Source organism: Streptomyces hazeniae (assembly GCF_031845485.1).
Lineage (GTDB): Bacteria > Actinomycetota > Actinomycetes > Streptomycetales > Streptomycetaceae > Streptomyces > Streptomyces hazeniae.
In genome coordinates, this window is sequence record NZ_JAVREQ010000001.1 from 619,979 (window position 1) to 677,649 (window position 57,671).

The 57,671-nt window shown below is 75.1% G+C and carries 11 protein-coding genes (2 of these 11 running past the window's edge); 5 read left to right on the plus strand and 6 right to left on the minus strand.

What is annotated here, in order from left to right; all coding sequences use genetic code 11:
* From RM572_RS02710 to RM572_RS02735, 6 genes are all read right to left on the minus strand, one after another.
* A protein-coding gene (locus RM572_RS02710; RefSeq protein WP_311671617.1) for a type I polyketide synthase crosses the window boundary here: on the minus strand, window positions 1-395 show its beginning. 23,785 nt of this gene lie to the left of the window's left edge; only the first 395 of its 24,180 coding nucleotides appear in the window; it begins with the start codon at window positions 393-395; its stop codon lies off the left edge, out of view.
* A gap of 67 nt (window positions 396-462) precedes the next feature.
* Window positions 463-14,415 (minus strand): type I polyketide synthase, encoded by a 13,953-nt coding sequence (locus RM572_RS02715; protein ID WP_311671618.1) that lies wholly within the window; start codon window positions 14,413-14,415, stop codon window positions 463-465.
* Window position 14,416: 1 nt separating this feature from the next.
* A complete protein-coding gene (locus tag RM572_RS02720) occupies window positions 14,417-24,430 on the minus strand; it encodes a type I polyketide synthase (protein ID WP_311671619.1) in 10,014 nt (3,337 codons plus the stop codon).
* Between the two features lie 60 nt (window positions 24,431-24,490).
* Window positions 24,491-39,409 (minus strand): type I polyketide synthase, encoded by a 14,919-nt coding sequence (locus RM572_RS02725; RefSeq protein ID WP_311671620.1) that lies wholly within the window; start codon window positions 39,407-39,409, stop codon window positions 24,491-24,493.
* Complete coding sequence (locus RM572_RS02730) at window positions 39,409-51,531, minus strand: SDR family NAD(P)-dependent oxidoreductase (RefSeq protein ID WP_311671621.1); 12,123 nt, start codon at window positions 51,529-51,531, stop codon at window positions 39,409-39,411. The genes RM572_RS02725 and RM572_RS02730 overlap by 1 nt, the downstream gene beginning before the upstream one ends.
* Before the next feature lie 114 nt (window positions 51,532-51,645).
* On the minus strand, window positions 51,646-53,022 hold the full coding sequence (locus RM572_RS02735) for an NDP-hexose 2,3-dehydratase family protein (protein ID WP_027764837.1): 1,377 nt from the start codon (window positions 53,020-53,022) through the stop codon (window positions 51,646-51,648).
* Window positions 53,023-53,255: 233 nt separating this feature from the next.
* Between RM572_RS02735 and RM572_RS02740 the strand changes: the two genes are divergently transcribed.
* The 5 genes in view from RM572_RS02740 to RM572_RS02760 are tightly spaced (at most 46 nt apart) and all read left to right on the plus strand, a layout consistent with a single transcriptional unit that may run on beyond the window.
* Window positions 53,256-54,011 (plus strand): thioesterase II family protein, encoded by a 756-nt coding sequence (locus tag RM572_RS02740; protein ID WP_311671622.1) that lies wholly within the window; start codon window positions 53,256-53,258, stop codon window positions 54,009-54,011.
* 17 nt (window positions 54,012-54,028) lie between these two features.
* Complete coding sequence (locus RM572_RS02745) at window positions 54,029-55,267, plus strand: macrolide family glycosyltransferase (protein ID WP_311671823.1); 1,239 nt, start codon at window positions 54,029-54,031, stop codon at window positions 55,265-55,267.
* 46 nt (window positions 55,268-55,313) lie between these two features.
* Complete coding sequence (locus tag RM572_RS02750) at window positions 55,314-56,327, plus strand: ATP-binding cassette domain-containing protein (RefSeq protein WP_311671623.1); 1,014 nt, start codon at window positions 55,314-55,316, stop codon at window positions 56,325-56,327.
* On the plus strand, window positions 56,324-57,127 hold the full coding sequence (locus RM572_RS02755) for an ABC transporter permease (RefSeq protein ID WP_311671624.1): 804 nt from the start codon (window positions 56,324-56,326) through the stop codon (window positions 57,125-57,127). The genes RM572_RS02750 and RM572_RS02755 overlap by 4 nt, the downstream gene beginning before the upstream one ends.
* Window positions 57,128-57,138: 11 nt before the next feature.
* Window positions 57,139-57,671 carry the 5' portion of an aminotransferase class I/II-fold pyridoxal phosphate-dependent enzyme gene (locus tag RM572_RS02760; RefSeq protein ID WP_311671625.1) on the plus strand. 682 nt of this gene lie beyond the right edge of the window, so only the first 533 of its 1,215 coding nucleotides appear in the window; it begins with the start codon at window positions 57,139-57,141; its stop codon lies off the right edge, out of view.

Sequence of the window (57,671 nt, forward strand, 5' to 3'; positions counted from 1 at the left end):
CCGCCGCGCTCGAGGGCCTCCCAGGCCACCTCGAGCAGCATGCGCTGCTGCGGGTCCATCGCCAGGGCCTCGCGCGGCGCGATGCCGAACAGCCCGGCGTCGAACTCGGTGGCGTCGTCGACGAAGCCGCCGACCGTGTCGGCGTCGACACCGGGCACGACGCCGTCGACGTCCCAGCCACGGTCCAGGGGCACGCCGCCCATGGCGTCGACGCCGTCGGCGACGAGGCGCCACAGGTCCTCCGCGGAACGGACGCCGCCCGGGTAGCGGCAGCTCATCGAGACGATCGCGATGGGCTCCCGGGCGGCTTCCTCCACCTCACGCAGGCGTTGACGGGTCTTGTGGAGGTCGGCCGTCGTCCACTTGAGGTAATCGCGAAGCTTGTCCTCGTTCACTTACGGACCGTCTCCTGTCGGCGTCGCCGCGGAAGTCGGTGCGAGGACGCTCCTGGCTGGAGAGGACCTACTTACCGAACTCCCGGTGGATGAAATCGAACAGCTCGTCGTCGGAGGCTGTTTCCAGCTGCCGGGTCACGGGCACGTCGGTGTCGACGGACTGCCTGTCGCCCACCCGGGAGATTAGGCTCCGCAACCTCTCCTGAAGGGCGTCGAGGTCGTGGTCTGGGGAAAGAGCTGAAATTTCCGCCTCGATCTTGTCCAGACCCTGCATCACGACCTGCTCCGGGGACTCCTCTTCCTGCCCCTCACCTGCGAATTCTCCGCACAGGAGGGTCGTCAGATCGAGGGGTGTCGGGTGGTCGAAGACCAGCGTCGCGGGCAGCTGGATCCCGGTGGCTGCGGTGAGCCGGTTGCGCAGTTCGACGGAGGTCAGCGAGTCGAATCCGAGGTCCTTGAAGGCCCGGCCGGCGTCGACCGCCCGCCCACCGTCGTGGCCGAGAACGGCGGCGACGGCGTCCCGTACGAGGTCGAAGAGGGCGGCGTCGCGTTCGGCCGCCGGCATGGCCCGGAGGCGTTCGGCCTGCCCGGTGCCCGCGTCCGCGGTCTCGCCGCCGGCGGGGCCGTCCGGGCCGTCCTCCCGCAGGGCCCGCCGCACGGCGGGCAGCTCGTCGAGCAGCGGCCGGGCGCGCGCGGCGGTGAAGCTGGGTGCGAAGCGCTCCCAGTCCACGTCCGCGACGGCCAGCGCCGTCTCGTCGTGTTCCAGCGCCTTCGTCAGGGCGGCCAGCGCGCGCTCCGGCGGCATGGTCAGCACGCCGCGGCGGCGCAGGTGTTCCTCGGCGCCCGGGTCGGCGGCCATGCCGCCGCCGCCCCAGGCGCCCCAGGCGACGGAGGTGGCGGTGAGGCCGCGCTGCCGGCGGTGCTGGGCCAGGGTGTCGAGGGAGGCGTTGGCCGCGGCGTACGCGCCCTGGCCGCCGCTGCCCCACACACCGGCGTTCGAGGAGAACAGCACGAAGGCGTCCAGCTGGGCGTCGCCGAGCAGCGCGTCCAGGTGGGCGGCGCCGAGTGCCTTGGCCGCGGCCACCTGCTGGAACTCGCCGAGGGTCATCTCCGGCATCGCGGTGGCCTGCACCACGCCGGCCGCGTGCACGACCGTCCGCAGCGTCTCGCCGTCCTCGCGCAGCCCCGCGAGCAGGGCGGCCACGGCGTCGCGGTCCGCGACGTCGCAGGCGGCGACGGTGACCCGGACGCCGAGCGCGGTCAGGTCGTCGCGCAGTGCCCCGGCGCCCGGGGCGTCTGCGCCCCGCCTGCTGGTGAGCACCAGGTGCTCGGCTCCGGCGGCGGCCAGCCAGCGGGCGACGTGTGCGCCGATGCCGCCGGTTCCGCCGGTGACCAGGGCGGTGCCGCCGGTCTTCCAGTCGCGCCGCGCCGGCAGGTCGCCGAGGGGAGCGTGCACGAGCCGCCGGGCGTGGACGCCGCCCCTGCGTACGGCGACCTGGTCCTCGCCGCCGGTGTCCGCGAGGACGTGGCGCAGCCGGCCGGCGGCCTGCTCGTCGAGGTCGGCGGGCAGGTCGACGAGGCCGCCCCAGCGGTCGACGTCCTCCAGCCCGAGCACCCGGCCCAGGCCCCACAGCTGGCCCTGGGCGGTGCCGTCGAGGCGGTCGGCCTCGGTGGCGGTCACCGCGTTCCGGGTGGCGTGCCACAGCGGCGTCTTCAGCCCGAGTTCGGCGGCGGCCTGGGCGAGCAGCAGTGTGGCCGCCAGGCCGCCGGGGACCGCCGGGTGTGCGGGGTGGGGTTCCTCGTGCAGGCCGAGCAGCGACAGGACCCCGCGGGCCGGGCCGTCCTGCGGCGTGTGCTGCCGCAGCAGCTCCGCGAGCGCGTCGCGGGTGGCGCTGGCCGCGTCGACGTCGACGGTCCGCACGTCGACGCCGGGCACGTCCAGGGCCCGTGCGACGGCGTCGCGCCAGGCCGGGTCGCACGACGCCGGGGCGAGCAGCAGCCAGGTGCCGGCGAGCTGCTGCGGCCGGCGGCCGGTGAGCGGGCGCCAGGCGATGCGGTAGCGCCAGGCGTCGAGCGAGGCCGCGTCCCGGCGGGTGCGGCGCCAGCGGGCCAGCGCGGGCAGCACGTCGGTGAGGGCGTCCGGCGCGAGGCCGAGCGCGTCGGCGAGACCTTCGGCGTTCTCGCCCTCGACGTCCTTCCAGAACGCGCCGTCGACCGGGTCGGCGCCGCCGGCCGGTTCGGCGGCGGCGGTGGCGGCGCCGGGCCAGAAGGTGCGGCGCTGGAAGGCGTACGTGGGCAGGTCCACGGGGGTCGGGCGGACGTCGCCGAGGACGGCCGTCCAGTCGACGTCCACACCGGTGACGTACGCCTCGGCGAGCGAGGTGGTGAAGCGGCGCGGCCCGCCCTCGTCGCGGCGCAGCGAGCCGCCGACGAAGACCCGCCCGGCGGTGACGGCCAGGTCGTCGAGGGTTTCCTGGACGGGCACGGTGAGGACGGGGTGCGGGCTCATCTCCAGGTACGTGCGGTGGCCCTGGTCGGCCAGGTCGCGGACGGCGGGGTGGAGCAGGACGGGCTGCCGCAGGTTGCGGAACCAGTAGTCCGCGTCGACGTCGCCCTCCTCGATCCACCCGCCGGTGACGGTGGACAGCATCGGGGTCTCGGGCCGCCGGGCCACGGTCGGGGCCAGCGCGGTGGCCAGCTCCTCGCGGATGCGGTCGACGTGGGCCGAGTGGGACGCGTAGTCCACCGGGATGCGGCGGATGCGGATCTCCCGCTCGGCGCAGTCGCCCTGCAGCCGGTCGAGGGCGTCGGCCTCGCCGGAGACGACGACGGAGCCCGGGCCGTTGACGGCGGCGACGAAGAGGCGTCCCTCGTAACCGGCGAGGAGTGCGCGGGCCGGTTCCTCGGCGAGCATCAGCGAGGCCATGCCGCCCTGCCCGGCGAGCGCGGTGAGGGCCTGGCTGCGGAGGCAGACGACGCGGGCGGCGTCGCGCAGGGACAGCGCCCCGGCGACGCAGGCGGCGGCGATCTCGCCCTGGGAGTGGCCGACCACGGCGTGCGGGTGCACGCCGGAGGAGCGCCACAGTGCGGCGAGGGACACCATCACGGCGAACAGCGCGGGCTGTACGACGTCCACGCGGTCGAACGTCGGCGCGCCGGGCTCGCCGCGCAGCACCTCGCTCAGCGACCAGTCGGTGAACTCGCCGAGCGCAGCCTCGCAGTCGGCGAGCTTCGCGGCGAAAACCGGTGAGGCGTCGGCGAGTTCGGTGGCCATGCCGACCCACTGGGCGCCCTGGCCGGGGAAGACGAACACGGTCCTGCCGGGCGCGCCGGCGGTTCCGGTGACGACCTGCGGGGCTTCCCGGCCGGCCGCGAGGGCGGCGAGTCCGGCGGCCAGTTCGTCGTGGCCGGCGCCGACGACGGCGGCCCGCCGGTCCAGGGCCGCCCGGCCGGCGGCCAGCGACCGCGCGACGTCGGCGACGTCCCAGTGCCCGGCGCGGGCGGTGGCGGCGGACAGCAGGCGGTCGGCCTGGGCGGCGAGGGCCTCGGGGGTCGCGCCGGACACCGTCCACGGCACGACGGCCGGCGCGACCCCCGCCGTCGCGCTCCCCTCCGGCGCGACGGGCTCCTCGGCGGGCGCCGCGACCGGTTCGGGCGCGGGTGCCTCCTCGAGGACGACGTGGGCGTTGGTGCCGCTGACGCCGAACGCGGACACGGCGGCGCGCCGCGGCCGGCCGTACGCGGGCCAGGTCTGCTGCTCGGTGAGCAGGCGGACGGCGCCGTCGCCCCAGTCCACGTGGCTGCTGGGCGCGGACACGTGCAGGGTCCGGGGCAGGGTGCCGTGCTGGAGCGCCAGCACCATCTTGATGACGCCCGCCAGACCCGCGGCGGCCTGGGTGTGGCCCAGGTTGGACTTCACCGAGCCCAGCCACAGCGGGCGGTCCGGTGCGCGGTCGCGGCCGTAGGTGGCCAGGAGGGCCTGGGCCTCGATGGGGTCGCCCAGCGTGGTGCCGGTGCCGTGCGCCTCCACCGCGTCGACGTCGCCGGTGCCGAGTCCGGCGGCGGCCAGGGCCTTGCGGATGACGCGCTGCTGGGCGGCGCCGTTCGGGGCGGTCAGCCCGTTGGAGGCGCCGTCCTGGTTGACGGCGCTGCCGCGCAGGACGGCCAGCACCGGGTGGCCCTTGCGGCGGGCGTCGGACAGGCGTTCCACGAGCACGACGCCGGCGCCCTCGCCCCAGCCGGTGCCGTCGGCGTCGTCGGAGAACGCCTTGCACCGGCCGTCGGGGGACAGCGCGCGCTGACGGCTGAACTCCAGGAAGGCGCCCGGGGTGCTCATCACGCTGGCGCCGCCCACGAGGGCGGCGTCGCACTCGCCGGACCGCAGGGCCTGCGCCGCCAGGTGCAGGGCCACCAGGGACGCCGAGCACGCGGTGTCGACGGTGACCGCCGGGCCCTCCAGGCCGAAGGCGTACGCCACGCGCCCGGAGAACACGCTGGCGGAGCTGCCCGTGGCCAGGTAGCCGGCGACGTTCTCGTCGGACTCGTGCAACGCGGCCGGGTAGTCCTGGCCGTTGGTGCCGGCGAACACGCCGACCTGGCTGCCGCGCACCGAGCGGGGGTCGATGCCCGCGCGCTCGAACGCCTCCCAGGAGCACTCCATCAGCAGCCGCTGCTGCGGGTCCATCGCCAGGGCTTCGCGCGGGTTGATGCCGAACAGTTCGGCGTCGAACTCGGCGACGCCCTGCAGGAATCCGCCCTCGCGGGTGTAGGAGGTGCCGGGGTGGTCCGGGTCCGGGTGGTAGAGGGAGGCGGTGTCCCAGCCGCGGTCCTCCGGGAACGCCCTGATGGCGTCCGCGCCGTCGGCCAGCAGCCGCCACAGGTCCTCGGGGGTCTCCAGCCCGCCGGCGAAGCGGCAGCTCATGCTGACGACGGCGAGCGGTTCGTCGTCCGCCGGCCGCGGCGCGGTGGTCGGCGCGGTCTCCACGGCCGGGTCCGTGCCGCACATCTCGTCCAGCAGGTGGCCGGCGAGCGCTTCCGGGGTCGGGTGGTCGAAGGCCAGCGTGGCCGGGAGCGCGAGTCCGGTGAGGGCGATCAGGCGGCCGCGGAGGTCGAGGGCGAGCAGCGAGTCGAAGCCGAGGTCGGAGAGCGGGGCGTCGGGCTGCACGGGCTCGATCGACGGGTGGCCGAGGGCGGCCGCGGCTTCCGTGCGGACGGCCTCCAGTACGGCGGAGTGCCGTGCGGCCGGTGCCAGGGCCCGCACTTCGCGCCGCAGCGCGGCGGTCTCCTCGGGCGCGGTCGCCCCCTCCCCGTCGGCGGGGACGGCGGGGTCGAGGAGTGCGGTCAGCAGCGGGACACGGCCGGCCGCGTCCCGTCCGGCGGCCACGCGGTTCCAGTCGGCGTCCGCGACGGCGGTGTGCGCGTCCTGACCGGTGAGCGCCCGGCCGAGCGCGGCCAGGGCGGGTTCCGGGGCCATGGGCGCGAGTCCGCTGTGGCGCATCGCCTCGCCGGAGACGTCGGCGGCCATGCCGTCGCCGGCCCACGGGCCCCAGGCCACGGACAGTGCCGGGAGGCCGTCGGCGGCTCGGCGTTCGGCGAGCGCGTCCAGGTAGGCGTTGGCGGCGGCGTATCCGGCCTGACCGACCGACCCCAGCAGGCCGGCCAGCGAGGAGAACAGCACGAACGCGGAGAGGTCGCGTCCGGTGAACAGCTCGTCCAGGTGGCGGGCGGCCGTGGCCTTGGCCGACCACATGGCGGCGAGCTGGTCCGCGGTCATGGTGTGCAGCAGGGCGTCGTCGACGACGCCGGCGGCATGGACGACGGCGTCGACGGTGACGCCGTCGCCGTCGAGCCGGTCCAGCAGCGCGGTGAGCGCGGCACGGTCGGCGGCGTCGCAGGCGGCGAGCATCACCCGGGCGCCGGCGGCCTCGAGTTCCTCGCGGAGGGCGTCGGCGCCGGGGGCGTCGGGGCCGCGCCGGCTGAGCAGCACGAGGTGCTCGGCCCCGTGTTCGGCGGCCCAGCGGGCGACGTGGGCGCCCAGCGCGCCGGTGCCGCCGGTCAGCAGGACGGTGCCGGACAGCGCCGGCGTCGTGTCGGCGTCGGCCTGCGCGGGTGCGTCGCCGCGCACGAGGCGGCGGGCGTACACCCCGTCGGCGCGTACGGCGATCTGGTCCTCGCCGCCGGAGGCGAGGACGGCGAGCAGCCGGTCGAGGTCCTGCGGGGTGGGGTCGGCCGGCAGGTCGGCGAGCCCGCCCCAGCGGTCGGGGTGTTCGAGCCCGGCGACCCGTCCGAGGCCCCAGACGGCGGCCAGTTCGGGACGCGGCGGTGCGTCGGTGCGGGTCGTCGCGACGGCGCCGCGGGTGACGCACCACAGCGGGGCGGTGATCCCGGCGTCGCCCAGGGCGCGGACGACGTCGGCCGCGGCCTCGACGGGTGCGGTGTCCGGTCCGCCGGTCCGCGCGGGGCCGGACAGGAAGAGGACGCCGTCGACGCCGGTGTGTGCCGCGAGGAGCGCCGTGAGCGCCTCCCGGTCCGCGGCGGGGTCGAGGGTGACGGGCACGGGCTGTGCGCCGTGGGCGGTGAGCGCGTCGGCCAGTGCGCGGGCCGCCGGGTCGTCTCCCTGGGACAGCACGAGACGGCGTCCGGCGGGCCCGGTGCCGGAGGCAGCGGTGACCGGCTGCCAGTCGACCCGGTAGCGCCAGCCGTCGGCGGCGTCCGGGCCCTGCGAGGCCCAGCCCCTGAGCCAGTACGGCTGGTGCTCGAAGGGGTAGGTGGGCAGGTCGGTGACGCGTGCGCCCGTGGGGGCGAAGAACGCGGACCAGTCCGCGTCGCCGCCGTGCGCCCACAGACGGGCCAGGGCGGTGATCGCGGTGTGCGGCTCGGGCTTGTCACGGCGCAGCAGCGGCACCGCCAGGACGCCGTCCGCGCAGGTCTCCTCGACGGCGCCCACCAGGGCGGCGTCGGGTCCGAGTTCGAGGAACCGGGTGACGCCTTCGTCCGCCAGCCGTGCGGCGGCGTCGGCGAACCGGACGGTCCCGCGCAGCTGGTCCACCCAGTAGCCGGCGGTGAACTCCTCGACCGGCTCGCCGGTGAGCGTGGAGACGACGGGGACACGCGGACGCCGGTGGTCGATCTCCGCCGCGGCGCGGGCGAAGTCCTCCAGCATCGGGTCCATCAGGGGGCTGTGGAAGGCGTGGCTGACCTCCAGCCACCGCGACTGCCGCCCCTCCTCCAGCACGGCCGCGACCTGTTCCACGGCCTCCCGGGTCCCGGACACGACGACCTGGCCGGGCGCGTTGACCACGGCCAGCGACGCGCCGTCCACCAGGTGCGGTTCGACCTCCTCAGGCGTGGCGCGCACCGCCCACATGGCACCGCCCTCGGGCAGCGCCTGCATCAGCGACGCACGGGCGGCGACCAGCGCGCAGGCGTCCTCCAGCGACAGCGCTCCGGCCGCGTGCGCGGCGGCGAACTCGCCGACGGAGTGACCCGCCAGGTAGTCCGGTTCCAGGCCCCAGGACTGGGCCAGGCGGAACAGCGCCACCTCGACCGCGAACAGCGCGGGCTGCGCCCAGCCCGTCTGCCGCAGCAGGCCGTCCGGATCGTCGAACATCACCTCGCGCAGCGGACGGTCCAGCAGGCCGTCGAAGTGCGCGCACACCTCGTCCAGGGCGGAGGCGAACACCGGGAAGGTCCCGGCCAGTTCACGGCCCATGCCGGCACGCTGACCTCCCTGGCCGGAGAACACGAAGCCGGTCAGCCCGGCACGCGTCCGGTCGGAGACGACGGCCGGTGACGCTTCGCCGGCCGCCAGGGCCCCGAGCCCGCTGCGGATTCCGGCCGCATCGGCGCCCAGCACCACGGCGCGCCGGTCCAGGCCGGCCCGGGTGGTGGCGAGGGAGAGCGCGACGTCGAGGGCCGGCCGGTCCGGGACGGCGGCGAGCAGCCGTTCGCCCTGGCGTGCCAGCGCGGTGGGGGTCTTGGCGGACACCGGCAGCGGTATCAGCGGCAGCTCCACCGGCCCGCCGGCGGGCGCCGCCGGGGCGGCGTCGCCGGTCTCGGCGGGGGCCTCCTCCACGATGACGTGCGCGTTGGTGCCGCTGATGCCGAACGAGGACACGCCGGCACGCCGCGGACGGCCGGTCGGTGCCCACTCACGGGGCTCGGTCAGCAGTTGCACGGCTCCGGCGGACCAGTCCACCTGTGACGACGGGGTGTCCGCGTACAGGGTCTTCGGCATGATGCCGTGGCGGAGCGCCAGCACGGCCTTGATGACTCCGGCCACGCCCGCGGCGGCCTGGGTGTGCGCGAGGTTGGACTTGACCGAGCCGAGCCAGGCGGGACGGCCGTCCTCCCGGTCCTGCCCGTACGTCGCGAGCAGGGCGTGCGCCTCGATCGGGTCGCCCAGCGAGGTGCCCGTGCCGTGCGCCTCCACGAGGTCCACCTGGGCGGCGGTCACGCCCGCGTTGGCCAGCGCCTGCCGGATGACCCGCTGCTGCGCGGGGCCGCTCGGGGAGGCCAGTCCGTTGGAGGCGCCGTCCTGGTTGATCGCGGAGCCCTTGACGACGGCCAGCACCCGGTGGCCGTTCCTGCGGGCGTCGGAGAGCCGTTCCAGGACGAGGATGCCGACGCCCTCGCCCCAGCCGGTGCCGTCGGCGTCGTCGGAGAACGCCTTGCACCGGCCGTCGCCGGCCAGCCCGCCCTGGCGACCGAACTCGGTGAAGCTGCCCGGAGTCGCCATCACCGCGACACCGCCGACCAGCGCCATGGAGGACTCGCCGGAGTTGAGCGAACGGGACGCCCAGTGCAGTGCGACCAGCGACGAAGAGCACGCCGTGTCCAGCGTGACGGCGGGCCCTTCCAGGCCGAGGGTGTAGGCGACGCGGCCGGAGACGACGCTGGTGGCGTTGCCGATCAGCAGGTGGCCCTGCACGTCCTCGGGGATGTCCGGCCCGCCGCCGTACCCCATGTTGTTGCAGCCCACGAAGACACCGGTCGGCGTGGAGCGCAGCGACGCGGGGTCGATTCCGGCGTGCTCCAGGGCCTCCCAGGAGGCTTCCAGCAGCAGACGCTGCTGCGGGTCCGTCGCCAGCGCCTCGCGGGGGCTCATGCCGAAGAACGCGGCGTCGAAGCCGGACGCGTCGTCCACGAATCCGCCCTCGCGCACGCCGCCGACGGCCGTCGGCCAGCCGCGGTCGGCGGGCAAGGGCGACAGGGCGTCGCCGCCCCGTTCGAGCAGGCGCCACAGGTCGTCGGGCGACCGCACGTCGCCGGGGAACCGGCAGCTCATACCGACGATGGCGAGGGACTCGTCGACGGCGGAGACCTGTCCGGCGACGACGTCCTCCGCCGCGTCCCCGCCGAACAGCTCGTCGCGGAGGTGGGCGGCGAGCCGGCGCGGCTGGGCGTGGTCGAACACCAGCGTGGCGGGCAGCCGCAGACCGGTCACGGAGCTGAGCCGGTTGCGCAGTTCGACGGCGGTCAGCGAGTCGAAGCCGAGTTCGCGGAACGCGCGGCCGTCCTCGATGCCGTCCGCGTCGGCGTGGCCCAGCACGGCGGCGGCGTGCGTGCGCACCAGGCCCACCAGTTCGCGGAGCTGTTCGGCCGGCGACCGGCCGCCGAGGCGGCTGCGCAGCACACCGCCGTCCTCGTCGGCCGCCCCGGCGGGACCGTTCTCGGGCTCCTGGGCCAGTTGGACCGCGGGCAGTTCGTTCAGCAGCGGTCGGGGGCGGGCGGCGGTGAATCCCTTGGCGAAGCGTGCCCAGTCCATGTCGGCGACGACCGCGCAGGTCTCGTCCCGCTCGACGGCGCCGCGCAGCGCGGCGAGGGCGAGTTCCGGTTCCATCGACAGGATGCCGCGGGCCTGGAGGTGCTGGGCCATGCCGGCGTCGGCCGCCATGCCCGTTTCACCCCAGGCGCCCCAGGCCACGGAGGTGGCCGTGCGCCCGCGGAGGCGCCGGTCCTCGGCGAAGGCGTCGAGGAAGGCGTTCGCAGCGGCGTAAGCGGCCTGCCCGCCGCTGCCCCAGACGCCCGCGTTGGAGGAGAAGAGCACGAACGCGTCGAGGTCGCGGTCGCCGAGCAGGTCGTCGAGGTGGAGCGCTCCGAGCACCTTGGCCCGCAGGACGTCGCTCAGGTCGCTCAGGCCGGTGTCGGCGAGCTGCTGGAACTGGCCCACGCCCGCGGCGTGCAGGACGGCGGTCAGCGGGTGTGCGTCGGGCACGGCGTCGAGGGCGCCCGCGAGCGCGTCGCGGTCGGCGACGTCGCACGCGACGAGCGTGACACCGACGCCCAGTTCGGCCAGCTCCGCCTGGAGTTCGGCCGCGCCGGGGGCGTCCGCACCGCGTCGGCCGGTGAGGACGAGGTGGTCGACGCCCTGGTGGGCGAGCCAGCGGGCGGCGGCGGAACCGATGCCGCCGGTTCCGCCGGTGACGAGGACCGTGCCGTGCGGCTGCCACGTGCGGGAGGTGTCGCGGGCGGCGGGCCGGGCGTGCACCAGCCGGCGCACGAAGGCCCCGGAGTCGCGCAGCGCGATCTGGTCCTCTCCCCCGTCGGCCAGCAGCGCCGCGAGCCGTTCCGCGCCGCGTGCGTCGAGCCGCGCGGGCAGGTCGACCAGGCCGCCCCAGCGTTCCGGGTGTTCGAGGCCGACGACGCGGCCGAATCCCCAGACGGCCGCCTGGACGCGGCTGCGCTGCGGGTCGGACGGGCCGATGCCGACGGCGCCGGAGGTGGCGATCCACAGGGGTGCGTCCACGTCGGCGTCGCCGAGTGCCTGGACGAGCGCCAGCAGGCCGGCGAGCCCCGTCGCGGTGGCGGGCGAGACGGGGTGGGGCCGTTCGTCCAGGGCGCTGAGACAGAGCACGCCTGCGACCTCGGGAACGTCCCGCAGGCGCGAGGCGAGCACCTCGCGGTCGGCGGCCTCCTCGTCGGTGAGCGTGAGGGTGTGCACGTCTGCGCCGTGTGCGGCGAGCGCGTCCGTCACGGCGACGGCGTGCGCGGAGTCCGCCACGGCATCGGGCAGTGCGACGAGCCAGGTGCCGGAGAGGGCCGGAGCGGCGTCGATGCGGCCTCGCGGCCGCCACTTCACCTCGTAGCGCCAGCCGTCGGTGGTGTTCTGCTCCTGCTGCTGCCGGTGCCAGCCCGCCAGGGCCGGCATCAGCGGATCGAGAACGGAGGTGTCGGTGTCCAGCGTCGTCGCCAGCGCTGCGGCGTCGCCGCGCTCGACCGCCGCCCAGAACTCGGCGTCCACCACACTGCCGGCACCGTCGGAACCGGAGGCGTCCTCCGGCGTGGCGAACGTCGGCCAGTACGACTGGCGCTGGAAGGCGTAGGTGGGCAGGTCCACGGTCGGCGGCGGGGTGTCGCCGAAGGCGACCGTCCAGTCCACATGCGCTCCGCGCACCCAGATCGCGGCGAGCCCGGCGAGGAACCGGTCCAGGCCGCCGTCCTCACGGCGCAACGAGCCTGTCACCACAGCGGATTCACCGCCCATCGCGTCCACCGTCGCCTCCACCGCCGAGGTCATCACCGGGTGCGAGGACATCTCCGCGAACACACCGAAACCCTCAGACGCCAACTTCGCGACGCCCTCCGAGAACCGCACCCGCTGCCGCAGATTCGTGAACCAGTAGTCGGCATCCATGGCGAGCGGATCCACGAACTCCGCCGACACCGTCGACATCAGAGGCACACTGCCCGCCTGCGGCGTCACGCCTACGAGAGCGGCGGCAAGGGCGTCCTTCAGCTCCTCCATCGCCGCCGAATGGGAGGCATAGTCCACCGCCACACGCCGGAAGCGGACCTCTTCACGCTCACACACCACGCCCAGCTCATCCAGCGCCGTGGCCTCACCCGAAACCACCACCTGCGCAGGCCCGTTGACAGCGGCCACCGAGACACGGCCCTCGAACGGAGCGATCAGCTCCTCCGCACGCTCGGCCGGGACGGCCACCGACGCCATGCCACCGGAGCCCGCGATCTCCGCGATCGCCCTGCTCCGCAGACACACGATGCGCGCCGCGTCCTCCAACGAGAGAATCCCCGCCACACACGTGGCAGCGATCTCCCCCTGCGAATGCCCGATCACCGCGGCAGGCTCCACCCCGTACGACCGCCACAACGCCGCAAGAGACACCATCACCGCGAACGACGCAGGCTGCACCACATCCACCCGCTCCAACGACGGCGACCCCTCCTCACCACGCAGAACAGCCGTCAGCGACCAGTCCACATGCGCGGACATCGCCGCCTCACACGCGGCCACCGACCCAGCGAAGACAGGGGAAGACTCCAGCAGATCAGCACCCATACCGACCCACTGCGCACCCTGACCCGGGAACACGAACGCCGCCCGCCCCACCGGCCCCGACACACCCGAGACCACGTTGTCCGCAGGCTCACCCTCCGCCAACGCCGCAAGCCCCGCCGCGAAGTCACCCGTCACCACCGCACGGTGCTCCAGCACCGCACGCGTCGACAGCAACGACCAACCCACCGCGGCACGGTCGAGGTCACCACCCGCCAACGGCGCCAACGCCGCCGCCTGACCCCGCAGACCCGCCGCACTCCGCGCCGACACCAGCCACGGCAGCGCCTCAGGGGTGTCACCGGGCTCGTCCGCAGGCGTCTCCGCCGGAGGCTCTTCCAGGATCACGTGCGCGTTGGTGCCGCTCATGCCGAAGGACGAGACCCCGGCGCGGCGCGGACGGTCGTCCTCACGCGTCCAGGCACGCTCCTCCGCCAGCAGTTCCACCGCTCCCGCCGACCAGTCGACGTGGGTCGACGGGGTGCCGACGTGCAGCGACTTGGGCATGACGCCGTGCCGCATCGCGAGGATGCTCTTGATGATGCCGGCGGCGCCTGCCGCGCCCTGGGTGTGGGCGAGGTTCGACTTGACCGAGCCGACCCACAGCGGCCGCCCCTCCGGGCGTTCCTTGCCGTAGGCGGCGAGCAGGGCCTCCGCCTCGATCGGGTCGCCGAGCGTGGTGCCCGTGCCGTGCGCCTCCACGAGGTCCACGTCGGCCGGGGTGAGGCCCGCGTTGCCGAGCGCCTCCCGGATCACCCGCTGCTGCGAGACGCCGTTGGGCGCCGTCAGACCGTTGGACGCGCCGTCCTGGTTGACCGCCGTGCCCCGGACGACCGCGAGCACGCGGTGCCCGTTGCGCCGCGCGTCGGAGAGCCGTTCGACGAGCAGCATGCCGACGCCCTCGCCCCAGGCCGTGCCGTCGGCGTCGTCGGAGAACGGCTTGCAGCGGCCGTCGGGGGCGAGGCCCTTCTGCGCGCTGAACTCGCTGAAGGTGGCGGGACTGGCCATGAGGGTGGCGCCGCCGGCCAGGGCGAGGGAGCACTCCCCCGAACGCAGCGACTTGACCGCGAGGTGGAGCGCGACCAGCGTGGAGGAGCAGCCGGTGTCCAGGGTGACGGCCGGGCCCTCCAGGCCGAGGGTGTAGGAGATGCGTCCGGAGGCGATGCTGCCGGCGCTGCCGGTCGCCAGGAAGCCGTCGGTCTCCATGCCGGACCGGCTCACCATGGGCCCGTAGTCCTGGCCGGTGGCGGCCGCGAACACGCCGGTGGCGGTGCCGCGGAGGGACGCGGGTGAGATGCGGGCGTGTTCGAGTGTCTCCCAGGCGACCTCCAGCAGCAGGCGCTGCTGCGGGTCCATGGCGACGGCCTCGCGCGGGCTGATGCCGAAGAAGCCCGCGTCGAACAGGTCGGCGTCGTGCAGGAACCCGCCGCGGCTGACGTAGGTGGTGCCGCTCCGCTCGGCGTCGGGGTCGACGAGGGAGTCGAGTTCCCAGCCCGGGCGGTCGGGGAACGAGGTGACGGCGTCGCCGCCGTCGGCCAGCAGGTCCCACAGCTTCTCGGGGCTGTCGGCGCCGCCGGGCAGCCGGCAGCCCATGCCGACGATCGCGATGGGGTCGCGGCCGTGCTGTTCCAGCTGCTGGTTGCGCTTCTTCAGTTGTTCGTTGTCCCGCAACGCTTTGCGCAGGGCATCGACGACCTTGGCGGCGGAGGAGGAATCCGTCATCTCAGTGTTCCTGTGAGTCGTTGTCGGTGCCGAGGGCCAGCTCGACGAGGTCGGCGACGTCCATGTCGTCGAAGTCCCGGTCGGGTTCGGCGGAGCCGTCCCGGGACGCGGCCGGATCGGACTGCTCGGGAGCGGCGGCCAGTTCGAGCAGGGCGTCCAGCAGCCCGCTCTCCCGCAGGCGGCTGAGCGGGATGGACCGTACGGCGGCCCAGGTGGCCGCTTCCTCCGGGCTTTGGGCCGGCGCGCCGTCGTCGGCGGGGTAGAGGCGCGTCAGCAGGTAGCGGGTGAGTTCGGGGAAGGTCGGGTGGTCGAAGACGAGCGTCGTGGGGAGCTTCAGGCCGGTGACCGCGGACAGGCGGTTGCGCAGGGCGACGACCGTCAGCGAGTCGAAGCCCAGCTCGCGCAGCGGCCGGTCGGCGCGCATCTCCGCGGCGGACTCGTGCCCCAGCGCGACGGCGGCCTCGCGGCGCAGCCGGTCGACGAGGCGCCGCTCGCGTTCGCCGGCGCTCAGGGCCTCCAGTTCGCGGACGAGTTCCGGCTCGCCGCCGTCCTCCGTCTCGGTGTCGTCGGTGGTGGTGAGCGCGTCCCGGGCTTCGGCGACGCCGTCGAGCAGCGGCCGCCTGCGGGCGGCGGCGTAGGCGGGGGCGAACGCCTTCCAGTCGATGTCGGCGACGACGAGTGCGCCCTCGCCGCGGCCGACGGCGTCGGCGCACGCCTGCACGGCGTGGTCGGGGTTCATCTGCCGGATGCCGAGCCGCTGGAAGTACCGGCCGGTGTCGGCGTCGACCATGCCCCCGCCGCCGCCCCACGCGCCCCAGGCCAGGGAGGTGGTGGGCAGTCCGCAGGCGCGACGCGCGGCGGCGAAGGCGTCCAGGTAGGCGTTGGCGGCGCCGTACGGGACCCGGCCGGCGTTGCCCCAGACTCCGGCGCCGGAGGAGAACAGCACGAAGGCGTCCGGCTGTTCGTCCAGGGCGTCGACGACCTCGGCGAGGTGGCGGGCGCCCTCGACCTTGGGGCCGAGCACGGCGGCCGTCTCGGCGACCGTGAGGTCGGAGACGGTGCCCTGCCGTCCACTGGTGCCGGCCGCGTGCAGCACGGCGCGCACGGGCGGGCCGTCGACCGTGATCTTCGCGAACAGGGCGTGGACGGCGTCCCGGTCGGTCAGGTCGCAGGCGGCGACGACGGCTTCGACGCCGAGGTCGAAGAGTTCGTCGCGCAGCTCCGGCATGCCGTCGGCGGCCTCGCCGCGGCGGCTGACCAGGACGACGCGTGCGGCGCCCGAGCGGGCGGCCCACCGGGCGAGGTGACCGCCGAGGGCTCCGGTGCCGCCGGTGATGAACACGGTGTCGCGCGGCTGCCACGGCGGGAGTTCCGTCTCGGCGGGGGCGCGGACCAGGCGCCGTGCGGTGATGCCGTCCGGGCGGAGGGCGAGCTGTTCCTCGCCGGTCGCGCCGGTGAGGACCGCGCGCAGCTGCTCGGCGCCGTCGGGGCCGAGGGTGCCGGGAAGGTCGACAAGGCCGCCCCAGGTGCGGGGCAGGTCGAGTCCGAGGACCACGCCGGCGCCCCAGGCGAGGGCCTGGGCGGGGTGGCGGGGCGGGTCCTGCGGCCCGGTGCCGACGGCCTGGGTGGTCGCCGCCCACAGCGGTGCGTCCACCCCGAGGTCCTCCAGGGCGGCGGCGGTGGCGAGGAGCCGGGCGAGGCCCACGGGCACCACGCCGTCGCCGGGGGTGGGGGTCTCGTCGAACGCGGTCAGGCTCAGCACACCGGCCGGCTGCACGCCGTCCAGCGCGTCCCGCAGGCGCGCCGCCACGTCGGTCTCCCCGGCGCCGAGCACCAGCTCGACGACGTCCGCGCCGCCGTCGGAGAGGGCGCGGGTCGCCTCGGTGGCGAGTGCGTCGTGTCCGCCGTCGCCCTCGGCGCGCAGCACCAGCCAGGTGCCGGTCGGCGGTTCCGTCGCGGAAGGGGTGACGGGCGTCCACGCGGTGCGGTAGGTCCAGCCCTCCAGGGTGGAGCGGAGGCGTCGGCCGCTGTGCCAGCGGGAGAGGGCGGGCAGCACGGATTCCAGCTGCTGCGGCGCCAGGTCGAGCCGCTTGCCGACGGACTCGGCGTCCTCGGCGGCCACGGCGCGCCAGAACGCGGTCTCCTGGGGGTCCGCCTCCTCGTGGGTGAGGGGATGGTCCTCCAGCCGGGGCCAGAAGCGGCGCCGTTCGAAGCCGTACGGGGGCAGGTCGACGCGGCGCGCCCCGGTGCCGTCCAGGACGCGGTTCCAGTCGACGGGGGTGCCGGCGACGTGTGCCTCGCCGACGGAGGTGAGGAAGCGGTCGAGTCCGCCGTCGTCGCGCCGCAGCGAGCCCACCGCGACGACGTCCTCGCGGTCGGCGAGCGTCTCGGTGACGGCGCCGGTGAGCACGGGGTGGCAGCTCGCCTCGATCATGGGGCCGAAGCCCTGCTCGGCGAGGGCGCGCACGGCGTCGGCGAAGCGGACCGGGCTGCGCAGGTTGCGGAACCAGTAACCGGCGTCGAGCGGAAGGTCCTCGGTGTCGGCCCAGTCGGCGGTGACCGTGGAGAAGAACGGCACCTCGGGTTCGAGGGGCGTGATCGGGGCCAGTGCCTCGGCGAGACGGTCTTCGATCTCGTCGACGTACGGCGAGTGCGAGGCGTAGTTGACCGGTACCCGCTTGGTGCGGACGCCCTGGGCGTCGCAGTGGGCGGCGAGTGCGTCCAGGGCGTCGCCGTCGCCGGAGACGACGACGGCGCGCGGGCTGTTGACGACGCCGACGTGCAGCCGGCCGGAGTACGGCCGCAGCATCTCCTCGACGTCGTCGGGGGCGGCCTCCACGGAGAGCAGGCCGCCGCCGGCGAGGGTGGTGATGGCCTGTGCGCGCAGGCTGACGACGCGGGCGGCGTCGCGGAGCGACAGGGCGCCGGAGAAGCAGGCGGCGGCGATCTCGCCCTGCGAGTGGCCGACGACGGCGGCGGGTTCGACGCCGTAGGCGCGCCACAGCTCGGCCAGGGAGACGTTGACGGCGAACGTGGCGGGCTGCACCACGTCGTCGCGGTCCAGGCCGGGGGCGCCGTCCGCCTGGCGCAGCACGTCGGTGAGCGACCAGTCGACGAACTCCGAAAGGGCCGTTTCGCAGCGGGCGACGTGCTCGGCGAAGACCGGTGCGGCGTCGAGGAGGTCGGCGGCCATGCCGGCCCACTGCGAGCCCTGGCCGGGGAAGACGAACACCGGTCGGCTCAGCGGACGGGCGACGCCCTCCACGACGTGCCCGGACGGCTCGCCGGCGGCGAGTGCCGCGAGTCCGCCGAGGAGTCCGTCCCGGCCGGCGCCGACGACGACGGCGCGGTGGTCGAGCGCGGAGCGACCCGCGGCGAGGGTCAGGGCGACGTCCGCGGGCTCCAGTTCGCGGGCGGCGGTCAGCAGGCGGGCGGCCTGGGTGCGCAGCGCGGCGGCGGTGGGCGCGGACAGCGTCCACGCGGCGGGCCCGGTCTCCCGCGGTTCGGCGGGGGCGGGTTCGGCGTCCTCGGGGGCGGGCTGTTCCAGGATGACGTGGGCGTTGGTGCCGCTGATGCCGAAGGACGACACTGCGGCACGGCGCGGACGGCCGTCGGTGGCGGGCCACGCCTGGTGGTCGGCGAGCAGCCGTACGGCGCCCGCGTCCCAGTCGACCTTGGACGAGGGCGTGTCCAGGTGCAGGATCTTCGGCAACGTGCCGTGCCGCATGGCCATGACGCTCTTGATGACCCCGGCGACGCCGGCCGCGGCCTGGGTGTGGCCGAGGTTGGACTTCAGGGCGCCCACCAGCAGCGGGGCGTCGGCGGACCGGCCCTGGCCGTAGGTGGCCAGCAGGGCCTGGGCCTCGATCGGGTCGCCGAGCGGGGTGCCGGTGCCGTGCGACTCGACGGTGTCGACGTCGCCGGGGCCGAGGCCCGCGGTCTGCAGGGCCTGGCGGATGACGCGCTGCTGGGACGGGCCGTTGGGGGCGGTGAGCCCGTTGGAGGCGCCGTCGGAGTTGACCGCGGAGCCGCGGATCACGCCCAGGATGCGGCGCCCGTTGCGGCGGGCGTCGGAGAGGCGTTCCAGCAGGATCAGGCCGAGGCCCTCGCCCCAGCCGGTGCCGTCCCCGGCCTCCGCGAACGGCTTGCAGCGGCCGTCGGGCGCCAGGCCGCGCTGGCGGCTGAACTGCTGGAAGACGGTGGGGGTGGACATCACGGTGACGCCGCCGGCCAGCGCCAGGTCGCACTCTCCGGCGCGCAGCGCGTTGGCCGCCCAGTGGATCGCCACCAGGGAGGAGGAGCAGGCGGTGTCGACGGTGACGGCCGGGCCCTCCAGCCCGAAGGTGTAGGCGACGCGACCGGAGGCGACGCTGCCGGCGGTGCCGCTGCCGAGGTGGCCTTCGAGGTCGTGCTGCCGCCCGTGCAGGAGGATCGGGTAGTCGGTGTACATCAGGCCGACGTAGGTGCCGGTGCGGCTGCCCTTCAGGGAGCGGGGCGGTATGCCGGCGCGTTCGAAGAGCTCCCAGGTCGACTCCAGCAGGAGCCGCTGCTGCGGGTCCATGGCGAGGGCCTCACGCGGGGAGATGCCGAAGACCGAAGGGTCGAACTTGTCGGCGTCGGTGAGGAATCCGCCCTCGCGCACGTAGCTGGTGCCGTGCTGTTCCGGATCGGAGTCGAAGAGCCGGCCGAGGTCCCAGCCGCGGTCCTCGGGCATGGGCACCACGGCGTCGTCGCCGCGGAGCACGAGGTCCCACAGGTCCTCGGGCGACTCGACGCCGCCGGGGAGGCGGCACGCCATGGAGACGATGGCCAGGGGCTCGTCGTCGGCCGGGCGCGCCGACTTCGGTGCCGGGGCCTGTGCGGCGGCGTCGGCGTGCTGGTCCGCCGAGGCGGCCTCCAGGTAGGCGGCGAGCGCGGCGGGCGTCGGCTGGTCGAAGATGACCGAGGCGGGCAGACGTACTCCGGTCTCCTCGCTGAGCCGGTTGCGCAGCTCGACCGCCATCAGCGAGTCGAAGCCCAGTTCGGAGAAGGCCTTCTCGGGGTCGACGGTCCCGCCGGAGGAGTGCCGGAGCACGGCCGCCACCCGGTCGCGGACCACGTCGATCATGGCCTTCGTGCGGCGGGCGCCGCGCGAACGGGTCGCCGGCCGGGTGACGAGTCCGCGCAGCAGCGCGGGCAGGGTGGCCCCCTGCCGGCGCAGGACGGTGAAGTCGAGCGCCACGGGCACCAGGCCGGCTTCGTCGCGGTGCAGGGACGCGTCGAACAGCGCCAGGCCCTCCGGCCCGGTCAGGCTCAGCACGCCGATGCTGCCGGCGCGGGCCAGGTCCACTTCGGTGAGCCCGCCCACCATGCCGTCCTCGCCCTCCCAGAGCCCCCACGCCAGGGAGAGGCCGGGAAGGCCGGAGGCCCGGCGGCGTTCGGCGAACGCGTCCAGGTAGGCGTTCGCCGCCGCGTAGTTGCCCTGTCCGGGGCCGCCGAAGGTACCGGCGGCGGAGGTGAAGAGGACGAACGCGGCCAGGTCGGCGTCGCGGGTCAGCTCCTCCAGGTGGAGCGCGCCGGCCACCTTCGGGGCGATCACGGCGTCGATGCGTTCCGGGGTCAGCGACTGGACGATGCCGTCGTCGAAGGTGCCGGCCAGGTGGATGACGGCGGTCAGGGGGTGCTCGGCGGGGACGGCGTCCAGGAGGCGTTCCACCGAGGCGCGGTCCGCGATGTCGCAGGCCTCGACGGTGATGTCGGCGTCGAGTCCGCGCAGTTCGGCGGCGCCGGCGGCGTGCGGCCCGGACCGGCTGGTGACCAGCAGGTGCCGTACGCCGTGGGTGGCCACCAGGTGGTGGCACAGGGCGCGGCCCAGCCGGCCCGTGCCGCCGGTGACGAGCACCGTGCCGTCCGGGTCGAACGGGGTGCCGGCCTGCTCGGGTTCCGCCGGCACGCGTACGAGCCGGGGCACGTACCAGCGTCCGTCGCGCAGCGCGAGCCGGGGCTCGTCGCGGCCGAGGATCTGCGCGGGAGGCGGGGTGGCGCCGGGGCCCGTGTCGTCGGCGTCGACCAGCACGAAGCGGTCGGGGTTCTCCGACTGGGCGGAACGCACCAGCCCCTGCACGGCGGCGGCGACCGGGTCGGGAGCGGTGTCCCCGGGCAGGGCCACGGCGCCGCGCGTGCGGAGCACGCAGCGCACGTCCTCGCCCGCGGGGCGCGCCAGTTGGTCCTTCACCAGCGCGAGGGTGCGGTGCAGGGCCTCGCGTACGGCCTGGTGCGGGTCGTCCGGCAGGTCGTCGGAAGCGCCGGGCAGGTCCACCACGACGGGCGTCTCGCCGGGCGTCGCCCCGTCCCGGGGCGCCGGGACGGTCAGTTCCTGCCAGTCGATGCGGAACAGGGCGTCCCGCGGCCGGGTGCGCGGCCGCTCCCGCAGTCCGTCCTCCGTGACGGGCCGGACCAGCAGCGACTCGACGTTCAGGACCGGGGTGCCGGTGCCGTCCGTGGCGGTGAGCGCGAGCACCTGGTCCGAGGTGCGGCGGAGCGTGACGCGGAGCGCGGCGGCGCCGGCGGCGCGCACGGACACGCCGGACCAGGTGAACGGCACGGCACCGTCCGTGGCCCCGTCGAGGGCGGCGGCGTGCAGGGCTGCGTCGAGCAGCGCCGGGTGCAGGCGGAAGCGCTCCGCGTCGACGTGGCTCTCCTCGGGCAGCCGCACCTCGGCGTGGATCTCGTCGCCGCAGCGCCAGGCGTCCGTCAGCAGACGGAACAGCGGGCCGTAGGCGAGGCCCGCGTCGGCGAGTTCGTCGTACAGGCCGGCGGTGTCCAGGGGTTCGGACCCGGCGGGCGGCCAGACGGCGTGCGCGTCGGCCAGCTCGGCGTCCAGGTCGGGATCGGCGTCCGGGCCGAGGGTGCCCTCGAAGTGGCGGGTCCACTCCTGGCCGGAGGCGTCGTGCGGGCGGGCGTAGCCGGTGATCTGCCGGCGCCCGGCCTCGTCGGCGGCGCCGACGACGGTCTGGAGCGCGACCCGGTCCGTCTCCCCCAGCACCAGGGGGTGCACGAGCATCAGCTCGTCCACGCCGGGGCAGCCGGTGAGGTGACCGGCGTGCAGGGCGATGTCGAGGAACGCCGTGCCGGGTACCAGGATGCGGCCGGACACCCGGTGGTCGGCGAGCCAGGGGTGGGTGCGCACGGACAGCTCGCCGTGGAAGGCGGTCCCCCCGGCGTCGGCGCGGTCGCGTCCGGCGTCCAGCAGCGGGTGGTTGTCGGCCTCGTCGGGGCGGGTGACGACGGAGTCGAGCCACAGCCTCCGGTGCTGGAAGGCGTAGGTCGGCAGGTCGACGCGTGCGGCGCCGGTGCCGTCGTAGAAGCGCCGCCAGTCGACGGGCACGCCGGCCGTCCACAGCCGGGCGAGGGCGTGGACCAGGTCGGTGGCCTCCGGGGTGTCCTTGCGCAGCAGCGGCTGGACGAGGACGTCCGCGGGCACGTCGTCGGCGACGGCGGCGGACAGCGGTCCCGCCGGGCCGAGTTCGACGAACCGGCGGGTGCCGAGCCGGCGCAGGGCGGCGGTGCCGTCGGCGAACCGCACGGGTTCGCGCACGTGGCGCACCCAGTGGTCCGCGGTGAACTCCTCCACCGTCTCGCCGGTCAGGTTGGACACCACCGGGATGCGGGGGGCGTGGTGCTCCACGGACTCCGCGACGGTGCGGAACTCGCGCAGCATCGGGTCCATGCGCGCCGAGTGGAACGCGTGGCCGACGGTGAGGCGGCGGGTGCGGCGGTCGCCGAACCGGTCGGCGGCGCGCAGCACCGCGTCCTCGTCGCCGGACAGCACCACGGAACCGGAGGCGTTGACGGCGGCGAGGCAGACGCCGTCGCCGAGCAGCGGCGCGACCTCGTCCTCGGTGGCGCGGACGGCGACCATGGCGCCGCCCGCGGGCAGCGCCTGCATCAGCCGGCCGCGTGCGGCGACCAGTCGGCAGGCGTCGGCGAGCGACAGGGCGCCGGAGACGTGGGCGGCGACGAGTTCGCCGATGGAGTGGCCGATCAGGTGGTCGGGCTGCACGCCCCACGACTCCAGCAGGCGGAACAGCGCCACTTCGAGCGCGAACAGCGCCGGCTGGGTGTACTCGGTGCGGTCGAGCAGGTCCCCGTCCTCGAACATGACGGTGCGCAGCGCGGGCCGCGCGCCGCCGTCGAAGTGGGCGCACACCTCGTCCAGCGCGGTGGCGAAGACGGGGAAGGAGGTGTACAGGTCGCGGCCCATGCCCGCGCGCTGCGAGCCCTGGCCGGAGAAGAGGAAGGCGACCGGTCCGCCGAGAGTGCGTCCGCGGACGGTGCTCGGCCCGGTCGGCTCGTCGGACGCGTCCGTCTCGTCGCTCGCGTCGGATGCCAGGGCGGCGAGGCCGGCGTGCAGTGCCTCGGGGGTGGAGCCGAGTGCCACCGCGCGGTGTTCGAGGGCGGCGCGGGTGGTGGCGAGCGAGTGGCCGACGTCGGCGGCGGCGAGGCCGGAGACGCCGGCCGCAAGCCGTTCCGCCTGCGCGGCGAGGCCGTCCTCCGTCTTCGCCGACACCGGCCACGGCACGAGGGGCAGCGTGCGCGCGTGCAGCCGTTCGCCGTCGGCCGGCTTCTGCTCGTCCTGCGGGCTCTCCTCGGCCGGGGCGGGCGCCTCTTCGACGATGACGTGCGCGTTGGTGCCGCTGACGCCGAACGCGGACACGCCGGCCCGGCGTGGCCGGTCCTGTGCGGGCCACGGCTGCGCCTCGGTGAGCAGGCCGATGCGGTCGGACCAGTCCACGTGCCGCGACGGGGCGTCCACGTGCAGGGTCTGGGGCAGCCTGCCGTGCCGCAGGGCCAGCACCATCTTGATGACGCCGGTGACACCGGCGGCGGCCTGCGTGTGGCCGAGGTTGGACTTCACCGAACCGAGCCACAGGGGCCGGCCGTCCGGGCGCTGGGCCCCGTACGTGGCGAGCAGGGCCTGGGCCTCGATGGGGTCGCCGAGGGTGGTGCCGGTGCCGTGCGCCTCGACGGCGTCCACGTCGCCGGCGGTGAGCCGGGCGTCGGCCAGCGCCTGCCGGATGACGCGCTGCTGGGACGGGCCGTTGGGGGCGGTGAGTCCGCTGCTGGCGCCGTCCTGGTTGATGGCGGTGCCGCGGATCACGGCGAGCACCGGGCGGCCGTTGCGGCGGGCGTCGGAGAGGCGTTCCAGGGCCAGCAGGCCGACGCCCTCGCCCCAGCCGGTGCCGTCGGCGCCGTCCGCGAAGGACTTGCAGCGGCCGTCCGGGGACAGGCCGCGATGCCGGGCGAACTGCACGAACGTGACGGGCGTGGACATCACGGTGACGCCGCCGGCGAGCGCCAGGGAGCAGTCCCCGGCACGCAGCGCCTGGCACGCCAGGTGCAGCGACACCAGGGAGGAGGAGCACGCCGTGTCGAGGGTGACGGCGGGCCCTTCGAGGCCGAAGGTGTAGGCGACCCGCCCCGAGGCGATGGACGGCGAACTGCCGTTGCCCAGATAGCCCTCCATGCCGCGCGGCGGGTGCTGGATGCGGGTGGCGTAGTCGTTGTACATCACGCCGACGTAGACGCCGGTGCGGCTGCCGCGGAGCGAGACGGGGTCGATGCCGCTGCGCTCCACGGCCTCCCAGGAGGCTTCGAGGAGGAGCCGCTGCTGCGGGTCGGTGGCCAGCGCCTCGCGCGGGCTCATGCCGAACAGCTCGGGGTCGAACTCGGCGGCGCCGTGGAGGAATCCGCCCTCGGTGGCGTACGTGGTGCCGGGACGGTCGGGGTCCGGGTCGTAGAGCGCCTCCACGTCCCAGCCGCGGTCGGTGGGGAAGGCGGAGACGGCGTCCGTACCGCTGTCCAGCAGTCGCCACAGCTGGTCCGGCGACTCGACCCCGCCGGGCAGCCGGCAGCTCATGCCGACCACGGCGATCGGCTCCGAACTGCGCGCCTCGAGTTCGCCCAGTCGCTGACGGGTGCGGTGCAGGTCCGCGCTCGCCCGCTTGAGGTACTCGCGGAGCCGTTCCTCACTCATGTGTCGCCCCTCCGGCCGGGTTGGCCCTCTTCCACGGCGTGCGCTGGCGCACCGCCGATCTCACGCTTCCAGTTCGTCGTCGAGGAACCGGAAGATCTCCTCGTCACTCGCCGCCGCGAAGCGGTCGGCCGGCTCGGCCGCGGCCGGACCGGCTGCGGCGGCCTCGTCGCCCGTCACCTCGGCCAGCAGTGTGCGCAGCGTGTCCGCGACCCTTCCGCGCAGCGTGTCGTCCGCCGTGTCCGGCAGGTTGACGCGCAGCTTGTCGAGTTCGGTGAGGATCGGGGCGACCGCGCGCTCGGCGTCCGACGGGAAGATCTCGCTCAGGTGTCCGGCGAGGCCGTTGGGCGTCGGGTAGTCGAACAGCACCGTCGCGGGCAGCGGCAGGCCGGTCTCCTTGCCGAGCCGGTTCCGCAGCTCGACGGCGCTGAGCGAGTCGAAGCCCATCTCCAGGAAGCCGCGTTCGACGTCGACGAGGTCCGGCGTGTCGTAGCCGAGGACGAGAGCGGCCTCGTTCCGGACCAGTTCCCGCAGCGAACGCTCGCGTTCGGGGCGGGACATCCGGCCGAGCCGCTCGGCGGTCGCCACGATGCCGGACACCGGGGGCGCGACGGCAGCGGCGGCCTGGCGGGCGCCGGGACGCCGGTGCCGCACGAGGTCCCGCAGCAGCGGCGGCACCTCCGCCGCGTCGGTGGAGGAGGCGACGGAGAGCCGCACGGGCACCAGCACGGCGTCGTCGTACGTCCGGGCGAGGTCCAGCAGTGCCAGACCGTCCTCGGACGTCAGCGGGACGACGCCGCCCCGGGCGATGCGGGCGTGGTCGGAGGCGCCGAGCCTGCCGGTCATGGTGCTGACCTCGGCCCACGGCCCCCAGCACAGGGACTGGCCGGCCAGACCCTGTGCACGGCGGTCCGCGGCGAGCGCGTCCAGGAAGGCGTTGCCCGCGGCGTAGCTCGCCTGGCCCGCTCCGCCGAACGTGGCGGCGAGGGAGGAGAACAGCACGAACGCGGACAGGTCGTGCGCCCGGGTGAGTTCGTGCAGGTGGAGGGCGGCGTCGACCTTGGCGGCGAGGACCCGGTCGACCCGGTCCGGGGTGAGGGAGGTGATCACGCCGTCGTCGGTGACGCCGGCCGTGTGCACCACCGCGGTCAGCGGGTGTTCGGCGGGGACGGCGTCGAGCAGCCGTGCCAGGGCGTCGCGGTCGGCGACGTCGCAGGCGGTCAGGGTGACGTCGGCGCCCAGGGCGTCCAGTTCCTCGCGCAGCGCCGCGGCGCCGTCGGCGGCCGGGCCGCTGCGGCTGACCAGCAGCAGCCGCCGCACGCCGTGGGCGACGACCAGGTGCCGGGCGACCAGGCGCCCGAGGGTGCCGGTGGCGCCGGTGACCAGGGTGGTGCCGGACGCGTCCCAGGTGGGGGCGGTCCGTTCGGCCGCTTCGTCCGCGCGGACCCGGGTGAGACGGGCGGCGCGTATCTCCCCGCCGCGCACCGCCGTCTGCGGTTCCTCACCGAGGACGGCGGCCGGGAGCGCGGCGAGCGAGGACTCGGCGCCGTCCAGGTCGACGAGGGCGAACCGGCCGGGGTTCTCCGAGTTCGCGGTGCGGACCAGGCCGTGCACGGTGGCCGACGGCAGGTCGGTGACCGCCTCGCCCGTGTCGGCGGTCAGGGCGCCGCGGGTCACGAACACCAGCCGCGAGGCGGCGAACCGCTCGTCGGACAGCCAGGTCTGCACCGCGGCGAGTGCGCGGTGCGCCGCCTCCCGGGCGGCCGCGGCGGGCTCGCCCGTGGCGGGCGGTTCGGCGACCACGACGCGGTCGGGCAGCGGCGCCCCGGCGGTGACGGCCTGGAAGAGGGCGTCGAGCGTCGGGTAGGAGGCCAGGCCGGCGGTGCCGGCGAGGGCGGCGGCCAGGTCGGGCGCCGCGTCGGCGCTGCCGATCAGCGCGCAGGTCCGCCCGGCGGGAGCCGTGGAGTCGGCGACCGGCACCCAGCGGGTGCGGAACAGCGCGTCCTGCACGGCGCTGCGGGGCCGCTTCGCCGCCGCGCCCGTGGACGGGCGGAACGCCAGCGACGCGACGGACGCCACCGGGTTGCCCTCGGGGTCCCACAGCCGGACGGCGACGGAGTGCCGGCCGGTGCTCTCCAGGTGTACGCGGAGGCTGGTCGCACCCGCGGCGTGGAGGGCGGCGCCGCTCCACGCGAAGGGCATCACGCCCTGGCCGTCGTCGCCCGCCTCTCCGAGACCGAGCGTCTGCAGCGCCGCGTCGAACAGGGCGGGGTGCAGGCCGTAGCCGGCCGCGTCCGCGCCCTCGGGCAGGGAGACCTCGGCGTAGACGTCGGAGCCGTCGCGCCAGGCGGCGCGCAGCCCCTGGAACGCGGGACCGTAGTCGGCGCTGCCCTCGGCCAGCCGTGCGTAGAAGCCGTCGAGGTCCACCGGGGCGGCACCGGCGGGCGGCCACTGCGCGGGAGCGGGCTCGCCCGCCGGGGACGCCTCCTGGAGCAGCGTGCCGGTGGCGTGCCGCTGCCAGGGCTCGTCCTCCGTGGCGTCCTGCGGACGGGAGTGGACGGTCAGCGGGCGGGCCCCGGCCGCGTCCGCGTCGCCCACGCGCACCTGGACGTCCACCGCTTCCCCGTCGGACAGCGGCAGCGGGGCCTCCAGGGTGAGTTCGCCGACCCGGCCGCAGCCGACCTGGTCGCCCGCGCGGATCGCGAGTTCGGCGAAAGCGGTTCCGGGCAGGACGACCGCGCCGTCGATGACGTGGTCGGCGAGCCAGGGGTGGGTGCGCAGGGACAGCCGGGCGGTCAGCAGACAGCCGTCGTCGGCGGCGAAGCGCACGGCGGCGCCGAGCAGCGGGTGTCCGGCGGTCTCGAGCCCGGCCGCGCCGACGTCGCCGCGCGGCTCGGGGGTGTCCAGCCAGTAGTGCTGCCGCTGGAACGGGTAGGTGGGCAGCTCGACGGGTGCGGTGCCGGCGGGGTGGAAGGCCGCGAGGTCGCAGTCGCCGCCGAGGACGTGCATCCGGGCGGCGGCGGCCAGCGCGGTCTCGGCCTCCGGGCGTCCGCGCCGGGCGGCGGGCGCCACCGTGCCGGCGGACTCCTCGGGGAGGCAGTCGGCGGCCAGCGCGGTGAGTACCGCGTCCGGGCCGATCTCCAGGTAGCGGGTGACGCCCGCGTCGTGCAGGAACGCGACGCCGGCGGCGAACCGTACCGGCTCGCGCACCTGGGACACCCAGTAGTCCGGGCTGCAGAGCTGCTCGGCGGTGGCGGGACGTCCGGTCACGTCCGACACCACCGGGATCGTCGGCGGGGACAGGGGGACGTCCCGGACGATCTCCTCGAAGCGCTCCAGCATCGGGTCCATATGAGGGGAGTGAAACGCATGGCTGACCCGCAAACGCTTAGTCTTCCGGCCCAGTCCGGCGAAGTGCTCGGCGATGCGGTCCACCTCGGCGGTGTCGCCGGAGACCACGGTGGCCTCCGGGCCGTTGACGGCGGCGACGGCGACCCGGTCGGCGAGGCCGTCCAGCAGCGGCAGTACCTCGTCCTCGGTGGCGGCCACGGCCGCCATGGCGCCGGTCGCGGGGAGCTGCTGCATCAGCCGGCCGCGCGCGGCGACCGTCCGGCAGGCGTCGGCGAGGGTGAACACCCCGGCGACGTGGGCCGCGGCGATCTCACCGATCGAGTGGCCGACCAGGTAGTCGGGGGTGACGCCCCAGGAGGCGAAGAGCCGGTACAGCGCCACCTCGACGGCGAACAGCGCCGGCTGCGTGAAGTCGGTGCGGTGCAGCAGTTCCGCCTGCGGGTCGCCCTCCTCGGCGAACACCACGTCGCGCAGGGGGCGGTCCAGCTCCAGGTCCATGTGCGCGCAGACGGCGTCGAAGGCGTCGGCGAAGACCGGGAAGGCGGCGTAGAGCTCCCGCCCCATGCCGAGGCGCTGGGCGCCCTGGCCGGAGAACAGGAAGGCCGTGCGGCCGCCGTTCGCGACGCCCGCGGCGGCCGGGGTGACGGTCCGGCCCTCCGCACAGGCGGTGAGCTGCTTGCGCAGCTGCTCGCGGTCGGTGCCCCAGCACACCAGGCGGTGTTCGAAGCGGGCGCGTGAGCCGAGGGTGCGGGCGATACCGGCCGGGTCGGCGTCCGGACGGGAGTCCAGGACGTCCAGCAGACCGCGGGCCTGCGCGGTGAGCGCGTCGGCGCTGCGGGCGGAGAGCGCCCACGGCAGCCATCCGCCGTTGCGGTCCCCCGATTCCGCGTCCGCCGCGTCCGAGTCCGCCGGTTCCGCGTCGGCCGGTGCGGTGCCGGCGTCGTCCACCGGCGCCTGCTCGATGATCATGTGGACGTTGGTACCGCTGACGCCGAACGAGGAGACGCCCGCACGGCGCGGGCCGTCGTGCTCCGTCCACGCGCGCGCCTCGTTCAGCAGGCGCACGGTGCCGGCCGACCAGTCGATGTGCGGCGAGGGTTCGTCGGCGTGCAGCGTCCGCGGCATCAGGCCGTGCCGCAGGGACAGCAGTGTCTTGATGACTCCGGCCACGCCGGAAGCGGCCTGGGTGTGGCCGATGTTCGACTTGGCCGAGCCCAGCCACAGCGGCCGGTCCTGCGGGCGGTCCGCGCCGTAGACGGCCAGCAGCGCCTCCGCCTCGATGGGGTCGCCCAGGGTGGTGCCGGTGCCGTGCGCCTCGACGGCGTCGACCTCCGCGGCGGAGAGCCGGGCGTTGGCGAGGGCCTGACGGATGACGCGCTGCTGGGCGGGTCCGCTCGGCGCGGTGAGGCCGTTCGAGGCCCCGTCCTGGTTGACGGCGGCGCCGCGGATGAGGCCCAGCACGGGGTGGCCGCGCCGCCGGGCCTCGGACAGCCGCTCGACGAGGAGCATGCCGACGCCTTCCGCCCAGCCCGCTCCGTCGGCGGCCGCCGAGAACGCCTTGCAGCGCCCGTCGGGCGACAGGGCGCCCTGGCGGCTGAACTCCACGAAGGTGTCGGGCGACGAGATGACGGTGACGCCGCCGGCCAGGGCCATGGTGCAGTCGCCGGACCGCAGGGCCTGACTCGCCTGGTGCAGGGCGACCAGGGAGGAGGAGCAGGCCGTGTCGACGGTGACCGCCGGGCCCTCCAGCCCGAAGGTGTAGGCGATGCGGCCGGAGGCGACGCTGGACGCGCTGCCGGTGGCGAGCTGCCCCTCGAACTCCCCGGGGGACGCGCTGAGGCGGGACCCGTAGTCGTTGTAGTTGGCGCCGACGAACACGCCGACGGGCGTGCCCTTGACCGTCGCCGGGTCGATCCCTGCGCGTTCGAACGCCTCCCACGACGTCTCCAGCAGCAGCCGGTGCTGCGGGTCGATGGCGGGCGCGGTGCGCGGCGAGATGCCGAAGAAGTGCGGGTCGAAGCGGCCCGCGTCGTGCAGGAAGCCGCCGCCGCGCGTGTAGAAGGTGCCGGGGCGGTCCGGGTCCGGGTCGTACAGCCCGTCGAGGTCCCAGCCGCGGTCGGTGGGGAGCGGCGTCACGGCGTCGCCGCCGGTGGCGAGCAGGTCCCAGTACTTCTCCGGGGTGTCCACGCCGCCGGGGAAGCGGCAGCTCATCGCGACGACCGCGATGGGGTCGTCGTCGGGGCTTCCGCCCGTGGTGAGGGCCGCGGGGAGGGCGGGCTGCGCCGAGTCCTCCCGGGCGCCGAACAGTTCACCGGCGAGGTGCCGGGCGAGCCGGCCGGCCGTGGCGTGGTCGAACACCACGGTCACCGGGAGCCGCAGACCGGTGACGGTGTTCAGCCGGTTCCGCAGGTCGACCGCGGTGAGCGAGTCGAAGCCCATGTCGCGCAGGGCGCGGTCGACGTCGATCTCCTCCGCGTCCGCGAGGCCGAGGGCCGCCGCGGCCTGGGCGCGTACCAGCGCGGTCAGGGCCTGTTCGCGCTCGGCGGGCGAACTGTCGGCGAGGGTGGCCGCGAAGCCGTCCTGCGGTGTGTCGTCGACCTGCTGCGTCTCGGCGGCGCGGGGACGTGCGTCGGGCAGGGCGGCCAGTACCCGGCCGGTCCGGCCCTCGGTGCAGACGGCCGCGTAGCGCGACCAGTCGATGTCGGCCACGGCCAGGTAGGTCAGGTCCTGGTCGAGGGCCTGCCGCAGCACGGCGAGCGCGGTCTGGGGCGCCATCCGGCCCATGCCGGTGGACCGCAGGCGCTCCTCCCACTCCGCGCCCGCGGCCAGTCCGACCTCCGCCCAGCTGCCCCACGCGAGCGAGGTCGCGGGCAGGCCCTCGGCGCGGCGGGCGGCCGCCAGGGCGTCCAGGTAGGCGTTGGCCGCCGAGTAGGCGCCCTGGCCGGGGCCGCCCAGGGTGCCGCCGAGGGAGGAGAACAGCACGAAGGCGTCGAGGTCGGTGTCGCGGGTCAGGTCGTGCAGGTTGCGGGCCGCGTCCGCCTTCGGGCGCAGCACGGTCGCCGTGCGCTCGGGCGTCAGGGCGTCGAGCAGGCAGTCGTCCAGGACGGCCGCCGCGTGCACCACGGCGGTGAGGGGACGTGCGGCGGGCACGGCGTCGAGCACGCGGCCGAGGGCGTCGCGGTCGGCCACGTCGCAGGCCGCCACCGTCACCTGAGCGCCCAGCGCCTCCAGCCGGGCGACCAGTTCGCCGGCGCCGGGGGCGTCGGGGCCGCGCCGGCTGGTGAGCAGCAGGTGCGGGGCTCCCGACGCGGCCAGCCAGGCCGCGACTTCGGCGCCCACGCCGCCGGTGCCGCCGGTGACGAGCACGGTGCCGCGCGGCTGCCAGCTCCGCACGTCCGGCGTGCCGGCCGACGGGCGGCGCACCAGGCGCCGTGCGTAGAGACCGCCGGACCGTACGGCCAGCTGGTCCTCGCCGTCGGGCGCGGTCAGGGCGCCCACCAGCCGCTCGGCGGCGCGCTCGTCCGCCGTCGCGGGGAGATCGACGAGGCCGCCGACGCGGTGCGGGTACTCCATGGCGGCGATGCGGCCGAGACCCCACAGGAGTGCGTGGTCGGGGCGGACGTCCTTGTCCGAGGCGCCGACGGACACCGCGCCGCGCGTCGCGCACCACAGCGGTGCCGCGACACCGGCGTCCCCGAGCGCCTGGATCAACGCCACGGCGGGGTCGAGCACCGGCCGGGCGTCGAAGGCGAGCAGGGACAGCACCCCGGTGACGCCGTCAGCGGCCGTCCGCAACTGGTCCGTCAGGGCGGCGCGTTCGGCGTCGGGAACCTCCAGGAACCGGACCTCGGCGCCGTGTGCCTCGAGCGCCTGGGCGGCGAGCGAGGGCCAGCCCTCCGCTCCGGAGGAGACGAGGAGAAGCCAGACTGCGCCCGCGAGGCGCGGGCGTTCGCCGCCGGTCACCGGGCTCCAGGTGATGTCGTAGCGCCAGGAGTCGGCCTCGGTGGCCGCCTCCCGGTCGCGCCGCCAGTCGGCGAGCACGGGCGCCAGTTCCCGGAGCGGGCCCGAAGCGTCATCGTCGAGGCCCAGGGTACGGGCGAGGGACGACGGGTCGTTCGCCGCGACGGCGGCCCAGAACTCGGCGTCGATGGCGTCGACCTGACGGCCGGGCTCGTCGACGGCCTGGTCCTCCAGCCAGTAGTGACGACGCTGGAAGGCGTAGGTGGGCAGGTCCACGGTCGGCGGCGGGGTGTCGCCGAAGGCGACCGTCCAGTCCACATGCGCTCCGCGCACCCAGATCGCGGCGAGCCCCGTGAGGAACCGGTCCAGGCCGCCGTCCTCACGGCGCAACGAGCCCGTCACCACAGCGGGTTCACCACCCGCGGCGTCCACCGTCGCCTCGACCGCCGAGGTCATCACCGGGTGCGAGGACATCTCCGCGAACACACCGAAACCCTCAGACGCCAACTTCGCGACACCCTCGGAGAACCGCACCTGCGTACGCAGGTTGGTGAACCAGTAGTCGGCGTCCATGGTGAGCGGATCCACGAACTCCGCCGACACCGTCGACATCAACGGCACACTGCCCGCCTGCGGCGTCACGCCTACGAGAGCGGCGGCAAGGGCGTCCCTCAGCTCCTCCATCGCCGCCGAATGGGAGGCGTAGTCCACCGCCACACGCCGAAAGCGGACCTCCGCCTTCTCGCACACGACACCCAGCTCATCCAGCGCCGCAGCCTCGCCCGAAACCACCACCTGCGCAGGTCCGTTGACAGCGGCCACAGAGATACGGCCCTCGAACGGAGCGATCAGCTCCTCCGCACGCTCGGCGGACACCGCCACCGACGCCATGCCACCACTACCGGCGATCTCCGCGATCGCCCTGCTCCGCAGACACACGATGCGCGCCGCGTCCTCCAGCGACAGAATCCCCGCCACACACGCCGCGGCGATCTCACCCTGCGAATGCCCGATCACCGCGGCAGGCTCCACCCCGTACGACCGCCACAACGCCGCAAGAGACACCATCACCGCGAACGACGCAGGCTGCACCACATCCACCCGCTCCAACGACGGCGACCCCTCCTCACCACGCAGAACAGCCGTCAGCGACCAGTCCACATGCCCGGACATCGCCGCCTCACACGCCGCCACCGACCCAGCGAAGACAGGGGAAGACTCCAGCAGATCAGCACCCATACCGACCCACTGCGCACCCTGACCCGGGAACACGAACGCCGTCCGCCCCACCGGCCCCGACACACCCGAGACCACGTTGTCCGCCGGCTCACCCTCCGCCAACGCACCCAGCCCCGCCGCGAAATCACCCGTCACCACCGCACGGTGCTCCAGCACCGCACGCGTCGACAGCAACGACCAACCCACCGCGGCACGGTCGAGGTCACCACCGGCCAACGGCGCCAACGCCGCCGCCTGACCCCGCAGACCCGCCGCACTCCGCGCCGACACCAGCCACGGGACCGTCTCCGGCCCGGACTCTGCCGCCTCCGCGGAGGGTTCCTCGTCGGCTTCCTCCAGGATCACGTGCACGTTCGTACCGCTGACGCCGAAGGACGAGACCCCGGCGCGGCGCGGACGCTCGTCCTCCCGCGTCCAGGCACGCTCCTCCGCCAACAGTTCCACCGCACCCGCCGACCAGTCGATGTGCGAGGACGGCTCCTCGACGTGCAGTGACTTGGGCATCACGCCGTGCCGCATCGCGGCCACCATCTTGATCAGCGACGGCACGCCGGCCGCGACCTGGGTGTGGCCGATGTTGGACTTGATCGACCCGAGCCACAGCGGCCGCCCCTCGGGCCGGTCCTGGCCGTAGGTCGCCAGCAGGGCGTGCGCCTCGATCGGGTCGCCCAGGGACGTGCCGGTGCCGTGCGCCTCGACCACGTCCACGTCCGCGCCGGTGAGGCCCGCGTCGGCCAGCGCCTGGCGGATGACGCGCTGCTGCGACGGCCCGTTCGGCGCCGTCAGGCCGTTGGACGCACCGTCCTGGTTGACCGCTGTACCCCGGATGACGGCCAGGACCCGGTGGCCGTTCTTCTTGGCGTCGGAGAGGCGTTCCAGGAGCAGCATGCCCGCGCCCTCGGCGAAGCCCATGCCGTCGGCGTCGTCGGAGAACGCCTTGCAGCGGCCGTCCTCGGCCAGTCCGCGCTGGCGGCTGAAGCCGACGAAGCCGATGGGCGAGGCGATGACTGCGGCGGCGCCGGCCAGGGCCATCGAGCAGTCGCCGGACCGCAGTGCCTGGACGGCGAGGTGCAGCGAGACGAGGGCGGAGGAGCAGCCGGTGTCGAGGCTGACGGCCGGTCCCTCCAGTCCGAGGGTGTAGGAGATGCGGCCGGAGGCGATGCTGGTCACGGTGCCCGTGAGCAGGTGGCCCTCGACGCCTTCGGGGACGTGGCGCAGGTTGCTGCCGTAGCCGCTGTGGGCGGAGCCGACGAAGACACCGCAGTCGCTGCCGCGCAGCGACGCGGGTGAGATGCGGCCGTGCTCGATGGCCTCCCACGCGGTCTCCAGGAGGAGGCGCTGCTGCGGGTCCATCGCCAGGGCCTCGCGCGGGGAGATCCCGAAGAAGGCGGCGTCGAAGTGCCCGGCGTCGGAGACGAATCCGCCGGTGCGGACGTAAGTGGTGCCCTCCTCGTCCGGGTCCGGGTGGTAGAGGTCGTCGAGGTGCCAGCCGCGGTCCGCCGGGAACGCGCCGACTGCTTCCCCTCCTTGGCTGACGAGGCGCCACAGCTCGTCCGGGCCGTTGACGCCGCCGGGCAGCCGGCAGCCCATGCCCACGATGGCGATGGGGTCGTCGGCCGCGGCCTCGCGCACCCGCACCGGTGCCGTCGTCGCGGCTCCGGCGGGGGCGAGGTCGCCGAACAGGGTGGTGTGCAGGTGCTGGGCCAGCTTGCTGACGCTGGGGTAGTCGAAGACGAGCGTGGCGGTGAGGCGCAGTCCGGTGGCCGCGTTGAGGGAGTTGCGCAGGGTGACGGCGAGCAGCGAGTCGAAGCCGAGGTCGCGGAAAGGGCGTTCGTTGTCGACGGCGTCCGCGCTGTGGTGGCCGAGGACGGCGGCGACCTGGCCGCGGACCAGTTCGCGGAGCGCTTCCCTGCGGTCGTCGGACGGCAGTGGGGTGAGGCGCTCGCGGAGGGCGTCGGCGTCGTTCGCGGGCCCGTCGTCCGCGGGCTTCGCACCGACGTCGAGCGCGGAGCGGACCTCGGGGATGTCGTCGAGCAGAGGGCGCTGACGTGCTGCGGCGAAGACGGGGGCGAAGTGCTCCCAGTCGACGTCGATCACGGCGAGGAAGGTCGCGTCCTCGTCGAGCGCCTGCTGGAGCCCGGTGACGGCCGTCTCCGGGTCCATGAACGGCATGCTGCGCCACTTGAGGGCCGTGCTGTCGACGCCGCTGGCCATGCCGCGGCCGTCGGCGTCCGCGTGCCAGATGCCCCAGGCGATGGTGGTGGCGGCGAGTCCGCGGGCACGGCGGTTGCGGGCGACGGCTTCGAGGTAGGCGTTGCCGGCCGCGTAGGAGGCGTGGTCCCCGGCGCCCCAGACCGCCGCCGCCGACGAGTGGAGCACGAAGGCGTCCAGGTCGTCGCGGTCGAACAGGCGGTCCAGGTTGTCGGTGGCGGCGAGCTTGAGCCGTGCGCCGTCGAGGAACTCGGGGAGGTTCCACTCTGTGAGCGGGTTCAGCAGTCCGACGCCCGCGCTGTGCACGACGGTGCGGATGGGCGGCCCGGCGGCCTGGAGGTCCGCGACGAGTCCGGCCAGCGCCTCGTAGTCGTTCACGTCGCAGGCCGCGACGGTGACGCGGGGGCCCAGCGCGGTGAGTTCCTCGACCAGTTCCCGGGCTGCCGGCGAGTCGGCTCCGCGACGGCTCAGCAGGACCAGGTGCTCGGCTCCGGACCGGGCCAGGAACCGGGCGGTCTGTGCGCCGAGCCCGCCGGTGCCGCCGGTGATGAGCGCGGTGCCGCTGGTGCGCCAGGGCCGGTCGCCGTCCCCGGCCGGAGGGGCGGGGGCGCGCCGCAGGCGGCGCAGCAGTACGGCGCCCTGGCGGATCGCCGCCTGGTCCTCGCCGCCTCGCGCGGCGAGCAGCGAGCACAGGGCGGCACGGTCGTCCTCGTCGACCACGAGGGGCAGGTCGATCAGGCCGCCCCAGATCTGTGGTGCCTCCAGACCGGCCACCAGACCCATGCCCCAGGTGGTGGTCTGCTGCGGGTGGGTGACGCGGTCGCCGTCCCACGCCTCGACGGTGTCCTGGGTGCACAGCCAGAGCGGCGTGGCGTGCTCCCGGTCCGCGAGGGCCTGCGCGAGCTGGACGTTGAGTGCGAGGCCCGTGGTCATCCCGGTCACGTGCGGGTGGGGCGCCTCGTCGAGGGCGAGGAGGGAGACGATGCCGGACGCGTGGGGGTGGTCCGCGAGGAGGCCGGCGATGCCCTCCCGCTCGGTGTCCGGGCCGAGCACGACGTCCGTGACGTCCGCGCCGCCGTCGGTGAGCGCCTGCCGCACCGCGACGGTGGTGTCGTCGTCCTCGCGGCCCGCGACCACCGCGAGCAGCCAGCTTCCGGCCAGCCGCCCGGGGGCGGCTCCCGGCCTGCGCGGCACCCAGTCGACGCGGTAGCGCCAGGAGTCGAGGACGGAGTGGGCGCGGTGGCGGGCGCGCCAGTCGCCGAGGGCGGGGAGGACCGCGCTGAGCGGCGCGTCCTCGGCGAGGCGCAGCGACTCGGCGAACGCGGCGGGATCGCCGTCGGCGACGGCGGACCAGAACGCGGCGTCCACCGGGTCGGCCTCGGCCGGGCCGTCGGGGGAGGCGTCGAGCATCCAGTAGTGGCGGCGCTGGAAGGCGTAGGTGGGCAGGTCGGTGACACGCGCGCCGGTGGGGGCGAAGAACGCGCCCCAGTCGACGTCCACGCCGGAGGTGAACGCCTCGGCGAGCGAGGTCAGGAAGCGGCGCAGCCCGCCCTCGTCGCGGCGCAGCGAGCCGCCGACGAAGACCGGTCCGGCCTCCGCCCCGGCGTCCTCCAGCGTTTCCTGCACGGGCACGGTGAGGACCGGGTGCGGGCTCATCTCCAGGAACGTGCGGTGGCCGTTCCGGGCGAGTTCCCGGACGGCGGGGTCGAGGAGCACCGGTTGGCGCAGGTTGCGGAACCAGTAGTCCGCGTCCGTCTCCGCGCCGCCGATCCAGGTGCCGGTGACGGTGGAGAACATCGGCGTCTCGGGGCGGCGGGCCTCGGTGGGGGCCAGCGCGGCCCGCAGTTCCTCGCGGATCGGGTCGACGTCGGCGGAGTGCGAGGCGTAGTCGACGGGGATGCGCCGTGCCCGGATCTCGCGCTGCTCGCAGACCTCCAGCAGGGCGTCGAGGGCGCGGGCCTCGCCCGAGACGACGACGGAGGCCGGGCCGTTGACGGCGGCGATGCCGAGGCGTCCGTCGTACGGCGACAGCAGCTCGCGGACCGCGTCCTCGGGGATCATCAGCGACGCCATGCCGCCGCCACCGGTCAGCGCGGTGATGGCCCGGCTGCGCAGGCAGACGACGCGTGCAGCGTCGCGCAGCGACAGCGCACCGGCGACGCAGGCGGCGGCGATCTCGCCCTGCGAGTGGCCGACCACCGCGTCGGGCTTCGCGCCGAGGGAGGTCCACAGCTCCGCGAGGGAGACCATGACCGCGAACAGGGCGGGCTGGACGACGTCCACCCGCTCGAGCGTCGGGGCGCCGTCGGCGCCGCGCAGGACGTCGGTCAGCGACCAGTCGGTGAACTCCGCCAGCGCCGCCTCGCACTCGGCCAGCCGGGCGGCGAACACCGGGGAGGCTTCGGCGAGTTCGGTGGCCATGCCGACCCACTGGGCGCCCTGGCCGGGGAAGACGAAGACGGTCCGGCCGACGTCGGCGGCGAGGCCGCTGACCACGGTGCCCTGTGCGGCGCCCTCCGCGCCGGGGAGTGCGCCGGGGGTGGCGCGGCCTTCGGCCAACGCCCCCAGGCCGGCGCGCAGTTCGGCGGCGTCCGCGCCGAGCGCCACGGCCCGGTGCTCCAGCACGGTGCGGGTGGTGGCCAGGGAGAGGCCGACGTCGGCGGGCGCACGGTCGTCGCCCGTCGCCGTCAGCAGCCGTTCCGCCTGGGCGGGCAGGGCGGCGGCGGTGCGGGCGGACACCACCCACGGCACCACGGGGGGCGTGACCGCCGGGGCGGCCGGCTCCGCCGGTTCCGCCGCGGCCGTCTCCTCGTCGGGGGCGGGCGGGGCGGGCGCCTCCTCGACGATGACGTGGGCGTTGGTGCCGCTGGCGCCGAAGGAGGAGACGCCCGCGCGCCGGGCGCGTTCGCCCTGGGGCCAGGGCCTGGCCGCGTCGAGGACCCTGACCTGGCCGGCGGTCCAGTCCACGTGGGTGGAGGGGGTGCCGGCGTGCAGCGACTCGGGCAGCGTGTCGTTCTGGAGAGCGAGGACCATCTTCATGACGCCGGCCACGCCGGAGGCGGCCTGCGTGTGCCCGATGTTGGTCTTCACCGACCCGAGCCAGAGCGGTGCGTCGCCCGCGCGGGCCTGGCCGTAGGTGGCCAGCAGGGCCTGCGCCTCGATCGGGTCGCCCAGCTTGGTGCCCGTACCGTGCGCCTCCACCGCGTCCACGTCGGCGGCGGTGAGGCCCGCGTCGGCCAGCGCCTGCCGGATGACGCGCTGCTGGGAGGCGCCGTTGGGCGCCGTCAGGCCGTTGGACGCGCCGTCCTGGTTGATCGCGGAGCCGCGGATGACGGCGAGCACCGGGTGCCCGTTGCGCTGGGCGTCGGACAGGCGCTCCAGCAGGAGCACGCCGACGCCCTCGCCCCAGCCGGTGCCGTCCGCGTCGTCGGAGAACGCCTTGCACCGGCCGTCGACCGCGAGTCCGGACTGGCGGCTGAACTCGGTGAAGTTGAGGAAGGAGCTCATCACGGTCGCGCCGCACGCCAGGGCGAGCGCGCAGCCGTCGGAGCGCAGCGACTGGACCGCCTGGTGCAGCGCCACCAGCGACGAGGAACAGTTGGTGTCGATGGTGAGCGCGGGGCCCTCGAGGCCGAGGGTGTAGGCGACGCGGCCCGAGAGCACGGCCGTGGAGCCGCCGGTGAGCAGGTGGCCCTCGACGCCGTCCGGCGCGGTGTGCACGGCCGAGCCGTAGCCCTGGTTGCTGGACCCGACGAACACGCCGGCGCGGGCGCCGCGCACGGTCTCCACGTCGATGCCGGCCCGTTCGAAGACCTCCCAGGAGGTCTCCAGGAGGAGCCGCTGCTGCGGGTCCATGGCCAGGGCCTCGCGCGGCGAGATGCCGAAGAAGTCGGCGTCGAACTCGGCGGCGTCGGAGAGGAACGCGCCGCGCCGGGTGTAGCTGGTGCCGGGGTGGTCCGGGTCCGGGTGGTAGAGGCGCTCGACGTCCCAGCCGCGGTCGGTGGGCAGGTCGCCGACGAGGTCGACGCCGTCGGCGAGGTGCCGCCAGTACTCCTCGGGGGTGCCGATGCCGCCGGGGAAGCGGCAGCTCATCGCGACGATCGCGACGGGTTCGGACTGCCGGGCCTCGATGTCGCGGAGCCGCTTGCGGGTCGTCCGGAGATCCGCGGTGACCCTGTTCAGGTAGTCACGAAGCCGCTGCTCGTTCGTGGCGCCGCTCATCAGATACCCAACTCCCGGTCGATCAGGTCGAAGATCTCGTCGTTGCTGGCGATCGCGAGGTCGTCGTCCGGCGCGTCCGCCGCGTCGCCTCCGGTCGTGCCCGCGCCCGCTTCGACGCGGCGCACCAGGGCCCGCAGCCGGTCGAGGACGTCGAGTTGTGCCCACTCCTCGGGGCCCGAGGACGCCAGGGACGCCTCGAGACGGTCGAGGTCGGCAGGCACGGTGGTGGTGCCGTCGGTGAGCTCCCGGCGCAGGTGCGCGGCGAGCTTCGACGGGCTGGGGTGGTCGAAGACGAGCGTCGCGGGCAGCTTCAGCCCGGTCGCCGTGTTCATCCGGTTGCGGAACTCCAGGGCCGTCAGGGAGTCGAAGCCGAGTTCCTTGAAGGCGCGGCGGGGCGGGATCTCCTCGGGCCGGTCGGCCTTGAGCACGGCGGAGATCTCCCGCCGCACCAGGTCCACCAGGATGTCCTCCTGCTGCTGTTCGCCCTGTCCGGCCAGCTTCAGGGCCAGCGCGCCGCCGGGACGGTCGGCGTCCGGGCCGCCTTCCGGGCCGGACGGGTCGGACGGGGACGGCTGCTCGGCGGCGGACAGGGCCGCGACCAGGCGCCGGTCGCGGGACATGGTGTAGAGCGGCAGGAAGCGCGCCAGGTCGAAGGAGGCGAGGGCGAGCCGGGTGTCGCCGTTGCCGACGGCGGTGGCGAGGGCCCGTACGGCGGTCGCGGGCTTCATCAGGCGCATGCCGCGCTGGGTGAGGAGGTCGGCGACCTCGCCCTCGACCATGCCGCCGCCGCCCCAGGCGCCCCAGGCCACCGAGGTCGCGGTGACGCCGCGGGCGCGGCGCTGCTGGGCCAGGGCGTCCAGGTGGGCGTTGGCCGCGGCGTAGCCGCCCTTGCCGGCGTCGCCCCAGGTGGCGGCGCCGGAGGAGAACAGCACGAACGCGTCCAGGTCGCGGTCGGCGGTCAGCTCGTCCAGGTGACGGGCGCCTTCGACCTTGACCCGGGAGGTGCGGGCGAGTTCGGCGACGGTGAGGTCGGCGACGGGGATCTCGGGCTGGGTGAGGCCGGCGGCGTGCACCACGGCGCGCAGCGGGCGGTCCTCGGGGATGCCGTCGAGGACGGCGGCGAGCGCGTCGCGGTCGGCGACGTCGCAGGCGGTGATCGTGACCTCGGCGCCCAGCGCGGTGAGTTCGTCGTGCAGGTCTCCGGCGCCGGGGGCGTCCGTGCCGCGGCGGGAGGTGAGCACGAGGTGCGCGGCGCCGTTCGCGGCGGCCCAGCGGGCGACGTGCGCGCCGAGGGCGCCCGTGCCGCCGGTGATCAGGACGGTGTCGCGGGGACGCCACGGCTCGGCGTCCCCGGCGGGTGCGGGCACGAGGCGCCGGGCGTAGGTGCCGGTGGCGCGGACGGCGAGTTCGTTCTCGCCGCCGAGGCCGGTGAGCGCCTCCGCGAGCCGTTCGACGGCGCGCGCGTCCAGGACGGGCGGCAGGTCGACGCGGCCGCACCAGCGGTGCGGTTCGTCCAGGCCCAGGACGGTGCCCAGGCCCCAGACCTGCGCCTGGAGCGGGTGGTCGACGCGGTCGCCGTCGACGGCGCCGACGGCGCCGCGGGTGACGGTCCACAGCGGGGCGTCCGGGAGCATCGCGGCGAGGGCCCGTACGGCGGCGACGGTGTCGGCGAGGCCGGTGGGGACGGCCGGTTCGCCGGCGTGCGGGCGTTCGTCGAGGGCGGTGAGGCAGAGGACGCCGTCGACGTGGGCGGGCAGGGCGGACCCCGCGTCGGCCAGTGCGGCGGCGGTGTGGCGGTGCACGGTGGCGCCGTGCTCGGCGAGTCCGGCGGCCACGGCGTCCACGGTGCCCGCGCCGTCCGGGTCCGGGACCTGCGGGACGACGAGGAGCCAGTCCCCGCCCAGCTCGGTGGCGCCGGTCTCCGGCACCTCGGTCCAGTCGACGCCGTACCGCCAGCCGTCGGCCACGGCCTGTTCGGCGCGGGCGGCGGCCGCGGCGGGCGGCTCGATCCAGTGGCGGCGGCGCTGGAACGGGTAGGTCGGCAGCACCACGTCGCCGGCTGCCGGGCGGGCGGGGAGCGCGGGCGTCCAGTCCACGGCGGCGCCGCGCGTCCACGCCTGGCCCACGGAGAGCAGGAAGCGGTGCAGGCCGCCGTCGTCGCGGCGCAGCGAGCCGACGGCGTACGCGTCGTCGCGGTCCTCGACGGCCTCCTCCAGCGCCGTGAGCAGCACCGGGTGCGGGCTGTTCTCCACGAAGAACCCGTAGCCCTGCTCGGTCAGCGCGTGCACGGCCTCGCCGAAGCGGACCGGCTGCCGCAGGTTGGTGCACCAGTAGGCGGCGTCGAGGGCGGCGTCGGTCACCCAGTCGCCGGTGACGGTGGAGAAGAAGGGCACCTCGGGACGGCGGGGCTCGACGGGGGCCAGGATCTCGGCGAGTTCGCCGAGGATCGGCTCGACGTGCGCGGAGTGCGAGGCGTAGTCGACGGGGATCGCCTTGGCCCGCACGTGCCGGGCCTTGCATGCGGCGACGAGGTCCTCGATCGCATCCCGGTCGCCCGCGACGACGGCCGAGCGGGGTCCGTTGACGGCGGCGAGCGAGAGCCGTCCCCCGTATTCGGCGAGCAGCTTCTCCGCCTCGTCGGCGGGTACGGCGACGGTGGCCATGCCGCCACTGCCGGCGACGGCGGTGATGAGGCGGCTGCGCAGGCACACCACGCGCGCCGCGTCGCGCAGCGACAGGGCACCGGCGACGCAGGCGGCGGCGATCTCGCCCTGCGAGTGGCCGACGACGGCCGCCGGCTCGACGCCGTAGGACCGCCACAGCGCCGCCAGGGACACCATCACGGCGAACGACGCGGGCTGCACCACGTCGACGCGGTCGAGCGACGGGGCTCCGTCGGCGCCGCGCAGCACGTCGGTCAGCGACCAGTCGGCGAACGCGCCGATCGCCGCCTCGCACTCGGCCATGCGCGCGGCGAACACCGGTGACTGCTCGGTCAGTTCGACGGCCATACCGGCCCACTGGGCGCCCTGTCCGGGGAAGACGAAAACGGTGCGTCCCAGAGGGCCGGCGCTCTCGGTGACGATGTCGTGCCCGGGTTCGCCGTCGGCCAGGGCGGTCAGGGCGGTGGCGAGGCCGTCACCGGTGTGCGGGCCGACGACGACGGCGCGCTGCTCGAAGCGGGCCCGGGTGGTGGCGAGGGCGTGGCCGACGGCCGCGACGTCCCCGTCCCGGGCCTGGTCCGTGAGGGCCGTCGCCTGTGCGCGCAGCGCGGCCGGGGTGCGGGCGGAGAGCAGCCACGGCACGACCGCGGGTGCGGGCACGTCCGCCTCGGGTGCCGGTCCGGGCTGTTCGGGGGCGGATTCCAGGATGACGTGGGCGTTGGTGCCGCTGATGCCGAAGGCGGAGACGCCGGCGCGGCGCGGCCGTTCGCCGGCGGACCACGGCTGCGCCTCGGCGAGCAGGCGCACACCGCCGGACTCCCAGTCGACCCGGGTGGTGGGCCGCTCGGCGTGCAGGGTGCGCGGCAGGGTGCCGTGGCGCAGGGAGAGCACCGTCTTGATGACGCCGACGACGCCGGCCGCCGCCTGCGTGTGGCCGAGGTTGGACTTGGCGGAGCCCAGCCACAACGGCCGGTCGGTGTCCCGGTCCTGGCCGTAGGTGGCGAGCAGTGCCTGCGCCTCGATGGGGTCGCCCAGCTTCGTGCCGGTGCCGTGCGCCTCGACGGCGTCCACCTCGGAGGGCTGCAGCCCGGCGCGGTGCAGCGCCTGCCGGATGACGCGCTGCTGGGACGGGCCGTTCGGGGCGGTCAGACCGTTGGACGCGCCGTCCTGGTTGATCGCCGAGCCGCGGACGACGGCCAGCACCCGGTGGCCGTTCCGCCGTGCCTCGGAGAGCCGTTCGACCAGCAGCACGCCCACGCCCTCGGCCATGCCGAAGCCGTCGGCGTCCTCGGCGAAGGAACGGCAGCGGCCGTCGCCGGACAGGGCGCGCTGTCGGCTGAAGCTGACCATGGGGGTGGGCGTGGACATCACGGAGGCCCCGGCGACGACGGCGAGCGAGCACTCGCCGGAGTGCAGCGACTGCGCGGCCATGTGCAGGGCGACCAGCGAGGACGAGCAGGCGGTGTCGACGGTGACGGCGGGGCCGGTGAGACCGAAGGTGTAGGCGAGGCGGCCGGAGGCGACGCTCGGAGCGCTGCCCGTGACGTGGTAGCCCTCGAGCTCGCCGGGCATGCCGTGCGGCTGGCCGTAGTCGGGGGTGAGCGCGCCCGCGAACACGCCGGCCTCGCTGCCCCTGAGATCGGCGGGCACGATGCCGGCGTTCTCGAACGCCTCCCAGGTGGTCTCCATCAGCAGGCGCTGCTGCGGGTCCATCGCCAGCGCCTCGCGGCCGGAGACGCCGAAGAAGTCGTGGTCGAAGTCCCCGGCGCGCGGCAGGAACCCGCCGTTGCGGACGTAGCTGGTGCCGTGCCGGTCGGGGTCGGGGTCGTAGAGCGCGTCGACGTCCCAGCCGCGGTCGCCGGGCAGGCCGCCGACGCCTTCGCGGCCGTCGCTGAGCAGCCGCCACAGGTCGTCCGGGCCGGTGATGCCGCCGGGCAGGCGGCAGGCCATGCCGACGATCGCGAGGGGTTCGCCGGAGACGGACGCCGGGGCGCCGCCGGCCTGCGGGTCCGCTGCGGGGGTGTCGCAGGTCTGCCGCCACAGGTGGTCGGCGAGCAGCGCGGGGTTGGGGTGGTCGAAGACCAGGGTGGTGGGCAGGCGCAGTTCGGTGGCCTCGGCGAGCCGGTTGCGCAGTTCGACGGCGGTGAGCGAGTCGAAGCCGGCGTCCTTGAAGGCGCGGTCCACGTCGATCGCGGCGGCGTCGCGGTGACCGAGGACGGCGGCGGTGTGCTCGCCCACCAGGTGCAGCACGGTCGCGCGCTGCTCGTCCTCGTCGAGACCGTCGAGCCGGGTGCGCAGCGCGGTGGCGGTCTCGTCGGCCGCGGTCGCGTCCGGCGCGGGGGCGGTGACGAGTTCGCGCAGCAGCGGGCTGGGCCGGGAGGTGGTGAAGACCGGCCCGAAGCGGTCCCAGTCGACGTCGGCGACGGCCAGGGCCGTCTCGTCGTGGTCGAGGACGAGTTGCAGGGCGTCCAGGGCGGGTTCGGGGTCGAGGACGGGCAGGCCGGTGGCGGCCAGGCCGGAGAACAGGCTCTCGTCGATCATGCCCCCGCCGCCCCACGGGCCCCAGGCGATCGAGGTGGCGGCCTCGCCGCGGGCACGGCGGCGTACGGCCAGGGCGTCCAGGCAGGCGTTGGCGGCGCCGTAGGCGCCGTGGTCGGCGACGCCCCAGGTGCCGGAGATGGAGGAGAACAGCACGAACGCGTCGAGCGGCGTGCCGGTGAGGAGTTCGTCGAGGAGCAGCGCGCCGTCCACCTTGGCGCTGAGGACGGTGGCCAGTTCGTCGGGCCCGGCTTCACGGAGCGGGCCGAGTGCGACGGCGCCGGCGGCGTGGAAGACGGCGGTCAGCGGCCGGTCGTCGCCGATGCCGTCCAGCAGGGCTGCCAGGGCGTCGCGGTCGGTGGTGTCGCAGGCGACGGCGGTGATCTCGGTTCCGGTGCCGCGGAGTTCGTCGGCCAGTGCGGCTGACTCCTCCGTTGCGCCGCGGCGGCTGGTCAGCAGGACGCGTGCGGCGCCGCGTTCGGCCAGCCACCGGGCGAGGCGGAGGCCGAGCGAGCCGGTGCCGCCGGTGACCAGCACCGTGCCGCGTGCGGTCCAGGTGCCGTCGGCCGGGCGGCGGGTGGCGCGGACGAGGCGGCGGGCGACGACGCCGGCGGGGCGGATCGCGGCCTGGTCCTCGCCGTGGGCACCGGCCAGTACGGCGGTGAGCCGTTCGGCGGTGCGACCGTCCCGGGCGGCAGGCAGGTCGATCAGGCCGCCCCACGCGCGGGGGTGTTCCAGGGCGGCGGCGCGTCCCGCGCCCCAGACGGCGGCCTGCGCGGCGTCGGGCGCGGCGTCGGACGGGCCGGTGGCGACGGCGCCGCGGGTGGCGCACCACAGCGGGGCGGTGACGCCCGCGTCGTCCAGGGCGCGCAGCAGTCCGGCGACGGCGGCGACCTGGGCGGACGGGCCGTCGGCGTCGAGGGCGAGCAGGGAGAGCACGCCGCCGGTGACCTCGCCTCCGGCCAGTGCGGTGCGCAGCGCGTCGCCGTCCGGCCCGGCACCCGCCTCGGGGGCGTGGTGGACGAGGTCGGCGCCGGCGTCGCGGAGGGCCGCGCACACGGCGTCACGGGTGGCGGTGTCCGTCGTGCCACCGACGACCAGCCAGGTGCCGGAGAGCACCTGCGGGCCGGCGTCGGGCACGGGCCGCCAGGCGACGTCGTACCGCCAGGCGGCCACGCCGGACGGCTGCGCCTCCGGGGCGCGTTCGGCGGAGGGCGCGGGCGGCGTCCACCAGTAGCGGCGCCGCTCGAAGGGATAGGTGGGCAGGTCGACGCGGGCGGGCGTGAGTCCGGCGAAGACGGCGGACCAGTCGGGTGCGAGCCCGTGGCAGTGGGCCGCGGCCAGGGCGGTGAGGAAACGGTCGAGGCCGCCCTCGTCGCGGCGCAGCGAGCCGAAGGTGGCGCCGTCGGTGACGTCGGCGGCCTCCAGCGTCTGCTGCACGGCGATGCCCAGCGTCGGGTGCGGGCCGGTCTCGACGAAGACGCGGTGCCCGTGCTCCGCGAGCAGCCGGGTGGTCTCCTCGAAGCGGACGGTGCCGCGCAGGTTGCGGTACCAGTAGGCGCCGGTCAGTTCGGTGCCGTCCAGGACGCTCGCGGTGACGGTGGAGTAGAACGGCACGCGGCTCGTGCGGGGTTCGACGGGGGCGAGCAGGCCGGCCAGTTCGTCGCGGATCGACGCGATGTGGGCGGAGTGCGAGGCGTAGTCGACGGGGATGCCGCGGGCGTGGATCTGCTGGCGTTCGCACGCGGCGAGCAGATCGGCGACGGCGTCGGACTCGCCGGAGACCACGACGGTGGACGGGCCGTTGTGGGCGGCGACGGAGATGCGGTCGCCCCAGGGCGCGATCATCTCCTCGACCCGTGCGGCGGGCAGGGAGACCGACGCCATGGTGCCCTGTCCGGCCAGGCGGAGGATGGCGCGGCTGCGCAGGCACACCACGCGCGCGGCGTCGCGCAGCGACAGGGCGCCCGCGACGCAGGCGGCGGCGATCTCGCCCTGCGAGTGGCCGACCACCGCCGCGGGCTCGATGCCGTAGGACCGCCACAGCTCGGAGACGGACACCATGACCGCGAAGAGCGCGGGCTGCACGACGTCGACGCGGTCCAGCGACGGGGCTCCGTCGGCGCCGCGCAGCACGTCGGTCAGCGACCAGTCGGCGAACGCGCCGATCGCCGCCTCGCACTCGGCCATGCGGGCGGCGAACACCGGCGAGGTGTCGAGGAGTTCGGTGGCCATGCCCTCCCACTGACCGCCCTGGCCGGGGAAGACGAACACCGGGCGGTCGTCGCCCGCGGGGACGCCGCGCACCGGGCCGGCGGCCTCGCCGGGGTCGGCGAGGGCGGCCAGGGCTTCGTCCAGAGCGGGACGGCCGTCGGCGACGACCGCCGCGCGGTGCGGGAGGTGGGCCCGGGTGGTGGCCAGCGCGTGGGCCACGTCGGCCGGGCGGAGGTCCGCGTCGCGGTGGAGCGCGGCGCGCAGGCGGCGGGCCTGCTCGCGCAGCGCGGCGGGGGTGCGGGCGGAGAGCACGTAGGGCAGCGGCGCGCCGTGCTCCTCGGGCGCGGCGGCGGGTGCGTCCTCGCGCACCGGTGCGGGTGCGTCCTCGCGGGGCGCCTCGGTGACGACGACGTGCGCGTTGGTGCCACTGACGCCGAACGCGGACACTCCTGCGCGGCGCGGCGCGCCGTTCCGGGCCCACGGCACGGCTTCGCTGAGCAGCCGCACGCCGCCGCCCGACCAGTCGACGTGGCCGGTCGGCGTGGCGGCGTGGAGGGTGCGCGGCAGCAGGCCGTGCTGGAGGGCCAGCACGGTCTTCATCACGCCGGCCAGCCCGGCGGCGGCCTGGGTGTGGCCGATGTTGGACTTCAACGAGCCCAGCCACAGCGGGCGTTCGGCATCCCGGCCCTCGCCGTACACCTCGATCAGCGAGGTCGCCTCGATCGGGTCGCCGAGGGTGGTGCCGGTGCCGTGGGCCTCGACGGCGTCGACGTCGGCGGGCCGCACGCCGGCGTCGGCGAGCGCCTGCCGGATCACGAGCTGCTGGGACGGGCCGTTGGGTGCGGTCAGGCCGTTGGACGCGCCGTCGGAGTTGACGGCGGTGCCGGAGAGGACGGCCAGCACCCGGTGGCCGTTGCGGCGGGCGTCGGAGAGACGTTCCAGCACCAGGCTTCCGGCGCCCTCGGCCCAGCCGGTGCCGTCCGCGTCGTCGGAGAAGGCCTTGCAGCGGCCGTCGGGGGCGAGGCCGCGCTGCCTGCTGAACTCGACGAAGATTCCGGGCCGGGCCATCACGGTGGCGGCGCCGGCCAGCGCCAGCGAGCACTCGCCGCTGCGGAGCGACCGCACGGCCAGGTGCAGCGCGACCAGCGAGGCGGAACAGGCCGTGTCCACGGTCAGGGCGGGCCCCTGGAGGCCGAGCACGTACGCGATGCGGCCGGACAGCGCGCTGTTGGTGGTGCCGGTCAGGGCGTAGCCCTCGACGCCGTCGGACGCCTCGTGCAGCCGCGGGCCGTACTCCTGCGCCATGGCGCCGACGAACACGCCGGTGCGGGTGCCCGCCAGGGCGGTCGGGTCGATGCCGGCGCGTTCCAGCGCCTCCCAGGAGGTCTCCAGCAGCAGGCGCTGCTGCGGGTCCATGGCGAGTGCCTCGCGGGGGCTGATACCGAAGAACTCGGCGTCGAAGTCGCCCGCGTCGTGGAGGAACCCGCCCTGGGCGACGGTGGAGCCGCCGGGCCGGTCCGGGTCGCCGAGCAGTCGCTCCAGGTCCCAGCCCCGGTCGGTGGGGAAGGCCGAGACCGCGTCGGTGCCGGCCAGCAGCAGCTCCCACAGGTCCTCGGGGCTGCGCACGCCGCCGGGGAGGCGGCAGCCCATGCCGACGACGGCGATCGGGTCGTCCTCCGGGGAACCCCCGGCCACGGGAGCCGGGGCCGCCGGGGCGAGGCTGCGCGGCGCGGCGATGCGGTCCGGCAGCAGCGCGGTCAGCCGGTCGGCGAGCCGGACGGGCGTGGGGTGGTCGAACAGCACGGTGCTCGGGAGCGTGAGGCCGAGGGCGTCGCAGAGCCGGTTGCGCAGCCGCACCGAGGACTGCGAGTCGAACCCGGCGTCGCGGAAGGTCGTGCGCGGGGCGACGGCGGACGGATCGCCGTGGCCGAGGACGGCGGCGGCGTGCGCGCGCACCAGGTCCAGCAGCAGGCGCGGACGTTCGCCGGGCTCGGCCTCGGCGAGGGACGCCAGGGCGGCGCTCAGCGCCTGGTCGTCGCCCTCGGAGGCGACGGTGTCGAACCAGTGGCGGCGACGCTGGAACGCGTAGCCGGGCAGGTCCACGACCCGGGTGCGGGCGCCGGTGAACGCGGCGGTCCAGTCGGCCTCGACGCCCCGCACCCACAGCTCGGCGAGCCCTTCGGTGAACCGGTCGGCGCCGCCGTCGTCGCGGCGCAGCGACCCGGTGACGACGTCCGGGGCGTCGCCGGACGCCTCCAGGGTGGCCTCCACGGCGGCGGCCAGCACCGGGTGCGGGGACGACTCGACGAACACGCCGTAGCCGTCCGCGGCGAGGCGGCGTACGGCGTCGGCGAACCGCACCCGCTCGCGCAGGTTGGTGAACCAGTAGCCGGCGTCCATGGCCGCCGGGTCGGCCCAGTCGCCGGTGACGGACGACATCAGCGGGATGTCGCCGGCCTGCGGGGTGATGCCGTGCAGGGCCTCGGCCAGCCGTTCGCGCAGTACGTCCATCGCCGGGGAGTGCGAGGCGTAGTCCACGGCGATGCGGCGGGCCCGCACCTCGCGCTCCTCGCAGCGGGCGACGATCTGCTCCACGGCCTGCGGCTCGCCGGAGACGACCACCTGGGAGGGGCCGTTGACCACGGCGACCGACACGCGGCCGGACCAGGGCTCGATCAGCGTTTCGGCCTCGTCGGCGGGCAGCGCGAGGGAGGCCATCGCCCCGTGTCCGGCGGCGAGTTCGGCGATGGCCCTGCTGCGCAGGCACACCACGCGGGCCGCGTCCCGAAGGGACAGCACCCCGGCGACGCAGGCGGCGGCGATCTCGCCCTGTGAGTGGCCGACCACGGCCGCCGGCTCGACGCCGTGGGACCGCCACAGGGCGGCGAGGGACACCATCATCACGAAGGAGGCGGGCTGGACGACGTCCACACGGTCCAGCGAGGGGGCGCCGGGGTCGCCGCGCAGCACGTCGGTGACGGACCAGTCGACCAGGCCCGCCATCGCGCGCTCGCAGTCGGCGACGCGGCGGGCGAACGCCGGGGAGGAGGCCAGCAGTTCGCGGCCCATGCCGGCCCACTGGGCGCCCTGCCCGGGAAAGACGAACGCGGTCCTGCGGACGGGGCCCGCGACGCCCGAGACGACGTGCGCGGCCGGGTCGCCGCCGGTCAGGGCGGCCAGTCCGGCGGCGTGGTCGCCGGTCACCACGGCGCGGTGGCCGAACGCGGTGCGGGTGGTGGCCAGCGACCAGCCCGCCTCCACCGGGTCCGTGCCGCCCGCGGCGAGCGGGCGCAGCGCGGCGGCCTGGCCGCGCAACGCGGCGGCGCCGCGCCCGGACAGCACCCACGGCACCACGGCGGGCACGACGGCCGGTGCACCGCTCGGCGGGGCGTCGGGAACGGTCTCGGGGGCCTCGGAGAGCACCAGGTGGCAGTTGGTGCCGCCCATGCCGAAGGCGCTGACGCCTGCGATCCGGGGCCGGTCCGTCTCCGGCCAGGCGGTCCCGCGGTCCACGACCCGCAGGTGCAGTGCGTCCAGCGGCACGTCGGGGTGGGGGGCCTCGAAGTGGAGGCTGGCGGGAAGACGTCCGTGGCGCATGGCCAGCAGCACCTTGAGCAGACCGGTGACGCCGGCGGCGCTCTCCAGGTGGCCGAGGTTGGTCTTCACCGAGCCGACCAGCAGCGGGTGCGCGGCGTCGCGGGCGCCGCCCAGCACCTCGCCGAGCGCGGCGGCCTCGATCGGGTCGCCGACGGGCGTGCCGGTGCCGTGCAGTTCGACGTACTGGGCGGCGGCGGGCGGCAGCCCGGCGGAGGCGTACGCCTCCCGCAGCACGTCCGCCTGCGCCTGCCGGCTGGGGACGGTGAGGCCGTCGGTGGCGCCGTCGTTGTTGACCGCACCGCCGCGGATCACGCCGTGGACGCGGTCGCCCGCGGCGACCGCGTCGGACAGCGGCTTCAGCACCAGGGCGACGCCGCCCTCGCCCCGGACGAAGCCGTTGGCGCGGGCGTCGAAGGTGTGGCAGCGGCCGTCGGGGGACAGTCCGCCGAACTCCTCGGCGACGGAGGCGGTCTCGGCGGCCAGGTTGAGGTTGACGCCGCCCGCGACGGCCAGCCGGCTCTCGCCGCGCTGGAGGCTGCGCACCGCGCTGTGCACGGCGACCAGCGAGGACGCCTGCCCGGCGTCGACGACCATGCTGGGCCCGCGCAGGCCGAGGAAGTGGGAGACGCGGTTGGCGATCAGGCCGCGGCTGACGCCCGTCATGGCGTGGTGGTTGGCCGCGCCCGCTCCGGCACGGCCGAGCAGTGTCGCGTAGTCGTCGCGCATGGCACCGACGAACACGCCGGTGGCGCTGTCGCGCAAGGTGGCGGGGAGGGTGCGGGCGTCCTCCAGCGCGGTCCAGGCGAGTTCGAGCATCAGCCGCTGCTGCGGGTCGAGCACGGCCGCTTCGCGCGGGGTGATACCGAAGAACGCGGCGTCGAAGGTGTCGACGTCGTCGAGGAACGCGCCCCAGCGCCCACCGGCCCCTTCGCGTCCGGCGGGCACCTCGGTGACGGCACACTCTCCGTCGCTCAGCAGCCGCCAGAAGGCGTCGGCGTCAGGCGCTCCGGGGAGCCGGCAGGACAGTCCGACGATCGCGACGGGCTCGTCCCGGCGGCCGTTCGCCGACGGGGACGGGGTGTGGGAGTGCGCGACTCTCGTTTCGTCCATGGATCGTACTGCTCCCGCCTACTGAAGCGATCTTGTGTGTCCGAACCGCTCGGAAAGGGGCGCCGGCCGCGAGGGCCGCTCGGAACGCCCCTCGCCGTCCGTCCGGGGGCCGGGTCAGCCGGCGACGGCCCGCAGGCACGCGACGAGGCTCCGGGCCTGCACGTTGAGGTAGTGCCGGTGCTGGAGCAGCCAGCTGAGCTGGGGAACGGTCACCCACCGGAATCCGGGCGGCTCCTGGTCGGGGTAGTCCGCACCGACCTCGACGATCGTGTAGCGGCTGCGCGAGTGGTAGAACCGCCCGCCCTCCTCGGACATCTCGGCGTCGAACAGCACCGTGTCCTGCGCCAGGTGCCGCTCCACGTCCGCGAACGGCTGCCGCTCCTCGTCCGGGAGGCCGGCGTAGTTCTCCGGGGTGCCCTGCACCGTGGGGGCGAGTTCGATGGCGTCGATGTACCCGGGCTCGATGCGGGCCCGCAGCAGCGCGTGCAGGACCCCGTCGAAACGCTTGACGACCAGCGAGACGACACCGAGGCCGTGCGGCTCGATCAGGGGCTGGCTCCAGCCGCTCACCTCGCGGCTGTTGGCCACCACGTCCACCGCGCGGACGCTGAAGAAGGCGCCGCTCTCGTGCGACACGGCGTCCTCGGTGCGCCGCCAGCCGGGCAGCCCGGCCAGGCCCACGACCTCGGTCTCCACGTCCGGCATGGCCTGGTGCGTGGTGATCCAGTTCAGCAGTTCGGTGCCGGTGTGCACGCCACCGGCCGGCTCGGCGCCGGGCAGGCAGGACAGCACGGTGCGGGCGTCCATGTTGACCCGGTGGTCGATCCGCAGCTGCTCCTGCACCTGCCCGAGGGTCAGCCAGCAGAAGTCCTCGCCGGCCTCCACCTCGGGGCCGACCTCGATCACCATGTTCCGGTTCCGCTTGCGGTAGAACCAGGCTCCGTGCTCGGACTGGAGGACGTCGGCGACGACCCGGTGCGGCTCGGCGTCCCGGAAGTGCTCGATGTACGGCACACCCCGGCCGCGGTGCACGCCCGTGTAGTTGCTCTTGGTCGCCTGCACGGTCGGCGACAGCTGCACGCCGTTGGGGTTGCCGGGCTCGGTCTTCGCCTGCATCAGCAGGTGCAGCACGCCGTCGATCTCGCGGACGGCGATGCCGAGCAGACCGATCTCCTGCTGGAGGATGATCGGCTGCGACCACTCGCGGACCGGCCCGCGGTCGACCCGCACGTCCAGGCCGGCGACGGTGAAGAACCGGCCGCTGTCGTGCACCAGGTTCCCGGTGCCGGAGGCGAAGGTCCAGTTGCGCATGGACCGGAACGGGATCGGTGTGACGTCCTGCGACTGGCTCGCACACCGGTCGGCGAACCACTTCGCGAACTCCTCCGCGCCGGTGGCGACGCCGTCGACCGCGCGCGCCGACTGCGCGAGTCGCTCGGTCAGCCGGGGGTCTTCCTGACGGAGAACGCCGGGTCCGGTGGTTGGCGGCATGGGAGTCTCTCTCCGGTTCGTGAGGTCGACGGATCGCTCCGTTCCGGCCGGGGGACGTGGCCCGTGCGACCGGCTTTCAGTCCGTGGCGTCCGTCCCAGACGACCACGCCCCGCAGAAGGGTCCTAGGAGGGCAAGTGGCTCTCTAGGGGTTCACTCAGATCCCCGCCGGCGGCCCGCCTCGTGGCACGTCAGAGCCGACATGCTGGCCGTGCCCGCGACCAGAGAGGCAAGGATGAACGACACCGCCACGTGGATTCGGCGCTTCTTCCCGAGCGACGAGGCTGCCGTCCAGCTGATCTGTCTGCCGCACGCGGGCGGGTCGGCGCCCTTCTACCGACCGGTGGCGCAGGCGCTGAGTCCGCAGATCGAGGTGCTCGCGGTCCAGTATCCCGGCCGCCAGGACCGTCGGCGCGAGCCGATGCTGGAGACCATCGAGGACCTCGCGGACGGCGTCGCCGCGGCCGTGCGGGAGGCCGTGGACCGGCCGTTCGCCCTCTTCGGGCACAGCATGGGCGCCACTCTCGCCTTCGAGGTCGCGCGGCGGCTGGAAAGCAGCGGCAGCGACCCGCTGCGGATCTTCGCCTCCGGCCGCCGGGCCCCCTCCACGCACCGCGACGAGCAGGTGCACCAGCGGGACGACGACGGCGTCATCGCCGAGCTGCGCACGCTCAGCGGCACCGACCAGCGGGTCTTCGGCGACGAGGAGCTGCTGCGCATGGTGTTGCCGGCCATCCGCAACGACTACCGCGCCGCCGAGACCTACACCTGCGCCCCGGACGTGCGGGTCAAGGCGCCGATCACGGCGCTGACGGGCGAGTCGGACCCGAAGGCCAGCCACGAGGAGGTCGAGGCCTGGGCGGGCCACACCGAGGGCGCCTTCGACCTGAGGACCTATCCCGGCGGCCACTTCTACCTGATGGAGCACTCCGCCGACGTGCTGCGCGTCATCGGCGAACGGCTCGGCGCCCCCTCAGCGGCCCTGCGATGACCGGCGGGGGCGGCACGATGCGGCACGTGGCGGTCTTCGTCTTCCCGGGCTACGGACACGTCAACCCGACGCTGGAGCTGACGCGCACCCTGCTCGCCCTGGGCCACCGGGTGACGTACGTGCTGGACGAGCACCTGGCCGACCAGGCCGCGGCCACCGGCGCCCGGGTGGTGTCCTATCCCACGCAGCGCGCCCGGCTCGGCAGCGGCGCGGTGACCGGCGAGGACATCGGCAGCCTGGGGCTGAGCTTCCTGCGCGAGTGCATGGACGTCGTCCTGCCCCGGACGCTGGAGGCCTTCGCCGACGACGTACCCGACCTGATCCTGTACGACCTGGAGAGCTTCTTCACCGCGCGCAACGCCGCGCTGGCCTGGAACCGGCCCACCGTCCAGATGTACGCCTACGCCGCCACCAACGAGACCTACTCGCTGGCCCTGGAGGTCTTCGACGGCGCCGGCGACAACATCGGGCGCTGCATCGAGCTGGTGGGCGAGTACCTCGAGGCGAAGGGCGAGAGCCCGGACGCGCTGATGCCGTTCCTCACCAACTACGACGACCGCAACCTCGTGCTGATGCCGCGGTGGTTCCAGCCGCACGGCGAGACCTTCGACGACCGGTACGCCTTCGTCGGTCACAGCCTCGCGCAGGAGGTGCCCGGCAGCGGCACCTGGACCCCGCCGGCGGAGGCGGAACGGTCCGTGCTGATCACCCTCGGCACCGAGGTGAACGACCACCCCGAGTTCTTCCGGATGTGCGACACGGCCTTCGCCGACGGCGGATGGCACACGGTGCTGGCCCTGGGCAGGGAGAGCCTGCCCGAGGACCCGCCCGCGGGCGGCCACGTCGAACTGCACGAGTGGATTCCGTTCCACACCGTCGTCCCGAACGTCGACGCCGTGGTGTGCCACGCCGGGATGAGCACCATGCTGCTCGCGCTGTACTTCGACAAGCCGCTGGTGATCGTCCCGTACTCGCCCGAGGAGAAGGTCAGCGGCCGCATGGTCGAGCAGCTCGGCATCGGCCGCACGCTGCTCCCCGAGGACGTCACGGCGGACTCGCTGAGGGCCGCGGTGGAGCAGGTGACGACGGACCCGGAGATCCGGCGCCGCGTCTCCCGCATGCGCATGCACCTTCTGGCCGAGGGCGGCCCGTCCCGGGCGGCCCTGCTGGTCGACGACTGGCTGAACGACCCCCCGGCCGTGGACGCCCCCGTGTGGGCACCCCACGCCGGCCGAGTAGCTACGGAGATCTCATGAGGTTCTGCACCCGGCGCACGGCGCCTGCGTCGGACGGGGAGACGCCATGACCTACGCGATCGAGACGCACGGCCTGGTCAAGCGGTTCGGGAAGGTCACCGCCCTGAACGGCCTCGACCTGCAGGCCCGGGAAGGCACCGTGCTCGGTGTCCTCGGCCCGAACGGCGCGGGCAAGACCACCGCGGTGCGCATCCTGGCCTCCCTGTCGCGCCCGGACGGCGGCAGCGCCCGGGTCTGCGGCTACGACGTGGCGTCCAAACCGCACGAGGTGCGCCGCGTCATCGGCCTCACCGGCCAGTACGCGTCGGTCGACAAGGGACTCACCGGCATCCAGAACCTCACCCTGGTCGCCCGGCTGCTCGGCCACTCGCGGAGCTCGGCGAAGAAGCGCGCGGCCGAACTGCTGGAGCGCTTCCGGCTGTCGGACGCCGGCGGCCGGAAGGCGTCCACGTACTCGGGCGGCATGCGCCGCCGGCTGGACCTGGCCGTCAGCCTGGTCGGCGAACCGTCGGTGCTGTACCTCGACGAGCCGACCACGGGGCTCGACCCCGAGAGCCGCCTGGAGATGTGGGACATCGTGCGCGACCTCGTCTCGCGCGGCTCCACCGTGCTGCTGACCACGCAGTACATGGAGGAGGTCGACCGGCTCGCCCACGACATCGTGGTGATCGACGAGGGCGTCACCATCGCCCGCGGCACCCCCGAGCAGCTCAAGGCGAAGATCGACCGGCAGGCGCTGGAGATCGTGCCGGCGGACGACACGCGGCTCACCGAGACGGCGAAGATCGTCGAGGACCTCAGCGGGACGGAACCCGTCGTCGAGGGCCGCGGACTGCTGGTGCGGGTCAACGACTCGGCGCTGCCCGGCATGGTGATGCGCCGGATGGACGAGGCCGGCATCGAGGTCAGCGAGCTGGCCCTGCGCCAGCCCAGCCTGGACGAGGTGTTCCTGTCGCTGACCGGGACGCGCGGCAAGGCCGCCCGCAAGGCGGAGGCCGAAGCCCGGACCGCGGCCGCGGAGGCCGGGGACGAACAGCCCACGGATCGAGGGAACGCATGAGCGCGGTCGGCGACGTCACGAAGACCCACCGGATCGGACTCCTGGCGACGGTCCGGCACTGCCTCACCCTGTGCGGCCGCAACCTGCTGCACCTGAAGTCGAGCCCGGGTGAGATCGTCGGTTTCGCGCTGGTGCAGCCGCTGATGATCATCGGCCTGCTGGTGTACGTGTTCGGCGGCGCCATCGCCGGCAGCTCCGAGCAGTACCTGCAGTACGCCCTCCCGGGCCTGCTCGTGCAGGCCTCCGTGTTCGCGGTGCTGGCCACCGGCTCGGGTCTCCACCAGGACATCACCAACGGCGTGTTCGACCGGCTGCGCAGTCTGCCGATCGCACGCATCGCCCCGCTGGTCGGCCACCTGCTCGGCACCCTGGTGCGGGTCACGGCCGGCGTGCTGGCGATGCTGATCGTCGGCGCGATGCAGGGCTTCGAGGTGAAGACCGACATCGTGCGGACGGTGCTCGGGCTGCTGCTCGCCCTCGTCTTCGCCAGCAGCATGGCGTGGATGTCGATGCTGGTCGGCCTGCTGGCCAAGTCCGCGTCCACGGTCTACCTGTTCAGCGGCGTACTGCTCTTCCCGCTCACCTTCGGCAGCAACATCTTCGTGAAGACGATGACGATGCCGGGCTGGCTCCAGGCCTGGGCCGAGGTGAACCCCATCACGCACGCCGCGACCGCCATCCGCGGGCTCATGACCGGCACCCCGCTCGGCAACTCGGTGTGGTGGACGCTCGGCTGGACCGTCGCGCTGACCCTGCTGTTCGCTCCGCTGGCGCTCCGCGCGTACCGGCGACAGGTCTGAGAAACGGGGACGTGGTGCAGGTGAAGGGTGGCATCGACGATCTGGCGCTGTTCGGCGGCGCCAGGGCGTTCGAGCAGAACCACCGGGTCGGCCGGCCGAACCCGATCGTCCGGGAGCGGTTCCTGGAGCGGCTCAACCGTGCGCTGGACACCGAGTGGCTGTCCAACATGGGGCCGCTGAGCGAGGAGTTCGAGCAGCGCGTCGCCGAACTCGCCGGCACCCGGCACTGCGTGTCGATGTGCAACGCCACCGTGGCGCTGCAGATGCTCGTCGGCGATCCGGGGACCGGTGCGGAACCCGGCGACGAGGTGATCGTCCCGGCGCTGACCTTCCCCGCCACCGCCCACGCCGTGGCGTGGCGCGGACTGCGGCCGGTGTTCTGCGACGTCGACCCGGTGACGGGTCTGATCGACCCCGACCGCATCCCGGAGCTGCTCTCCCCCCGCACCCGCGCGATCCTGGGCGTGCACCTGTGGGGCCAGGCCTGCGACGTGCCGCGGCTGGAGAAGATCGCGGCCGAGGCGGGGGTGCGGCTGTTCTTCGA

Excerpts from the sequence above, each read along its gene's own strand:
- RM572_RS02715 (WP_311671618.1), bottom strand. The coding sequence starts at position 14,415 with ATGACGGATTCCTCCTCCGCCGCCAAGGTCGTCGATGCCCTGCGCAAA.
- RM572_RS02720 (WP_311671619.1), bottom strand. The coding sequence starts at position 24,430 with ATGAGTGAGGAACGGCTCCGCGAGTACCTCAAGCGGGCGAGCGCGGAC.
- RM572_RS02725 (WP_311671620.1), bottom strand. The coding sequence starts at position 39,409 with ATGAGCGGCGCCACGAACGAGCAGCGGCTTCGTGACTACCTGAACAGG.
- RM572_RS02730 (WP_311671621.1), bottom strand. The coding sequence starts at position 51,531 with ATGGACGAAACGAGAGTCGCGCACTCCCACACCCCGTCCCCGTCGGCG.
- RM572_RS02735 (WP_027764837.1), bottom strand. The coding sequence starts at position 53,022 with ATGCCGCCAACCACCGGACCCGGCGTTCTCCGTCAGGAAGACCCCCGG.
- RM572_RS02740 (WP_311671622.1), top strand. The coding sequence starts at position 53,256 with ATGAACGACACCGCCACGTGGATTCGGCGCTTCTTCCCGAGCGACGAG.
- RM572_RS02745 (WP_311671823.1), top strand. The coding sequence starts at position 54,029 with ATGCGGCACGTGGCGGTCTTCGTCTTCCCGGGCTACGGACACGTCAAC.
- RM572_RS02750 (WP_311671623.1), top strand. The coding sequence starts at position 55,314 with ATGACCTACGCGATCGAGACGCACGGCCTGGTCAAGCGGTTCGGGAAG.
- RM572_RS02755 (WP_311671624.1), top strand. The coding sequence starts at position 56,324 with ATGAGCGCGGTCGGCGACGTCACGAAGACCCACCGGATCGGACTCCTG.